Below are 56,588 nucleotides of genomic sequence, written 5' to 3'. Positions count from 1 at the left end.
GGTCAGGGATTCGAGCGCCGCCATTTGCGTGGCGTGATTGGCAAATCGCAGGCTCCAGCGTGAAACCGCGCCCGTGAGCTCGAACGGCAGGTAGCGAGCATCGTCGAAGTTGAGCCTGAACATACCGTCGTCGTCGATTCCGGAGGACACCGCTATCCGCTGGCTGGCCCGCAGGTTTTCCCTGGGCGGCACGCCGGGCATCAGCACCACGGCGTTGTAGGTCTGGGTGAGGATCGCCCGGACATCCTCGTAAGGCCCCACCACCATAGGCAGCGACAGGCCGATACGTTTGATCCGCCGGCGATAATGGCCGGGGTAATCGGCCTCGAACATCTTCTGTGTCAGTTCGAACTCGATACTGCCCTCCAGGCAGAGTTTTTCATGGAGGGTGTCCCAGTGCAGATTGATCGGCGACTCCGGGTCCAGGGCCTTCAGGTGGCGCAGTGAGACCGTCTTGGTGATTTCCAACCCGCGTTCGTTGCGATCCATATAGGCCACTTCCATTTTCTGCAGGTTCATCCGAAGCGAATCACCGGCGGTGAGACCACGACGAACGTCGCTCCAGGCATCGGGCTGGATGAAGTTGATGGCGTAGTCACCCTTTTCATAGCGCCAGCACTCTTGGGCGGCCAGGCACAGGGACAGGGTGCTGTCGTACAACTGATAATAAAAACGCGCGTATTGGCCATTGAGCCATTGATAGAGTTGCGCGTTGGTGAAGCGTTTCGACAGGAAGTCTTGGGTCACGATGGCCTGGTCCAGCGTGAGCTGAGCCTGATTCAGTTGAATGGTGGTCAATGCCTCCTGCTCGCTCAGGCCCATGAACTGGACATCGATCTGGGCGATTTCCAGTTCGGCTTGCTCGCGCGCCTGCATCCATTCCTGGTGGCGGCGACGCAAGGACGCAGTACGGTCTATCCCATCCGCCACCGACTTGGCGAGCAACGAGGCGCCCTGGGAAATTTTTGCCATGGCCCCAGCAACACCTTCGGCTTCGATGCCCGTGACTCCCGCCCCCGCGCTGGCGCCGGCACCATTGGCCACGCCACCCACCGCCCCGCCACCGCCCTCCGCCTCGAAGCCTGACGGAACGGGCTTCAAGGCATTTGCCGTGACCTCCGCGATGAACTGGGCAACCGTGAAGGCACGCGCAGTGTTGTTGAGGGAACTGACGCCCTCCTCCTCGGCGCTGACATATTCGTCACTGCGCCGACTGAAGAACTCCCGGCGTTGCTCGACACTGGCTTTGCCGGCCTCCAACGCATGCCGCCGCTCCAAATCGATTTTTTGCTGCTGTTCGACCATCTGTTTCGCAAACGGCGCCATGTCCCAGAGTTGCCGTTGCTGCAATTCAAAGCCTTCAGACTGCTCCTTACGCTCGATGATCGACAGTAGGGTGTTGCCGAACACTACCAGATTGGCCACCGCGTCCTTGGCCATGCCGACCATGGCGGTAAACCGGTAAGGCGGCACGTCCGGGGCCAGCAGGCGCGCCGCACCACCGCCCGTCGCACCTTGTCCGAAAGCGGCGAGCAGGTCGCTGGGGTTCAGCGGCGCGGCAAACAGCGGCAGGCTCAATACCTTGCCATCCAGGCTGAGATTGTTGCGCAGATTGTGCAATCGGGATTCACAGGTATTCCAATGCTCGATCAGGTGAGCGTTCATCGGTATGCGCAGATGGGGCGAGTCCAGGGTGAACAGCGTCGGGTCCGGAGCATGGCTGCGCAACAGCAATGGCGACTCGGCGAATTGCCAGGTAGCGACGCCGTGGGCGGCTCGCGCACTGTCCTCGCGCAGGCGCTCCTGCCGGGCCAACCGCCGCTCGTAGTCGCGCAGCGCCGCGCTGGTGTCGTTGGCCAATTGATGCAGGGTGATCGGTGTCCAGTGGTCGATCAGCCGGACATCCGGGCGTGGCCCCAACAGATCGAGCACCCGCACATACCAGAGCTTGGCTTCACCCAGGCTGTCAGGTGTGAGCTGACGGTAGGCACGATCCCCCCGGTCGATCAGGTTTTTCAGGTAGAAGTCATAGACCGCCTTGCGGTAATGCACCGGTTTACTGCTGGCGATCGCGTCGGGATCCACCGGTGCGCGCGCCGCGAAACCGGGGTCGCCGGGGTCGAGCAACGCACGCACGTTCCAGTAAAGCGGGCGTCCGCTGCTGTCGGGTTTATGGCTGGGATCGAAAATGAAACTCAACCAGAACTCTGCCTCGTTGAAATTCATTTCCAGGTTCAGTCGATGGGCCACGGCAAAGGGCAAGTGCAGAAATAGCTCCCAGAAATACAGGCCGTTGGCGCCGTTGAAATCCATGAAGTCGTTGGCGGCGGGCGGCTGTAGCGGCGGCTCCAATTGATGCTGGGTTTCCCAAGACAGAAGACTCTCCAGCGCGACATTGGCTTTTTCCACCAGGGTGCGGGCGAACAGGGTGTTCATTCGGATCGGCTGCCGCGGCGCCGTGGCAGAACCGTCCGACAGGTAGATATCGGAATCGGCAAAGTCAATGAATTCAGCGATGCCCAGGGTCGGACTCCCCCGCTTGCCAATGCCGGGGGCTCTCAAGGGGCGGGTGACGGGCAGCGAGGGTTCCAATTGAAGCTCTATGCACGTGTACTTGAGAGCACTGCCCACGTAACGGGAAGCCGTCGGCGTCACTTGCTCAAAGATGTACATGCCATGAGCGATGGGAATAACTTTCGAGTCTTGTGGCCAGGCTGTGTTCCAGTCCGGAAGCAAGGTTTCCTGGTTGATCGCAATGGTGGCCGTCAGGGCATCCGGTGGCTGGACAATCGGGCGAAAACCCGGAGTAGTCGCCAAGTTTGTGTTCAAGCCGTACCAGCTTTCTGGAGGCGTAAGCGGGGTGTTTTTAAGCCATGCCATGAAGTGGTGAAATAGGTAGTTGCTCTTAAGCGCTACATTCAATATATTCGAAACATTGGTTTCACTCGCATTGTCTTTACCTACGTGAGACACGGGACTTCTCGCAAGGCGGTCAAAAACTTCAGTTTTTATATACTTTCCAGCAAGACTGACCTCTTCGCCCCATTGCAAACCCTTAAGTGAAAGCGTCTGTAAATCCTGGTTATCCCTCAAATAAAAATCACAATTAGGCTCCCCTTGATCCGACTGCCTAACATGAAATCTGTAGTTTGAACCCCTGAAATAGAACACATCATAGCAAATCATATAAGAACCTTCCAAAAGCCTGAAAAAACCTTCGGATGAGGTACTCAACGATATAACAAAACAAAAGCTTGCACTCAGTCCGCCTTGAGCGTGGGCAACATCAAAGTTCGCCATATTACGAGTGCTCGACGAGGGAAAGGCATTGCTCGTCTTAACCGTCACCTCCAGCGCTTTGCTAGTCTGATTATAGACAACATCACTTGCGCTACTCGGATCTGCAATGTTTTTTTGCCCACCGGAGAAATTCCATTCGCTGGATTGCCCATGAGGAGAACTCGTCACTACCTCTTTCATTGCGATACGGAGACCAGGCATGGCAAATTGAAAGTTCTGCCTATTGGTCAAAGCAAATAACCGGCCGATTTTCAACACGAACGGCATTTTCACCTCAGGAAGATTACTGCGCGTGCCTTTCACATACCCCAGCTTCGGAAACAACGGGGTCACATTGAAACTCTTGTCGACCTGCGCGGTTTTCATAAAGGCGTATTTATCCAGCACGCCGTCCTCAGCCGGGCCGGGGACATAACCGGCATACAGAGCGATGAACAACGAGCCCGAGTCATCCACCGTCGCGATAGTCTGCAATACCCCCTCCAATGCCTCGGCATTGGGAAATACGTCAGCCTCGCTGATATGTTCGATATAAGTCAGCGGCACACTCCAGGTCTCATCGTACTTCTTGTAGGAAAGATTGCAGCGCATGGCCGTCTGCGGCGTTAGGGTGACCGTCGTATCGTTCGTGGTTCGACTGACTTGCGGGTCGCCGTTGAGTTCCACCACGTCGACCCAGATCACGAACAACCGATTGTTGAAAAACACCGGACGGATCGAGCCTTCCACCGTGGCCTCGGAAATACCCAGGTCCGCGTGTACCCAGTCCGACCAGGCACCTGGTGCCGGGTAGTCGACTTTCGGCCTGCCAGGTCCGGCGTCGCCCTTGAAGGGGCGCTCGGACATATCCACCGAGCGCCAGTAGTACTTGCGCTCGGCTCGCGACTTACCGATGAAGTAATAATGAGCGTTGGCAAAATCGGTGCTGGTGATATAGCCATTGACAATGGTCAGGTTGGCTACCTCTTCGAAACGGGCAAGATAGCTCTTGACCGCCTCCTGCGTGGTGTCCAAGTGGATCTTGTTCTGATTAATGTCGTCTTCCAGTTGCCGGAAATAACTGGATTTTTTCAGACGCAGGCTAGGGTCGATATAGATCGAGGGGTGATAGGCCAATTGTTGATTGGCAGCCCATAAAGGGTACTGGCATTGCCGGTCGCGCCACTCGACGATCTCGTGGGGCTCCAGGGTCTTGTCCTCATAACCCGGCTCCATGGCCATGAGCACGCCATTGACGTATTGCTGCAGGCTGGCGATGGCCGACGCCACCCAACTGCTGCGCACATCCTGGCTGACCTGGACATCGAGCAGCAGGAATTCATAGAGGTCGTTGAGGGTCTTGAGCTTGTCGGACACTCCCAACGCCTGCAACTGCGGGTCATTGGGCACTACTTCATCGAGGTAGTAGGCACAGAGTGCATCGCGCAGGGCCTCGTTGAGTTGACTGTCGATGGATGCAGACATGACTCGTCCTCCGTGGGATGGGCTCGATAGATGATCAGCGCCAGGCGGCCATGGCCGCTTGGCCGACGGCCTGCCAGTCGGCGGCGGGACTGGCGATATTCAAGGCCGTGGCCTGGAGCACGGTGTCGGCGGTCAGCCCGCTGTCCTTGCACGCCTGTTGACAACGCCGCAGCCAATCGACCTCGGCCAGGGAGGTGGCACGCTGTTCGGGCAAGGTCATGCTTAAGATGCGGATTTCGTGCTTGTTCCAGTCCAACAGTTGCGCCAGGGTGCCCGCCGCTTGATCGGCCCAATCGGCTTTACGGGCCTTACCGATCCGACCTTTGCTATCCGGATGGGTCAGCATGAAATAATCCAGCAGCTCGGCTTCCGGTTTGCCCAAGGTCTTGATCATCTGGCTGTAGCGCTCCAGCAAGTAGAAGCTGGCCAGAGACAGGTGGGAGCGACCGTCAGGGGCTCCGAGCCATTTGGGCTTGATCAGGAAAAGCCGCAACGCGCGGGCACTGACACCCAACTGGCGTAGCGCATCAGCGTGGCGCAACAGGTGCTGCAAGCGGCTGGCCAGCTCCACCGGAAGTTCGCTGAGCGGCCAGCGATACGCCGGGTCGCCGTGCATCAGGTTGAACAGCCCCTGGACCGAATCCCCGGCCCATCGGGTCACACCTTTGGCCTGGGCCATCGGCAGGTCGCTGCTCTCCTGCACAAACCCTTCGATTACCCGCGACTGCCGGTCATGGGCCACCAGCAGAAGCTCGCCCAGCCGCTGACGCGCCTGCGCCTTGTCCTCCGCCGAGAGCTTGATGACCTTGAAGATTTCGTCCAGGCGCCTGGCGATCAGCGCCGCCGTTTCGTCACCCAGAGATAACTCCGGCAGGTCGAATACCACCCCGTCCAGGTCGAGCAATTGGATTTGCAGATGCTCCCGCCAGAAAATCGGTTGCTGCGCCGTATCGATCGCGGGCAGGTTCAGGCGCTCCACTTCCTCCGGACTCACCAGCGCCGACTTCACCTCCTCGGCCAACCGATTCAAACGTTCCAGTAACGCTTGGGGCGAAAGGAACTCATGGGGATCGAGCGCCAGCAGGCGGCGCACTTCGCCGATGCTTCGCTGACTGTCCTTGAGCCAGTTCAATGCCCAATCCATCTGCATCAACACATCGAGGATATCCGGCGCCTCGCCCGAGGTGCGCAGCGCGCCGGTCGCCATGGCGCGGTGATAATCGTTGCCGCCGAGCAGGTCGGCCAGGGCCCAACTGTCTTCGACCGCCAAGCCCTGCATCCTAGCGATACGCGCCTGGCGGTACAGGGAGGACACGGTGTCCAGCGAGCGCCGCAAGGGGCCTACGCAATCCCGCGTGTTCTGCAACAAGCGCAGCAGGGAGGCTTCGGTCGCTTGCAGGCCGAGGCCGGCGCAGAGCTGGTAAAGCGTTTTCAAGTTATCGGGGGTCGCGCCGGTCGCAGAAAAGGCTTTCTGATCCAGGACGAAGGGTGTGTCGAACAAAGCGGGACTGTTGAAGACACGGTCGAACAACGGCAGCTCGTCCCCGCTGGTATAGGGGCAAATATGATGTAAAAACGCGGCGAACTCTTCGGCGCCGATCGCACTTTTTCGGTTGAAATAGCGAAACACGCCCAGGGTCCGTAGGGTGTTGGCATTGAGCTCCAGGGTCAGGTTGGCTTCGCCTTCGGCTCGCACGGCGGCAACGATCAGGGTATCGAGCTCGGCGAAGGGAATGTCCGTCCAGCGTTGCAGGCGGATCATGCGTTGCAAGCGGTCGAAGCGATTCAATGAGGTCTTGGTAAGCCACCAGGTGCTGACCGCCCCCTCCTTCACCTCCTCCAAGTCCATGGCGTTGTCGAAGATGTCCTGCTCGGTCGCGAAAGCACTGGAACTATCCAGTTGATCGCTACCCAATCCGTTGACGTAGCAGGCGCCATAGTGGGAGGGATGGGGAAAAGGCAGGCCATAGACGGAACCTGCGCTGGGCAGGTTGCTGTTGGGGCAATTAACCGACGCACGAGGCTGGCGGGTGCGCCGTGCGAGCAGCGCTTCAACCTGCCCGGCATCGAGTTCGGTCTGTTGCATGAACGTCTTCATGACAGCCAGCGAGCGGTCTCCGACGCTTAACACCTGAGCGCCATAACACCTGTGGAAAAATTCCCGCTCCTCCGTGGACAGCTGGTAGTCGTCAGCCATCACCACCGTCAGGCTCTGGCACGCCAGCTTTAGCGCAGTGGCGGCTGTTGCATCGACGGTGACGAAATCAAAGGTGGCGCTCAGACCGGAATTGAACGGCGGCGGGTCGATGACCGTTTGACCGTTGTACTGGAGGTAGGGAAAAACCGGTGCGGCTCCCGAGGGATGTTTTTGATTGATGGCGTATCTGCCCGAATGGCGCAGACGGCTGGAGATCATGTCCAGGCTGATGTAATAGCTCGAGGGACCGCTGATCAGCTTGAGGGTCGCGCGGGTCACTGGCCCCCCCAATCCCACAACGGCTGCCGATGGTACCGTTTCCACAACGTTCGCTTGCCCATCCGGCACCAGGAAGCTGGTATAGACCCCGGCAATGTAGGGTCTCAGGTAACAGATGCTCGGGCCTGTCCATCGGCTGTTCAGTTCTTCGTTACACGGGTAATAGAACGTCGTGAACAGACTGGGCTCCGTGAGTAGCCGCTGTTGCTCCGGCCCCAGACCGGACAATAGGCATTGCGCAACACAGGCATCGGTCTGCCGCTGGCCGAAGGCGTTATCCGCGTCTTGGCTGATCGGCAGGGCCGGACTGATCCGATAGTTCAGTTCCCCGAGCGTCGGCTTTTTCCCCGACAACCCCAACTGGCACTGGTGGTAGGCGAAGTTGTAGGGAAACAGAAAAGGGTGGCGTCGCTCGGCCAACAACTGGTGAATCGGCTTGTCTTTGTCGGCCTTGTCCGCCCGATATCGCTCGATGCCTTTGCTCACCACCTCATTGACGATCATCAGCATCGGGATGGGCGTAAACGTCGATTGGGCATCGATCAACAGGTCCTTCAGGTCCGGTCGCCGGATGTCGAGGCGGATCTTGCGTGTCGGATCCGGGCCAGTGACGTTGTCTTCCAACTGCGTCGTAACCAGATGATAAAGATCACGCAGGTAAGCCACCGGCGAATCGACGGCGGCCATGGCGCCGATCTTGCAGAATTCGTCCCAGTTTTCCTTGAACAGGTTGCTGTAGCTCGGTCCGATATCGACCAGCGAGCGTATGCCGGTACGTCGACTCAGGTGCTGCGCCCGCCCATCGCTAAGCTGCTGTTCGCGGTATTCACGACCGATCTGTACCGCGTAGGACAAGGCATTGTCATAGACCAATTCGCCATCGACATCGCTGAGACTGGCCAACTTCCGGCTGAACAGCGCCTTGGGTTGGCGGACGATATCGAATACCGACTGAATATCGAGTCGCTCCATGGCGGTTGCAAAGTCGACTCTGCCTTCACGCAGGCCCCGCGCAGGCATATCCTCGACGAGGTTGAGCAATAAGAGGTCGAGCTTATCCATCCGAGTTCTCCCTATCGCTTGTCTCGGGAGCCGCGCGGATGAGTTCCGCACGCCGGGAAAAACAATAAGGTCAGAGCCGATAGCGTGCCCACTGTCAGAAATGACAGTCTTCTAGACCCATTGGAAATAAAAAAAGGTCCATGGGCAGCGCATTATTGCCGGTAGCGGGGGGTGATTGGCCGGATTGGGACGGAGGCATTTGCAAAGGCGCATCGGCTATGCTCCCGAACACTGTCCCGTCGACCGACTGCTGCACTTTGTAACCGAAGATGAAAAACGACAACAACATACCCCTGACCGACCTGTCCAGATGCCTCACCGCCTACGCTTCGGCAGATATCGTCAACCCGGTCGAAAACAGCTATACCGCGCCACGCTACGCAGCCCTGGCGAACTGCATGCCGCGGGCGCTCTGGGAAGACTGTCTGCCGATACCACCGTTACGCCCCAGCTAGCGCCCGCACACCACGGAGTTTCGGGCCGAGCACCCGCACAGCAGTTTTTCGGGCCGATAGCGACAGCAGTATCAAATCGCCACCTGTCATTTCTGACAGGTTACAAGCTTTTGTATTTAACGTTGAATAGCCCCCTTGGAGGTGAAGCTACCGCACCGGGAGTTAGGATGAAGAGCAAGACCACCGTCACCGAGATCAAGACCCGGAGGGCATTCCGTGCCGCGCTGGGCAGCCTGGAGATTCCTCTGATTCGTCCGAAGCCATCGGTGGTGTTGGTCTACAGCCGTAGCTGTCCACCTTGCGATCGTCTCAAGCAGCTACTTGAAGCCTTGGCGTCAGGTCCTTATCGAGAGCACGTGGCATTTTTTCAGCTCAGCTTCCCGATCTTCAAATTGCTGCAGCCCGGTATCGAAATCCAGTACGTACCCACTTTGTTCTTTCTCGACGGCCATGGTGCCCAGACCCGTATGCATGGCACCGACCGGGTAAAGATCAAACAAGGACTCGATTCGCTCTTTTTTGTCACGGACAAGGTATTCTCGGCAGTCTTCGACTTTCAGGCCCAATAAGGATGTGCCATGCCCGTAGCCTTGATCACCGGATGTTCCAGCGGCATCGGTCGCGCCCTGGCGGACACTTTCAGACACGCGGGGTATGAGGTCTGGGCCACGGCACGCCGACCTGAAGACGTGGCGACCTTGGCCGCCACCGGATTCACCGCCATGCAACTGGATGTCAACGACGGTCAGGCACTGCAACAACTGGCACAACGTATCGAGCAGCAGCACGCCGGTCTCGATGTACTGATCAACAATGCCGGTTACGGCGCTATGGGACCGCTGCTCGACGGTGGCGTCGAAGCCATGCGGCGCCAGTTCGAAACCAACGTCTTCGCCATCGTCGGTGTCACCCGTGCGCTGCTACCGGGGTTGCGCCGAAACCGGGGCCTGGTGGTGAACATCGGCAGTGTCTCGGGTGTCTTGGTTACGCCTTTCGCCGGCGCCTATTGCGCTTCCAAGGCAGCGGTACATGCCTTGAGCGATGCCCTACGCATGGAATTGGCACCCTTGGGCATCCGCGTGATGGAGGTCCAGCCTGGCGCCATCGATACCCAGTTCGCCAGGAATGCCAGCCATGAAGCCGAGCAACTGATGGCCGAGACATCGCCTTGGTGGCCGTTGCGCGAGGGTATACGTGCCAGGGCCAATGCCTCACAGAACAATCCGACTTCGGCGACCCGCTTTGCCGCCGACCTGCTCAAGGCTGCCCGTAAAGCACGACCTCCACGCTTGCTGCGCCTGGGCAACGGTTGCCGAGCGTTGCCGTTGCTGGCGAACCTGCTGCCCAAAGGCCTGCTGGAAAAGGTGCTGATGAAGCGCTTTGGCTTGGCTACGCGCCTGTAGCTATTGACCTGCCTGGTGAGTTCGTTAGGGCTGCTTGAAAAACCACCGAGTGGACAGGCGTCGTGGCGGTATTTGGCAGGACCTTGGTTCAGGCCTGAAAAACCAACAGATGTTTTTTGGAGCCCTCGCACTGCCGCCGATAGCCCTGTTGGTCTATGAGGTATAAGATTTGAATCTACAGATTCATTTTATTTACTTTTGAATCTACAGATCAATCCTCAAGAAGGTGAACATGACCATCACTTCAGCAGCCCAACGGCTGACCAAAGCCCATGGCGTGACAGGCCTGAGAGCGGCCGTAGGGATACTCGAAAAGTGGCTGGCATCGAGTGATCAAGCCTGCCGTATCTTGCGTATTTCCCGCAGCACTTACACCCGTGCCAAACAGCATGACCCCGATTGGTCCGTTGCCCTGGATGCCGACCAGATGCAACGGATCAGCTTTGTCCTGAACATCCACGCAACCTTGCGGGTTATTTTCGATAATCCCGAGAACGTCTATGGTTTTGCGGCGATGGCGAACGATAACGCGTTTTTCAACGGGCGCACCCCGTTAGACATCATGGCGCAGGGCGACATGATCTCGCTGTACGAGACGTTCCGCCGGATTGACGCTCTGCGGGGCGCGCAGTGGTGATCACCGGCCATTTGCCCGTGTTGTGCGGTGATCGCTTGCACGCCTATCGTTTGGTCAACTCCAAGTTCCCGCCAATTGCCTTGTTCGATGACGTGGCGGACGCTGACGAGTTCGAAGTGCTTTACCAGATTCAGGCCCTCACCAATCCGCGGCTACAGAACGAACTGGGTCGACTGGAACTGATCCCGCGTGACGAGATCCCCTTCGGTATTCCTGGTTGCGCCTATGCGACCGCGCCCTTCACTCACGTCAATCCGGCAGGTTCACGGTTCAGTGCTGGCCGCTTTGGCGTGCTGTACCTGGCCCAGACCATGGAAACGGCGCTGGCCGAAGTGCGGTATCACCAGAACAACTACTGGTCGAACGTGCGCGGCCTCAACTACGAACGGTTTGTTTTTCGTGGTCTTTCCTGCCACTTCACGGAGGCGGCTATGAAGGATGCCGCATGCCTGCCACTGACAGATCCCATTTACGATCCCGATGATTACACCCACTCCCGCGTGTTGGGCAGCGCGATCAAAGCGGACAGGTGCCCTGGGCTACGTTACCGGTCCGTGCGCCACCCCGGTCACCACTGCTGGGCGCTGATGACCCCACGCCTGGTTTTATCGATCGTTCAAACCGCTCATTACGAAATGATCTGGCACGACAAAATCACCAGCGTCAACCAGATCACTGACGCCTGATAGCAATGCCGTGGGAGTCGGTTTTTGTGGGAGCGGTCTGGTTATCTGTGTGTTCATAGGCCATGGCCATTAGTCCCTGTTCCAACAGCCGTCACAGCCAGCGGCGGCTCGGCGGCGGCATGAGCGCAATGTGATATTGGTCGGCGACGCGGCCATGCGAGGCTTCGTCCTACACCGACCTGACACCAGCCTGACAACAAAAACATAAGGCAGAGGCACCCGATGAACCTGTCTCTAGAACTGCAGAAACGCCGCAATCGCTTCAACAATCCCCTCGTACACGTCCCCCTGCCGCCCCTGAACGCCCTGCGGGAATGTCTGGTGAAAAGCCTCGGGATCGCCGTCGAGCAACGGGACGACCGCTTGCACTTTCGAACCCTCGATGGCGACCCCTGCACGCTTGAGTATGTCGGCGCCTATCTGGTGCGTCGGACCCTGCACGGCGTCGAGGACGTCAGCGTGCAACAGTGGTTGAGCTTGAACCTGAGCCTGTGTCGGCACTACATGAGTATCGAGTGCCAGGGCCAGACCCCGGTTATCAACGGCCTGATCGTCGAGGAAGCGTCCCAGGAGCTGACCCTGAAAAGCCTGGCCGCCTTTTTCAACCTCTCCAACGCCGCCAAACACACCGCCCACTGAACAGGACCTGCAATCATGTCCGAAGCCAGCCGCAACGACCTGATTCGCCAGTTACACACCCTGATGCCCGACAGCCAGGCCGATTACTTCCAGATAGCGCTTGATCACGATAATCGCAGGCTATGGCTGGAGTACGGCCAGCAAGGGCTGCTGATCATGCTTACGCCGCCGATGGACGGCTCCCCAACCGCTGATTTTGTTATCCAGGGTCCCGGTGGCTCTCTGGCCCTGCTGTTCGACACCTGGTTTCAGGACCAGGCCGCCCAGGCCCTTTTTCTCAAGCTGGCGTTTCCCGACAGGAAGGTCATCCTCGATACCTGTGATTTATTCCTGCAACGCTGCCATGCACCGCTGATGCAGGAGTGATCGCCCATGAGCACCCTTCATGCCGTCCATGCCCGCCCCACCTCATTGTTTCATCAGCCGGCCTCAGAACCGTGCTTGATCAGCTACAGGGAAAAAAACTCGATCTTCCATCAAGCGCCCGACTTGAGACCGGACGACACCTGCCTCGGCGATAACTTGCAAGGTCTCGACGCAGCGATCGCGCAGCGACCGGAAGATAGCGCTCAGCCCTTTGGGGCCGCGGTCGAGCGCATCATGCAGCATCTGCAGGACAGCCTCCCGCCCGAGCAACAACGGGCGCTCGAACCGTTGCACACGCTTCGCTCAGAGGCATTGCCCGCCCTGGGCGCCAAAGACCTCGGCAGCTTGGGCAAACAAGAATTGCAGGCACTTTATCGCTACTTCAAAGCGGCCGAGCGGACCTTTGCCAAGCTGCCGCCCTCAGCCAACCACCAGCAACAGCAACGTTTGTGCCGAGTGATCAAGTGGCAATTTCGCGCGAGCCTGAGCGTGCATTTGAAGAGGTCGCTGGACCAAGCCTTGGCCAAAAGCCGGTCAACGGTCGGCGAAGGCGGATCGCAAGGCTGGGATGCGCGGGTCGGAGTGCAAATCGGTACAGGGACACTGGGCGGCGCCAGTATCGGGCCAAATGTCGGGCTGTCGTCAAAACTGGAGACCACACAGACCCGTATTATCAAGGACACCACTAGCGTCGACGCACGGTTGAAGGGTCAACTGTCGTTGGTCAATGCCGTCTCGCTGGAACTGGGTCTGGGCTACGAAACGATCCGCACCGAAAAATACAGCAACCTGGACACCTACACCCAGGCCAAAGGCCTGTCGAAGTGGGCCTGGTGGAACGGCTCCAAGCGTGATCTGTTGAAACAAGGAAAATCCTTGTTTTCCACCTGCAACAACTTTCAGAGGAACATCCGTCTCGCCTCCTTCAGCCAGGCGTGGCTTGGGAATGAACTGAGAAAAACCGGCAACCCCTGTCCGTTATTCGAAACCCACCAACCCCTGCCCCAACCCTTTCAGATCGAATCTGGCCGGCGGATCGCCGCTACGGCGGCGGCAACCTTCGATGGACTGGGCCTCCTCAGGGTCCAGGCAGAGGCGAAGGCCGATGAGCTGAAAACCGAGAAAAGCCAGGCCCTGGATATCATCGGACTCTATGAGCTGAACCCGGCCACCGCCGAGCAGCGATTGGGTGGCGTAGCCGAGTACCGACCGGATGCACAGCAACTGATCCGCGCGATGCAGGCCCATGTCATCGCCAGCAGCCATCAATTGACCACCGCCGTGCTGGACGGCAAGAACTCCCTACAGATCCGCCAGATCAATGAAGACCTCGACCAGAGATCGCGACAACTGACCGAGCAATACGTCCATCACAAGATTGCCCAGACAATCGGCACCGACGCGGACACCACCATCGGTCAACTGTTGGAGCAGCATCCGGCATTGTTCCGTCCGGACACCTTGAAGCTCTATACGGCCAAGACCGACACCCTGACTCGAACCGTTTCGGTCGAACCGAAGGCGAAGCTGACATGGGGCGTGAGCCTCGAGGCCGGAATGAAAATCAGCCTATCATCCGTTCAGGAAGATGACCCTCACCTGTGCGGTACATACCTGGACATCGTCGTGTCCGGCCAGTTCAATACCCTGGAAAGCGTGCAGAAACTGCTCGCCGGCGGACTCTCCAGCGCCGGTGTCAACCACTTCGATACCGCCCCCCTTGTCGCGCTGATCGGTGGGACGGTGCTCTATCAATCCCATGGAGCCTCGGTAAAGTTCTCGCTGAAGCTCAAGGACGGTGAACTGGCACTGCTGATGACCCAGCACTTCTTCACGCAAAAGGATGCCTTCAACCAAGCCTTGTCAACGCCCACGCCGATCACCATGGAGGTGGCTTCCGGCAGCCATGTAGATACCCTGCTCGAAGAGCACCTGGGTAGCCAGTCTCTGGACCTGATCTTGCCGATAGCCCTGAGCAAACTGGCCCCGGATCAGGATACTGCCTGGTGGGACAGCTACGTCGACAAGCATGTAAAGGCCTTCGACGCCCTGCTGAACAACATGGCCGATGCGGGCAAAGGCACGCTGATCCAGCGCGAACTGGCGGCGATCCAAGAAAGAATCACGCCCTCAGACGCAGTGGACAAATTGCTCCTCGCAGCACAAGCCGCCCGTGAACGGCCGGATGCAACGACCCTGCAGGCGGCTCGGGATGCCTTGAAAAACATGTTGGTTGCCTACATCAAGGGCGACTATGAGGCCAAAGTAAAGCAAGCCTGGCGCGTCATCTGAGCCCTCTGCCGTAACAGCGCCGCTCGCGGCCCACGACAAACTGACATCACCCACTTACTTCATGTCACAATTTGCCATCGCCCCAGAGAACACCCCATGGACACTCTGCAAAATATGCGCGCCTTCAGTTGCGTGGCCGAGGCCGGGAGTTTCACCGCCGCCGCCGTTCAACTGGATACCACAACTGCCAATGTCTCGCGCGCGGTCTCCAGCCTGGAAGCTCACCTGCAAACCCGTCTACTCAACCGCACCACCCGCCGTATCGCCCTGACCGAGGCCGGCAAACGTTATCTGCTGCGCTGCGAGCAAATCCTCGCCTATGTCGAGGAAGCGGAAGCCGAAGCCAGTGATGCCCACGCACGGCCCGCCGGCTTGTTGAAAGTACACACCATGACCGGGCTCGGTCAGCATTTCGTGATCGACGCCATCGCCCGTTATCGCAAGACCCACCCCGACGTAACCTTTGACCTGACCCTGGCCAACCGTGTGCCGGACCTGCTGGACGAAGGCTACGATGTGTCCATCGTGCTCGCCAAGGACTTGCCGAATTCGGGCTTTGTCTCCCAGCGGTTGGGCATCACCTACAGCATCGTCTGTGCTTCGCCCGACTATGTGAAGGCCAATGGCTGCGCGCGCAAGCCCAGCGAGCTGCTCAACCACGCCTGCCTGCGCCTGGTCAGTCCGGTGACTGCCCTGGACAACTGGATCTTCAACGGCCCCGATGGTCAGGAAGCGGTGACTCTGTCCAGTTCGCCGTTCCTGGTCAACTCGGCCGACGCAATGAAAACCGCGATCACCAGCGGCATGGGGGTAGGTGTGCTGCCGGTGTACGCCGCCATCGAGGGCCTGCGCAACGGCAGCCTGGTGCGCATGATGCCCAGCTACCGCTCCCAGGAACTGAACCTGTACGCGATCTACCCGTCGCGCCAGTATCTGGATGCCAAGATCAAGACCTGGGTCGAACACTTACATAGCTCTCTGCCGGAGATCCTCGCAGCCCACCAGGCCGAGTTGACGGCCTATGAAATGGGACAAGTCCCCCTCGCGACCTGACTGTGGCGAGCGAGCTTGAGATCGCTCTCGACGCAGAGTCCACCGCACAAATTCGGCAAAAAATGATAGCGTGCTAGCTATTCCCGTCGTTCGATGAGCTTTACGATGAAAAAAACCGTACTCGCCTTCAGCCGCGTCACCCCAGCCATGGTTGAGCAACTGCGCCAGGACTTCGAGGTGATCGTTCCCAATCCCAAGCTCGGTGATCTCAATGCCCAGTTCGCCGAAGCCCTGCCTCACAGCCACGGGCTGATCGGTGTGGGCCGTAAACTGGGGCGGGCCCAGTTGGAAAACGCCGGCAAGCTGGAAGTGGTCTCCAGTGTGTCGGTCGGCTACGACAACTATGATGTGGCCTACCTCAGCGAGCGCCGGATCATGCTCACCAATACCCCTGACGTGCTGACCGAAAGTACCGCCGACCTGGCCTTCACCCTGATCATGAGCTGCGCTCGTCGGGCTGCCGAACTGGATGCCTGGACCAAGGCCGGCCAATGGAAAGCCACGGTCGGCCCGGAGCTGTTTGGCACCGATGTGCATGGCAAGATCCTGGGCATCGTCGGCCTGGGCAATATCGGCGCCGCCATCGCCCGCCGCGGTCGCCTCGGCTTCGACATGCCGGTTCTCTACAGCGGCAACAGCCGCAAGCCGCAGCTCGAACAGCAGTTGGGCGCGCAGTTTCGCAGCCTTGAGGCCCTGCTGGCCGAAGCCGACTTCGTGGTGCTGGTGGTGCCCTTGAGCGATAAGACCCACCACCTGATCGGCCAGCGCGAACTGGGCCTGATGAAGCCCGGCGCAATTCTAGTGAACATTTCCCGTGGCCCGGTGGTGGACGAGCCGGCGCTGACTCAGGCACTGCAAGCGGGCACCCTTCGCGGTGCCGGGCTCGACGTCTACGAGAAGGAACCACTGGCTGAATCGCCGTTGTTCCATCTGAAGAACGTCGTGACCCTGCCGCATATCGGTTCGGCCACCCATGAGACCCGTGAGGCCATGGCCAATCGGGCCTTGTCCAATTTGCGCAGTGCCCTGCTCGGCGAGCGGCCACGCGATCTGGTCAATCCACAGGTGTGGCAGGATCGGCTATCCGAAGGTCGGTCCTGATCCGCCGCCAGCCGTAGCTGGGTGCTTCGGTCCGCTCCGGACCTCGATGTCCGTCCGACTCAGGTCTCGGGGCGCTGCTTGGCGTCCTTCGACTCAGTTGAAGAAGCGTCGACCTTTTGCGCCTGCGCCGTCAGGGTCTTCTGCTGAGCCTCTTCCCGAGCGGCCTGCTGGCTCAATTGGAAGTTTTGCCAACGCTCGATGACGCGGTCGGAACCGCCTTCGGCCAGTGCGGCGAATGAACTAACGGATAATAAACCGGCAATAATCAATGTAGACAGTTTCATGGACTTGTTCTCCAAGTATGCAAAAAAGAGAGCCGTCTCAGCGGGCTGATAATTTAGAAGTACTATCGAACACTTGTATTAAGTCGCGATTAACAACATGCAGTGCTGATGAGGTGTTTTCAGAGCGGCAGGCTGGAGCCCGCTCCTGGCGCCATTAGTGGCTGAAAGCAGGCGACAGGCGGTGTGATTTTCTTGGAGGGAGGAAGAAATGATGCAACGAAAACAATCAGAAGATTTAAATTAAACTATTTTCCTTCAACACATAATGCTGCGTTAATAATAACGACAATTTTAATGTCAGGATTGCTTTCCATACAGTTCTCGCGGGCCGGCTCTCATGGTGGACATGAGAACCGGCCCAGGGATTACTTCTTGGCGATCTCGGCAGGTGCCGAGGCGGTCTTGGGCTTGATCAGGCTGAAATCGATCAGGGCCTTCTGTGGGCGGGCATAGGGATCACCGATCAGCAATGGGCGGACCTTGAACTGATCGCTGACCACGCTCCTGCTCAGATCCTGCTCATCGAAACTCAGTCCGGCCAGGTCGGTCCAGGTGTGAATCAGGTTGGAACTGCTGTAGGGCCGATTCACGTCCGAAGCGAAGTTCCAGTCATGGGTTTCGCGCCATTTCGGCGATGCCCAGGCGATAAACGGAATAGTGTACATCGGCGCGGTCGGCTTGCCCTCGTTACGCCCGAGGGTGGCATGGCCGGCGGAGTCAAACACGTCTTCGCCGTGATCCGACAGGTACAGCAAAAAGCCGTTGGGGTCGGTCTTAGCGTAATCCTTGATCAGGCTGGACACCACGAAGTCGTTGTACAGCACGGCGTTATCGTAACTGTTGTAGGTGGGTACCTGATCATCGCTCAGGCCCGCGGGAACACCGGTGCGGTCGGTGAACTTGTCGAAGCTCGATGGATAACGGTACTGGTAGCTCATGTGCGTGCCCAACAGGTGAATCACAATCAGCTTACGTGGCGCGCTGTCCGCCAGGGCCTGGTTGAACGGCTCCAGCACATCGCCGTCGTATTGCCGGGCATTCTGATTGCGATTGTTGTTGAGGTACACCCGTTCGTCGGCCTGCTCGGAGAAGGTCGTGAGCATGGTGTTGCGTTTGGTCAAGGTCTGTTGGTTGGTAATCCACCAGGTCTTGTAGCCCGCCTGCTTCATCACGCTGACCAGCGATGGCGTCTTGAGGTACAGATCGGGATTTTCTTCGTCGGCGAACGTCAAGACCTGTTGCAAGGCTTCGATGGTGTAGGGTCGGGGCGTGACGACATTGTCGAAGATCGCCAGTTGCTCCTTGAGCTTGTCCAAGTTCGGCGTGGTTTCCCGAGGATAGCCATAGAGACTCATGCGCTGGCGATTGGTCGACTCGCCGATGACCAGCACCAGGGTGGCTGGCAGCCCGGCCTGGCTGTCCTTGAGATTATGCAGCGGCGGGATCTTGCTGACGTCGTCGAGCATGCCCTGCATATTGTCCAGTTGTTCGCGATAGCGGCGGTAGGCCACTAGCATTTGCCAGGGCACCGCCGGCTCGACGCGAGCTTCGAAACGCTCCAGGCCATCGGCCAGGGTCGCACTGCGGTTGATCTGGGTGAACAGCGGATAACCGAGCACTGCGACCAGAATCGCCGTCGCCGCGACCATGGCCTGCCGGCGTGGCAGATGGACCGGGCGCAAACGGGTCCACAGGAAGATCGCCACGGCGGTATGAGCGATAAACGCCAGCACGATCCACCACCGGAAATACTGGGTCATGTACTCGCCGGCTTCAGAGATGTTCGACTCGAACATGATGAAGATGACGCTTTGCGAAAACTCCTGCTGGTAGATGAAGAAGTAGCCCAGGCTCGCCATGGAACAGGCCCATAGCACCAGGCCGATCACGGCACTGAGCAGACGGGTCTTTTTTGGAAACAGCAGCATCGGCGCCAACCAGATGGCGCTCATGAAGAACGCTTGGCGAAACCCTGCAAAACCGGAAGTGCCGGTCAACTGGATGAGCAGTTGGGTGATACCCGAGAAGTACCAGAAGAACAGGAACAGCCAGCCGAATCCAGCCCAATCAAAACCTTGCGCAGACTTTGGGCTGCGTTTGAACATCACCATAGAACACCCCAACCACTCGCTATCTGAATCGTGACGCCGATAAAAAAGCGCTCGCGAAAACCGGTCGTGCGACTGACGCACGACTAAACGGGTTGAAGTATCGATAGATGCATGTGAAAAGTTCGTGAGTCGGAAGCATTCACCCCCGACCCCGATACAGAATACGCAGCGCCAGACACGCTGCCGACGGGCGTCAGTCGATCACTGGCTCAGCTGTGGCACCGGGACTTGAGCCGCCAGCGATTGCGTGCGAAGCGCTTCACGCAACTGAGCCACCTGTTGTTGCAGGGCTTCGCGTTCGTCTTTCAATTGCCGCAGCTCATCACGACGGATCGTGACATACAGGGTTTGGGGAGGACGTACTGCCGATACCATACCCATTGCTCACCTCGCGAAGGGTCTGTTGCGCGGGAGTCCGCGTCGCTGGAGCGCAGCGCACGGCTCATTCAGAGTAATTTTGGGTTCTTTTTCCGTGCTTGGGAACTTTTTTATTTTTTGTTGTCGATGTGTCCCCCACGCTCCGCCGAGCGTAAGGCTCCTCGATGACCGGACTCAATCGCCCTTGTTGGCCAGGGACTCGACGATTGAGTTCTCCAGCGCCTTGATCTGCCGCCCCGCCACCTCATAGTTGTTCGTCAGCAGGGCGAACACCAGTAACCGCCCGTCGCGGTCGGTAACGTAGCCAGCCAGCGACGACACGCCACGCAGGCTGCCGGTCTTGGCGTGCACGTTGTTGGCCGCCGCCGTCCCGCGCAGACGCTTGCGCAGGGTGCCACCGATCATCCGCTCCGGATTGCCAGCCACCGGCAACGCGGCGTACCAGGCCTGGAACCAGGGTTGGGTTCGCACCGCTAGTAGCAGATCGCCGAGAGTCTGTGCGGAAATCTGGTTACTGCGCGACAAACCGGAGCCGTCGACCTGTTGCAAACCCGTTGGCGATATACCGTGGCGTCGTAGGAAGCCGTTCACCGCCGCCGCACCTGCCGTCGCGGTGCCGGCATTGGCGGTCTTGCGTCCCATCGACTTGAGCAAGATTTCCGCCATATTATTGTTCGACAACTTCAGCAACGGCGCCATCAAGTCCGCCAACACTGGCGACTGATGTTCGATCAGCGACCGAGCCATGGCCGGCGTGGCCACCCCCAGCACGCTGGCGCCTTCGACCACAATACCTTCGCGAACGAGAGCGCTACGGAACAGATCGGCGACCAGTCCGGTCGGTTCCCAGACACTGACCTGGGCGACGCGCCGGGCGCCCTTGGGCAGCGCCCCATCAATGCGCAATAGGTTGCCACCATAACCGCGGCTGACCAGCAGTGGACCGGCACGCCCGGTGGTAGCGCGGTTGATCAGCGTCATGTAGCGATTATCGGGCGTGAAGCTGACACGCGGCGGTTGGCGCACACCAGCGGAGCTCACGTTGACCAGGATCGAACCGGCATCGAAGTCGTCATTAGGCGATACGCTCAGCGCGGAAATCTGCGCGGAAAAATACTGCTGCTCATCGGCACGCTCCCAATCGAGCCCGAGCCGTTCACGGTCGAAAGCCGTGTCATCGAGGATCAGCCGACCACGAACCCGCGTAATGCCCTGGCGTGCCAACTCGGCTGCGAGGGCCTGGTAGTCTTCCTGACGCATCGTCGGATCGCCCGTACCGCGCAGATACAGATCACCGACCAACAGACCACCCTGGCGCGTTCCGGTGGTCAGCACGCTGGTGGCGAAGCGGTAGTTGGCGCCGAGCACCTCCATTGCCGCCGCAGTAGTCACCAGCTTCAGGCTGGAGGCCGGAACCAACCGGGTTTGCGCGTTGTATTCACAGACCAGTTTGCCGCCGTCCGCCTCGCGTACTACCAGCGAGGTCAGCGCTCCCTGCATGACCGGGCTACGCAACCTGCTGTCGAGACTGGCGCAAAAGTTCGAGCGGGGCAGCGGCAAAGGCAACTGCGCCGCTTGCAGGATCACCGTGCGTTTCGGCTCCGGCGCTTTCGGGGGGTGACTGGAGCAGGCACTCAGCAGCACCAGCACAGCCGTCGCTCCCCTCTTGCCGATGCAGCCTTGGAGCCACTTCATCGTCTGCCTCAACTTCAATCGACACACAGAAGAGCCGCACCGAAAGCGCGGCCCACCACTCAGGAGGCACGTAAGGACAAGGCACTTATCGAGTCAACGTGCTGAATTATGCGGTAACACTATCCAGGGAATCCACGGGGGATTGACCCGCTTTTCTGAGACGGGACCGTGGGTGTTCAGGTTGTTCGTGGATGGGCGCAAAAGAAACGGGCCTGCAATGCAGACCCGTGGTTCCTTCAGCGTCGACGATCAGCCATTGGCGGCCAGGCGCACGCGCTCCTTTTCTTCAAATTCCTCTTCCAGCAGAGCGTCTTCCAGATCGCGACGCTCGCCGTTGACTAGCGTCGCGCGTTTAGCTTGCAGCTTGCCAAACAGATGTTCCAGCGCACGTTCCAGCTTGATGGCCGCCCCATCGATCGCTTGCTCCAGCGTATCGGCTTTATGGGTGACCGAAATCGGTTGATGGTTTTTTGGCCGCGCCTCTATCTGGCAGCGCATATCATGCGGACCCGGCTTGTCGCCGTTCTCGTCCTTCAGGTGAATTTCGACCCGTGTCAGATCTTGCTCATAACGTTCGAGTGCGCTCTCAATCGTTGTGCGGACCCACTCCTTCAGTCGAAGGCTGCCTTGAATATGGTTATCACTATTGACTTGGATTTGCATAGTTATTCCCTTATTTCAGCTAGCTCGCAAGAGGCTCACTACACCGCTGGAAAGCGGTGCAAAAACGTAACCTCTCACTGACAGAGTTGGGCAGCTGAAAAAACAATTCAAGCCTTTTTGAAAGATAATTTTTTCCGACGAAAAAAGCCGGACAAGCCGCAAAAGCACTGGTAAGGTCGGGAGTTGGGTCGGGGTGCTTTGTTGTCATTTTTTGATACAAGCTCACTGAAAAAGCGAGTGGAAGGACTCTTTCCGAGCAGAATCGATCGACGCCAACCTCGACATTGTCGAGGTCCTGTCCTGCATGCGGACAGGGCAGTCAACCTGCCGGTGGTCCGCAATGACGAACTAATCCGGGTGCCGAGCAGTCAATGACTGCGTGTTTCGATCAGAGCGGTGAAGACCATGGACAATCCCTTTCAGTTGATCAACGACGCCTTCCAGCCCGAATACCGGGTCAATCTGAGCCTGCAACGCCTGGATGGCAGCATCATGCTCACCCTGTCAAACGCAGACGGGGTCGTTGCCAAACGGATGATCAGCGCCGAGCAACGCAACGACCGGCGGCGCCTGCAGCGTCTGATCCAGAGCGTGCAGTTCGGCATCGCCATCGAGCAGGGTCACAGCGCACGGGATATCCTCACCGCGATGACCGACAGCAACAACCTCAAGGTGCTGGCCCGGCCAACCAACGTCGCTGGACCGCGCAGCGGCTACCTGAGCAATGGTCTCTAAGGCAGCAACCCTCTATTGTCGGGCGCCGGGACAGCCTAGAGCATGTTCTTCTCCACGGTATTTGCCGGGCAATATAAACACGGTGGCTGGTTGCGGGAGCGTTCTGCTCTTACTCTGTTTTTTCTTTGACAGAAGGATATTTTGAGGAAGAGTACCTTACGACGAGAATCGAGAATGCCAACAACAGTACTCCGCCACACACATAGACGATCCCCATATCAGGCGCCTTATGATGTGACACATCACTAATCAACAAACGAATCAATGCCGTAACGCCGATGTACAGCAAAAAACGCAGAGGCATATGATTAGTTTTAAAATAGATCCCGACCATCGCGCCTAATTCAAGGTAAATGAACAACAGCAAAATATCGTCCACGGCAATGTATTCTTGCCCGAGCATTGCGATGAATGCTCTTATAGCTGCAAAGGCGGTGATAGCCCCAATGCCAAACAAAGCCAGGTAGTGAAACCCTTCTACGGCAAGGTTGCCCAAGCTGTTAGCTTCGCCGTGAAGCCTTACTCGCATACGATCTACCCATTTCATAGCATTCTCCCCTACTCCGTCGAATCGACTGAAAATTGTTCATAACCGGCTACGACACCCACACACCGCCCCCATGATGACGCGACAACAGGTCGCCCTGGGATTCGACCAACGGCTGCACGTTTTGCCGCAGACTCTCGGTCCGCTTGGTTTTCACGGTACAGGTCCTCAGCTCGATCGGATGATGCGGGTAGAAGGTGACTGTTTCAATGTCTATGGCCGCATCCAAATATGAGCAAAAAAGAGACCAGGAACCAGGATGAGAGGGGCAGCCTGTGTTTCAAGGCACGTCGATGTGCCACGGGAGCGGAGCTCGCCCACGAAGCAGCCAATCCAGCGCTGCCCCTGACAAACCCTGAAACCCTGCTACGTTAAAAAGCCACTACCCAAACCCTGGGGATTCGCTTATCCTTTATGCTGTATATAAATACAGTAATCGCAAAGACAATTTATCGTGAAGGCATATGAGGTGGTAAATGGCCGTCGAAGTGGTATACCGCAGCAGCCGAGATCTGGAGCGCTTGTTCATGGATAAAGCCGAAGCTGATCGTCATGACAAGATGCTCGAACTGGCCGAGTTGCTGGCTGAAGTCCTGCAAAAAGCCGTGCCCTCGCTGAGCGAGCAACAGGTGGAAGAAGTCGGTATCTACATGGCGAAGAACCGCGATGTGTTTGCCAAGGCCTTCAAGAGCCAGCCAGATGCCCTCGCCGAGCTGCTTTCGGCTCCGGTCGAAAGCCAAGCGTGAAGCCTTGTGCAAGAAGGCCCCCGGCTTCAAATCCAGGGCCTTTGCCATGAATACCTCAGCGGTACAGCAGTCGCTCCGCGAGCGCGTCCGCTACCCGCGCCGGCGAGCGCTTTTCCGCCTGTGCATGGGCAAAGACTTCGGTCAGGCGCATGCCGATCCGCGATAGGTGCGCCGTGATATTCGCCAGCTCCTCGCCCCGATGCTTGAGCGCCACGTAGATCAGGCCGCCGGAGTTGATCACATAGTCCGGCGCATAGAGGATCCCACGCTTTTCCAGTTGATCGGCGACGCTCAAGCTGGTCAGCTGGGTGTTGGCGGAACCCGCGACCGCCGCGCAACGCAGTTGCATCACGCTCTGGCTAGTCAGGACATTGCCCAGGCCGCAAGGGGCAAAGATGTCGCAAGGCGTACTGATCAACGCCTCGCTGATCACCGGGTGTGCGCCGAACTGCGCCATCGCCAGTTGCACTTTGCCCTGGTCATTGTCACTGACCAGCAGTTCCGCCCCCGCCGCGTGCAACTGCTCGGCCAGGGCATAACCTACATTGCCCAGTCCCTGGACCGCCACCCGCAGACCTTCGAGATTGTCGCTGCCCAGACGCGCCATGGCAGTGGCGCGAATGCCGGCGAACACGCCCATGGCCGCATGGGGTGACGGATCGCCGGCGCTGGTGGTGCTGGTGACATGCTGGGTGCACTGGGCGATGCAATCCATGTCCGCCGTCGAGGTGCCGCTATCGACCGCTGTGATATAGCGACCGTCGAGCTGTTCGATACAGCGCCCGAACGCCTCGAACAAGGCCGCCCGGCTTTCGACATGGGGTGGCCGGATGATCACCGCCTTGCCGCCGCCCACCGGCAGCCCGGCGAGAGCGGCCTTGTAGCTCATGCCCTGAGCCAGACGAATGGCATCGATCATGGCCGTTTCATCATCAGGATAGGCAAGGTAACGACAACCGCCCAGGGCAGGTCCCAGGCGACGGTTATGGATGGCAATCACCGCCTTCAACCCAGTCACCGGGTCGACGCTGAGGTGCAGCGATTCAAGGCGAGTGCTTTGCATAAGAGCAAACATCGAATAGCCCCCTGATCACTTCTTGTACAGCAAGTCTCGTACAGCGATTATAGGCTTCATCGCAGAGAATGCCCAAGTACTGAGGAATAAGCCGATGCCCGCTGCAAGCTTTATGACATAACTCATCCGGGCTCCGAAGGCACTGGACGAAACCTCGCCACAGGACTAAAACAGAGCATCTGCCGGAGATTTCGATGACCCCCCGTCAAGCCTTCTTTGCCTGCCTGGACCGCACTCCGCCCGCCATGTTCGAAGCCGCGCTGTGGCTGGCCGCCGAGCATGATCCGGATGCACGACCCGACAGCCTGTTGCGAGACTTCAAGGACTTGCAGCAGCGGGTCAGCGCAGGCTTACCGATGCTGCCGGTCAGCGAACTGGCGCAGCCGCTGCTGTGCCACCTCAACGACCTGGGTTTCCAGCAGGATGAGTTCACCCCGTTGCGCCCTCATGCGGCGCTGCTCGATAAGGTCTTGCAACGCAAGCGTGGGCAGCCGCTGGTACTGGCGCTGATTGCCCTGGAGTTGGCCCGTGGCCTGGAAATCCCGCTGGAAGGGGTGAACTTCCCCGGACACTTCCTGCTGCGAGTGCCGGGAGCCGACCACTTGCTCGACCCGTGTGGCGGTCGCCGCCTCTACCCCAACGATTGCCGCGAACTGCTTAGCCGCCAATACGGCCCAGGCATGCTTTTGCACGCCGAGCATATGCAAACCGCCACGCCGATACAGATGCTCCAGCGCCTGTCGCGTAACCTGCGGCAATTGCATCTGGCCAACGATGATTTCCTCGCCGGGCTGAGGGATGCCGAACGGGTCCTGGAACTGGGCCAGGGCAACGCCGGCGACTACTTGGCTCGCGCCAGCCTGTACCAGAAGCTGGAATGCCCGAGGGCCGAACGTTACGACCTGGAGCGGGCCCTGCTACTTAGCGACGACCCCCTCCAGCAGCTACGCCTGACGGAGCGGCTGGGGCAGTTGCCACCCAATACGGTGGTGCATTAGCTCAGATGAAACCTTACGCCAGCCCCTTCTGCTTGAAGCAACCATGATCTCAGTAGCACCTGGACGTTCATTTTTCTCGTAGGTCCTTTATCGCTCATCGACTCGTCAGTTTCCCGCGACACCCGGCGATAATGTTCTCTGATGACTCCCCCGTCACATTCGTGCCCGCCGTTGGCATAGTCATGCACTATTTGAGTCTTTATTTCCGGGGGCAAATCCTTATAACTTTTTTCCAAAAATCAATCCAGAAAAAACTGGCACAACAACACTCGCTTCGGTCTTTATAAAAAAGCAAACAGCAGGCTTGCGGCGCTATTGATACGAACTACAAAAATTCATTCGCTGGCTGGCCGCCAAGACTCGCCTATAAACCTCTCCTGATTCACCATGCAATCAGCCGCCCAGGTCCAGGTAATGAGAACAATTGTGCCTCGCCGTCAGGCAGTTGATTTTCGCAACTGTTGGTACCGCGCTCTAATCAGATGTTGCTGCAAATGCCGTAGAAAGCCGATTTCGAAGGCATCGCGTTGATCACCTTCCGGGTAGTCGTCGAGCCTGGGCCAACTGCCACCATAAAGGATGGGTGGTTCGCCGATCCAGCCAGAGGTTGGCGCAGCGTGCGCCACTGGCAATTTCCTGAGCAAATTGTTCGTCCCTGAGGGGAAGCGGTGAATCATTGATACTCCCGTTAGCACTGGTGGAGGGCGCACAGGCACACGACAAGATATGCTGTTGTCGCAGGATCGCCATGTCGTATAGAGCGATGGCATCCTTGATCAGCTTATTGGCCAGCGCCTGTTGTTGATCGCCCTGAAAAGTGAGCGTGTGGACACCGTCGAGAAAGAGACAGGCGATATTGCGCAAATGATCGACCGCTTCGCTGGAGTTCAGGAGGTGCGCGGGCAGGCAGCAGAGCAATGAGCGCTCAATCATGAAAAGGGTGTCCATCATTGATGTGCGCTAAATGGGTTTGAAACAGATCGTGATGTGCCTTTGGACTACCGGCCTCGAATATGAGCAGCAGGTGATCGGTAAAATTTCTGTCATTTGGATTAACGTTGTTGCTCACTCCATTAGCTCCTATGCAAAAGCATATCAGCAAGCTCCTTGAGCCGCTCCGCCGCAGATGTTCCTTCCGAAAGACTCCTTCGGTTCTCAGTCGAAACGACATGGTGATTAGTGCCTAAAAATTGCCCCTCAAAAAAATGTGACACTCACTCATAGATAGCTCGCATGTAATACAATCGCCCGTTCGACAGTAGGGAATGCGGTGTGCGAGGCGGCCCTCAAATAGACCATAGAATTTTCGGGGACAGTATCCATAAAACCAATCAAAAAATTAAGCACTTTTGTAATTAAATGCTTATTTTTTAAAGTATCGGAATTTAACACACTGTGCATGCAGTGCGTGCACACGAATTTCTGTAGGAAATTTACATGACAAAAAAAAGAAATCATCGACAACAATTTATGATTGTGCTGGGAATAGTAAAAAGTACTAATTTGATATACTCAAAGAGACTCAGAACAAAGACGAGCCATTCCAAACGCATACAAAAATCTTGACGGCCAGCAGAGTAAGGCGCGTTACAAAATAAATTAAAAACTCTCACTTCGATGAAGCCATCAGCATGGACAACAAAGTACATTTTATATTATTTTTATATAAATTTTTATGCTGGACTGCTAGCTATTTCCATCCGGCACTTCGACAAGCGCACATGATTGACTGCAGATGCGTAGCTAAAATATTGAACATACACGCTCTCCTGAATAGTTAACCAGCCTGATTATTTTCGTCGTATTGCTGAAGCTTATTCATGGAGCACATAGAAATATAGTCTCTGTTATAGGCAGGTGGTAAGTATTGTATGCACAAGAAGGAAAAAACCGAACATTTGAGAAGCAACATCAAGTATTTGATAAAAAGCCGTGGGGAAACGCAGCTATCTCTATGCAATGCCAGCGGCTTGACCAGGACTACCATATATAACATCCTGGAAGGCAGAGTGATCAATGTACAGCATTCAACAATTCGCAAAATCTCCGATTTTTTTGGTGTTTTTTATCAGGAAATAGAGACTATTGACTTCGAAGTGAAAGAAACCATAGAAAACAGCGTTTCCCTGGACGGAAACATGAATCCAGCAGCTGTCCCTATCATTCGGGAAGCCTTTATTTTGCAGAGCCTGAATAAAAGAGTTGGAGAGTTGGTAACGAATCATCCCTTGACTTATTATTTTGGCGTGTCATGCAACTTGATCGGTGTATTGCTGGAAAATGAAATCACGGGATTTAATGAGCCGGGAGATTTGTTGATTGTAAAAAGGGGGATTTCCAATGTCCATACTGAAAAATTGGTGTACGACAAAATAATTAAAAAATTATTTGTGACAAACAAGAAAAATATTGATCTGGAGCGGTTCTGTGTTATAGGCGATCTAATAGACGAGAGACTCAATGGTCACTGATGTGGAAAGTATCAAAAGCGTCAAATACAAACTATTAGGATTTGAGAGTGGTAGGCGCTTTGCAGTCATCATGATTATTTCCACGGGAAAGGTCATTAAAATAAAACTGAGCGAGTTACTTAAAAGTGAAATAATAGACAACCTAAGTAAATCGGAGATAAAAAACATATATAGGAGATTTTATTCCAGCGAAAAAATATCGACAGTATATGAGGTGAATGACCGCCATGAAACCTCATGGATGATCTATACCGCGCTGAATCTACTGCTATTCACGCTTTATATTTTTACCAATCTTGCCGCGACCAAGCCCATTTATGTGGAGCGGCTCGACATCATTGTCACTCCGGGTATTTTTCTCTATCCCCTGACTTTTTTAATTGTTGATTTATTGAATGAGTCATACGGGCTTAAGCTCGCAAGAAGAGCTATATTACTTGCTTTTGCAGGTAATGCCCTTATCATACTTTTGCTGAGTGCCTCTACCTATCTTCCGGGATTACCCGGCTGGAAACTTGACTCTCCATATAACGAAATCATTACTCATGTGTCCTCTGTGCTTTTGGCATCTTCTGTCTCGTTTCTATTTTCTGAATATGTCAATTCGTATCTGCTATGTAAAATTAAGGAGCTGACAAATTCAAGATTCTTGTTTTTGCGAGTATTTTTAAGCACTTTGTTTGCCGTGATAATAGATAGCATTCTTTTTTCCTATATCGCTTTTTACGGCAGTATGCAAAACAGCGACATAGTCAGCATGATTTACGTACAGGTAATCATAAAAATATTTTTCGCTTTTTTTAATATATTACCTGCCTATGGCGCAAGGTCACTATTTAAAAAATACGCACCCAAAAATCAAGTGTGACGATTAAAAATTTATTGCTGAAAAAAATGCTCTTCCAACAATGCGGTCAGAGACTGGGGGCGCCGCAATTGACTAGGTTCTGTACGAAATGTTTTCGAGCGAAGGGGCCAGGCAAGGCGAAAGCAAACGAACAAGCGCAGTTGACGGGTGGTCAATGAGCATTGCGAATCGGCTTTCAACGCCATATGGGCGAGCACAGATACATTTCCTACAGAGCCTAACAGAACTACCTAGAGCAAGCCTGCTCCAGCAAAGGCCCAGAGTGTCGCTTATCAGGCCGGAGTATCCGGCTGGTTGGCCGGGTGGGCTTGGATAAATGCAGCGTGCTGGTGCGCCAACGCGGCAACCCGACAAATGCGCGGATACACCTCCAGGGAAATCTTGAAGCGTTCGGCGGCATATAATTGAGGAAGCAGATAGACGTCGGCCAAGCCCGGCTCGTCGCCAAAACAATAACCGACGTCGCCGATCAGTTGCTCGACGACGGCCAACCCCTGACTGATCCAATGCCCGATCCACGCCTGCACCCGCTCCTCATCGTGCCCCCATTGGCGTAGCAGGTTGAGGACACTGACATTGTGCAACGGATGGATATCGCAGCCGATCAAGGCCGCCACGGCCCGTTCACGGGCTCGGGTCGACAGGTCGCGGGACAGCAGCGGCACCTGGGGATAACACTCCTCCAGGAATTCGATGATCGCCGAGGATTGAGTCAACACGTGACCGTCATCGATGCGTAGCGCCGGCACCCGTCCTTGCGGGTTGATCGTCAGGTACGCCGCCTGCCGGTGCTCGCCGCCGCCGGCGGCAATCAAGTTGACTGCCAGCGCCTGGTAATCCAGCCCCTTGAGGGCCAGCGCGATCCGCACGCGATAGGAGGAGGTCGAACGGTAATAGGTGTAAAGCTCCATGGTTCGCTCCTCTCAACGTGCCGGCAGAATCTTCCCGCGACATTCGCCAAAGCCAATGGAGGCGAAGCCTTCACGGTGGCAACGGGCCCGCAGGATGATTTCGTCACCCTCTTCGAGGAATCTGCGCATTTCGCCCGACGCCAGTTCCAGCGGTTTCTTACCGCCCTCGGTGATCTCCAGCAAGCTGCCGAACTGCCCGGCCTCGGGCCCCGACAAGGTACCCGAGCCGAACAGATCGCCAGCCTGCAACTGGCAACCGTTGACGCTGTGGTGCGCGATCATCTGGGCCACGGTCCAGTACATATGGCGAGTGTTGCTCAGGGTCAGGCGCTGGGGCGGCAGCTGCTGCTCGCGCATCGATTCGGTCAGTAGCAGCGCTTCCAGTTCGATATCGAAGGCGCCGGTTGCCTGGTCAAGTGGATCGGACAGGTACGACAGCAACGGTGGATCGCCCACCGGGCGTGGTGGTTGGGCCTGGCGAAAAGGTGCCAGGGCCTCGGCGGTGACCACCCAGGGCGAAATACTGGTGATAAAGCTCTTCGACAGGAATGGCCCCAGCGGCTGATATTCCCAAGCTTGCACGTCTCGCGCCGACCAGTCGTTGAGCAAGCAGAAACCGGCGACGTGATCCGCCGCGTCAGCAATGGCGATCGAGTCGCCCATGGCATTGCCCTGGCCGATCCAGATCCCCAGTTCCAATTCATAATCCAGGCGCGCACAGGGACCGAATACCGGCTCACTCTGTCCGGCCGGCAAAGTTTGACCCCATGGCCGCCGCACGTCGGTGCCGGATGGGCGAATGGTCGAGGCCCGGCCGTGATAACCGATCGGCAGGTACTTGTAGTTAGGCAATAGTGGGTTGTCGGGGCGAAACAGCTTGCCGACGTTCCGCGCGTGTTCAATGCCCACGTAGAAGTCGGTGTAGTCGTTGATCTTTGCCGGCAGGTGCATCACGCAGTCCGCTGCCAGCGCCAGCACATTCTTGCCCAGGGTTTCGACCTGGCCGCGCAGGCTGCTGCCTTCGCCCAGCAGGTCCATCAGACGCTCACGCAGGGCCACACGGGCAGCGCGACCGAGTGCAAAGAAGGCGTTCAACTGGCCACCCTGGCAGGCCTCGACCGCTGCCTTGGCGGCCCCGTCGAACAGGCCGGCTTCCAGGGCGGCCTGCAAGTCGAAGATATGCTCGCCGATCGCCACGCCGCTGCGCGGTGCCGATCCTGGGCGGCTGAAAACGCCCAGCGGCAGGTTCTGCAATGGGAAGTCGGTGTGCCCGTTGGCGGACGCAACCCAACTGCGTGTGAAGGTCGGTTGAGTCATGGGTTATCTCCGATCCGGATTGAAGGTGACGGGCAAGGTTGCCCAGCAAGCGTCGTAATGGTCCTGCAACTGCGGGCAGCCAAGGGCGAAGCGGCTTGGGCGCAACACTTGGCTGGTCTCGAACATGAAGGCCATGGTGTGGTCGATCTTGCTCGGCGCCAGGTAGGCGGCAATCGCCCGGGTGCAGGTTTCGCCATCCGGGCCATGAGCACTCATGCAGCTGTGCAGCGAGGCGCCACCTGGTAGAAAGCCTTCGGCCTTGGCGTCGTAGGTGCCCTGGATCAGGCCCATGAACTCGTTCATCAGGTTACGGTGGAACCAGGGCGGTCGGAAAGTGTTCTCCGCTACCATCCAGCGCGGCGGGAAGATCACGAAGTCGAGGTTGGCCTGGCCGTGGACACTGGAAGGTGAGGTCAGGACGGTGAAGATCGACGGATCCGGATGATCGAAGCTGACCGTACCCAGGGTATTGAAGCGCCTTAGATCGTATTTGTACGGCACGTTGTTGCCGTGCCAGGCGACTACGTTCAGCGGCGAATGATCGAGCTGGCAACCCCACAGCTCTCCAAGGAATTTCTGTACCAGGGTGGTCGCTTGCCTGAGGTCTTCGTAATGGGCCACCGGCGTGAGGAAGTCACGGGAATTGGCCAGGCCATTGCTGCCGATGGGCCCGAGCTCCGGCAGGCGCAGCGGCGCGCCGTGGTTTTCGGCGATATAGCCGCGGGCCTGCGGGTCGAGCAGTTCGACGCGAAATTTCAGCCCCCGTGGCAGCACGGCAATTTCCAGCGGTTCCAGTTCCAGAACGCCGAGCTCCGTGGTGATACGCAGGCGACCCAGTTCGGGCACCAGCAACAGTTCGCCGTCGGCATTGAAGAATACCCGCTGCATCGAACAGTTGACACGGTAGCTGTAGAGGCTGACCCCGGTGGGCCTGTCCGCGTCTGAGTTGGCCGCCATGCTCACCAGCCCATCGATGAAATCAGTCGGCTCGGCGGGGATCTCCAGCGGGCTCCAGCGCAGGCGGTTGGGCGTCACGGCGCCTAGCGGACCACCGGCCAGTTGCCGGTCGAGCCGGGCGAACGCCGGGTGCTTGGCCGACGGCTGGATACGATACATCCAGGTCCGTCGAGTTTCGCCGCGGGCCATCGTGAAGGCCGTGCCGGAAAACAGTTCGGTGTAGAGCCCGTAGGGCGCTTTTTGCGGCGAGTTTTGGCCGACCGGCAAAGCACCGGACAACGTCTCGCTGCTAAATTCGTTGCCGAAGCCGGACTGATAGGCCAGCGTCGTGGCGTCGAGATTCATGGAACCTCCTGATGGAGTAAAGCGTTGCCTGCCTCGGTCATCGACAGACAGCAAGCTCGGCTTGTTTTTATTAGATCGAAATTATGTATTACGTAATTTGATTATGAAAAACGTAATTTGATTGACGATGCTCGTCAAGCTATAAAGACGCCCATTCGTCTTGAGATCACATTGCCTCCATGGAAAAGCCGCGCAGTACCCGCGACAGCAACGCTAAACAGAAAGTCCGCTCGGCCGAGGTCGGTACCGACATCCTCAAGGCCCTGGCCGAGCTGTCGCCCAGCACCTCGCTGTCGCGCCTGGCCGAGCGTGTGCAGATGCCGGCGAGCAAGGTCCATCGTTACCTGCAGGCGCTGATTGCCAGCGGCTTTGCCGAACAGAACGGGGCCACCAACCACTACGGTCTCGGCCGCGAGGCACTGCGGGTCGGCTTGGCGGCGCTGAATGGCATGGATGTGCTGCAGGTGGCCGCGCTCCCCCTGGCGGAGTTGCGCGACGACCTCAATGAAAGCTGTTTCCTCGCGGTCTGGGGCAACCACGGCGCGACCGTGGTGCATATCGAACCGGCCGTGCGTGCGGTGACAGTAGTGACGCAGTTAGGCTCGGTACTACCGTTGCTCAGCTCATCCACCGGACTGGTGTTCAACGCCTTTCTCCCGGATCGGGAGACCAGCGATTTGCGCGAGGCCGAGCTCAAGGCCGGCCACCCTCACCCCTTGGCCGATGCGCCGACCTACGCCATGACCTGCGAACAGATCCGCCGGCGCGGCCTGCATTTTGTCCACGGATTGTTGATGCCGGGGGTCGACGCATTGTCAGCACCGATATTCGATGCCGTGGGCAAGGTGGCGGCAGTATTGACTGTGGTCGGCCCGACCTCACTGTTCCAAGCCGATGAAGATGGCCCGGCGGCCAAGCGCCTGCTGGCGGCGAGCGAAGCCATCAGTTGGCGGATGGGGTATCAGAAGACCTGAATCGCCGGTCGCGTTCGGCCGGGCGATCAATCCGAGAGGGTCATCCGGCTTTCCCGATGGTTCTCGTCCAGGGCGGTGACGGCATAGACGCACGCAGGCTCGCTTTGCGGCGGACTGTTCCAGATATGCAGGCAACCGGCGCGACGCAGGGTTGCCACCAGGCAATCGGCCCGGGCGATGTCCACAGCCACTCCTGAGGGGAAGCGGTAAATCGCGTAGTACCGGGTCTTGTCCACGGCATTGGCGCTGCTCTCATGCCATTTGACCTGTGTTCCCCAGTTATGCTGCTGTTGCTGCACACAAGACGGCGCCGCTGGCGGCTGCCCGGCTTTCCAGAGCATGGAGGGGATCAGCGCCGGATAACGCCAGATATCCGCGCGTATGGCCGCGATGGCGGCCTGAGTCTGGGGCGCTCGTAGGAAGCGCTGGCGAAACAGGATGCTGCCGCGAATCTCGGGAATATCGAGATTCCATCGCAATTGCCGATCGAGTTCGGCTCCCCCTTCGCCTTCGCTCCATTCCGGCTCCCGCTGGCTGGGCACCCCCACTTTGTAGAGTGCCTGACCGATATAGAGGTGAACATTTTTTCCGCGCACGGTATCCGCCCACCAGCGCGTCACGATATCGAACTGCGCCGCCTTCAGACCGAAAGTCCAATACACTTGCGGCGCAATGTAATCGATCAGTTCCTCCGTGACCCAAAGTCGGGTATCGGCATAACCGGCGTCATAATTCGGGATACCCGCCGAAGTATCGGACCCTCGGGGGTCGTCCTTGCGGTTACGCCAGACACCCGCGGGGCTGACACCGAACTTCAAGGCAGGCTTGAGTTCACGCAACTTGCGAGACAGCTGTGAAATCAACCGGTAGGTATTATCACGACGCCAATCGCCTTTATTATCAAACGCCTGCCCATAGCGGGAAAATGTCGCCGCGTCGTCAAGTCTTGAGCTGGCGGATTCGTAATAGAAGTAGTCGTCGAAATGAATACCGTCGACATCATAGTTGAGCGCCACTTCCAAGACGCCTTGAATGACCCAGTCAACGGCCTCGGGGATGCCCGGATCCAGCACGAAGCGATCATAGGCCACTGCGACCCATTCCGGGTGCGCGACATACACGCTGGAGGGGGCCCCCGGTAACGTGTTGCGCAATGAGTCGACGGTGCTTTGCCGGGTATCCATCGATACACGGTAGGGGTTGAACCAGGCATGCAACTCCAGGTTTCTCGCATGGGCCTGTTCGATGACGAATGCCAGCGGATCGAAGCCGGGGTCCTGGCCCAGCGTACCGGTGAGCCAGGCCGACCAGGGCAGGATGGCCGACCGGAAAAATGCATCCGAACAGGGCTTTACCTGAAAGAACACGGCATTCATGTTCAGCTTGACCAGTTCGTCCAACTGCTCGATCAGCTCGCTTTTCTGTACTCTGACCCGTTCGGCCTCATCGCCGATCGTTGATGACGCCCGTGACGGCCAATCCAGGTTGGCTACCGTCGCCATCCAACTGGCGCGCAAATGATGTTTATCCGCATGAATAATATCGGTGTTCATTTGAATGTTCCTGTTTTATCGATAGACAGGCCCAAACCGCCATTTCATGCCTCGAAACAAGCGATGTATCATTGAGCACTCAGGCTTTAAAAAAACAAAATAGACAAACACCGTCAAGCCGTGGATCTGAGTCAATATATTTCCTGAAAATTCAGAAAACAAACTTCAAAACCTCCTACTGCTTTTTAAGAAAACTCTTAAAAAAATATTTCCCCGCAGCAACTATTGTATGCATTCACACCTAAAAGAGTTCACCTCATGAACATAATAAAATACAACGCTTACCGTGCTGATAAAAGTTTTGACAGCCGAGTCCGTTTTCTGGTGATGCATTATACGGCGACCAACTTCCAGTCTTCGATCAACAGCTTGACCGGCCCCCATGTCAGTGCCCACTATTTGGTGCCGGATCCAGACGATGCGTCCTACATTGCTGCCGGCTACAGTGCACAGAATATCTTCAACCTGGTCAACGAGAACGACCGCGCCTGGCACGCGGGAGCCAGCGCCTGGGGTAACCGGATCAATCTCAACGACAGTTCCATCGGCATCGAAATCGTCAACCTGGCGACCGACGACAATGGGCAGTTCACTTTCCCCCCCTATCCCCCCACCCAGATCGAGGCGATCAAGGAGCTGGCGCTGAATATCCTGGCGCGTTACCCCACCATCAGCCCGGTCAACGTGGTCGGCCACAGTGATATTTCAATAGGACGAAAAAGTGATCCGGGCGCGGCCTTCCCATGGCAGCAGTTGCATCAAGCCGGCATCGGCGCCTGGTACGACGAGACGACAAAAGATCATTACGTCAATCGTTTCACTGAGCGGGGCCTGCCCCAGCAAGCCAGCTTGCTGACGCTGTTCAAGACCTACGGCTACGAGACGTCGAAAGCGACCTCGGAGCAGGGTTTGTGGCAATTGATCCGCGCCTTTCAATTGCATTTCAGGGCCAGCAACTATGACGGTCGCCTGGATATCGAGACGGCCGCTCGCCTCGCGGCGCTGGTGAAAAAATACTTCCCTGCCTCCGCGATCTGAGAAAAGGCTGGAGCACAGACAGATCCGAGGCCAACGCAGTTGGCGATGTCGACCAGACGCCTAAGGGCATCTCGACCCGCGGCATTACACTCTGAACCCAGGGTCTTGCTGGTCGAGCTTGCGCAACAAGGCCGGCCAGGCCAGTGCCCCACCCATGCCCTGGGCACTGCGGGTCACTCCGGCAATCATCGCCTTGGCGCCGGCGAGAACCTGCGGTTCGATGGCAATCAGCTGTGCACCGCCATTTTGCGCAAGGACCTGGATATCGCAGGCGCGCTGGAAGACGAACATCATCAGGAAGGTATCGGCGATACTGGCACCACAGGTCAACAGACCATGGTTATGCAGCATCAAGAAATTGTTCGACCCCAGATCGGCCTGCAGGCGGGCCTTTTCCTCATGGTTGAGGGCTACACCTTCATAAGCGTGATAGGCCAGGCTCGACAGGACGAACAGCGACTGCTGGCTGATGGGCAATACCCCTTGGCGCTGCGCCGAAACCGCCACGCCTGCGGCGGTGTGAGTATGCAACACGCAGCTCACATCATGGCGGACTTCGTGGACGGCGCTGTGGATGGTGTAGCCGGCGGGGTTGATCTCATAGGGGCTGTCCATCAGCTTGTGCCCGGCCAGGTCGACTTTCACCAAGCTCGAGGCGCTGATTTCATGGAACATCAACCCATAAGGGTTGATCAGAAAATCTTCGGTACCCGGCACCTTGGCCGAGATATGCGTGAAGATCAGGTCATCCCAGCCATGCATCGCCACCAGACGGTAACAGGCTGCCAGATCGACGCGAGTCTGCCATTCGGCGGCGCTGACTTGATCCTTTATGCTCGCTGGGGTTGCAACAGGGGCTACGCTCACAGTACTGACCTCGGCATTGTTCTGTTTTGATCTTACTCGATTGTCCAACAGTCTAGTCAGCCCGTCGCCACCATGGGGTTGCATTGCCAGCCAGCTTGATGACTCAGCGGGTCAGCTTCGATGACGTAAGAAATAGTCCACTGCGCATCAGATCAGCGCCCGCAACAACGGCGCAGCAAACAACTTCAGCAGGCTCATCAACGCCGCAATAGAACAGCGGCATCTGCGCCATCAGCCAGCCGCTGCCCGGTTGCAACGCGGTCGGCTTGATCTTGTTCGAGGTGAACGCCCAATCAGCCCCGCAATACACTGATAAACGAAGCCAGCCAAGGCTCGGCATCGGTTTCGGGGGTGACACTTTCGCTGGCATCCAAGCGCAGCATCTCCTGCACTTCAGCCACACCGAGTTCGGCAAACAGCTCGCGAAACTGCTCACCAGCGCCACAGAAGGTATCGCCGTAACACGCATCGCCCAAGGCGATCACCGCACCGGGCAGGCCACGCCAGGCTGCCGGTAACTGGTCACGAATGGCCGAATAGAGCGGCTGTACATTATCCGGCAATTCACCCAGGCCGGTGGTGGCGGTCACCACCAGAAAGGCCTGTGGGGCGAAGGCCAGAATATCGGCCAGGCTGGCGCGAGGGTTGTGCCAGGCTTCGAATCCGGCGTTATCGAGAATCCGCTGGGCGTGACGGGCGACTTCTTCGGCTGTGCCGTAGACCGAGCCGGAAAGGATGGCGACCTTCATCAATCTGATCCTGGAGCAGAGTAAAAAGCGTAGGATATTAACAGGTGAGAAACATTCCCACTGAAAATTCATTTGTATCTACTGACTTGGCATTGACCATCCAGGACATTCTTTTACACTCCTGAGATTGCCAATGGACTGCGGATTATTTCAACGATGATCAACCCAAAACTGCTGCAACTGGTAATCGATGCCTCCAACGACGGTATCGTCGTCGCCGAACAGGAAGGCGAAGACAACATCCTGATCTACGCCAATCCGGCGTTCGAACGCCTGACCGGCTACAGCAACGAAGAAATTCTCTACCAGGATTGTCGCTTCCTGCAGTCCGGCGACCGCGACCAGCCGAACCTGGAGCTGATCCGCGAAGCGTTACGCAGCCGCAAGCCCTGTCGCCAGATCCTGCGCAACTATCGCAAGGACGGCACGCACTTCTGGAACGAGCTGTCGATTTCTCCAGTATTCAACGAGAGCGACCAACTGACCTATTTTGTCGGAGTCCAAAAAGATGTGACGGTCCAGGTCAAGGCTCAGCAGCGGGTGGCCCAATTGGAAGAGCAACTGGCCAAGGTCAAGGCAGAACTCGAAGCGCTCAAGGCGACCGGCGGTGCCAACCAATAGTGGAATCCGTTGTCTGAAGGTACATTCAGCGCTTTTTGCAGGCGCGTTTCCCACTTTTTGAGCTTGATCATGCACCGCGACGCCCTTCTGACTCCGGACGAGCTGGATTTCATACGGACCCTGCAACACAACCCGCAGCTCAACAAGCGCGATACTTCTTCAAGCTTGCTGGTCAATGGGGTGTCGCAAATCCGCGATCTGCTGACGCGCCTGGCGGCCCATGAGCAAGTGACGATCCAGGCGCGCTTCGAAAACCAGAAAATGACCTTCCCCCTGCACCTGGTGGAAGACGAATTCCACGCCCAACATTTGCACGTGGGAGTGCCGAGTATCTACGAGGACGGGCCGATAGCCCGTCCCTGGCGGCTGACTCTGGACGAGCCAGTGGCCTTGGAAAACTCCCGAGGCCAATCCAGCGCCCTGGCGGTACGTGCGGTATCGTTCCAGGGTGTGCTGGTGGAAAGTCGCAACGGCATCAAGCCCCCCAGGCAGTTCGCCCAGTGGTTCAGCCCTCCGGGGTATGAGCGCATTGCCTTGCGTGGGCGGTTCGAGCGGGAAGCCGAGCAAGGCCTATATGCCTATCGGCTCAGCCAGAGCGATGAGAGCGAAACCGAACGGCTGCGCCAGTACATTCTGCAACAGCATCGCCTGGCCCATCCGCAATTTCACAGCGAGCCCCATTAGGTATCCAGCTTGCCCGCCAGCAGTTGCTGCAGGCGTTGGCGCATCTGCTGCCCGTCATGCCCCAGGCAACCAATACTGGTGCCTTCAAGGGAGTCTTGCAGCAGATCCGCCACATCGCCGGCAAGCATCACCGGGCACTCCACCGCCAGCGCCAGCCGATTCAGCCGGCGCGACAAATCCGAGGCCGGCGAACGGTTGGAGTACAGCACCAACACCCGCGGCCGGACCTTTTCACAAATCAGCGGCAACTCATCGAAAGGTTGCCCGATGGCCAGCACACTGACCGGGCGCTCGCCGTTGCCGAGCAACAAGCCGGCCACCAATAATTCCAGCTCGCGACAGTCCCCTGGCAATGCAGCGAGGACAATCCGCTCCAGGGGGGGCCCTCTGGCCGATTGCAGTCGCTGCAACACCCGACCACGCAGGAAACTGTCGAGGAACAGCCATTCGCTGGCCTGCCCGAATGCACCGCGCTGGGCGCGCAGATCCTGCCAGAGCGGCATCAGGATATTTTGGAAGACCACCGTCAGCGGGTAGCTGGAAAAAATCTGCCCGTACACACGTTCCAGCGCCAGCTCATCAAAGGCACTGATCGCGCCGCCCAACTGAATCTGGCATTGGCGCCAATCATCCACAGGCAGCGGCACCAGGGGGTCAGTCGACGGCGCACGGGCCGCCGCCGTCTTTGCCAGGATCTTGCCCACTTTGCTGACCGCCACCCCACGCTCGATCCAACCGAGAATGCTGCGTACAGTCTCGATATCGCTCATGGCGTAGAGCCGATGACCGCTTTCGGTACGTGTCGGCTGAATCAGGCCGTAGCGGCGCTCCCAGGCGCGCAGGGTGACCGGATTCACACCCGTCAGGCGCGAAACCTCCCGAATGGGAAACAACTCGTCCTGCTTCAACGCCGGCAAAGACAGCGATAATGGTGCAAGTTCGGTAATGACGGCCATATTTTCCACATCAATGTGTAAAATTTTGTAGATATTCTAGCTTACATCGACTGACTTTCTTCAAACATGGAACAATGTATTCGATATCTCGGACAGTTTTTCCAAAAAACAGGGAATAACTCTTGCCTGTTTTTCGGACACAGCCCACTACTGAGCGTAGCGTTTTAAGTGAGCCCTACTCGGTTTTGCGCCAAGACCTAACGTCCTCACTCATCACCACGATGATCGGACATCGCGTCGCCACCGACCGTCATCAGGATATGTTGGCCCTGTTTCAGGAAGGTGAAACAACCGGCTACCGACTGCAGGGCTACTTGGCTTTCGGTGTGCTGGCCTCGCCTCTCGCCGACAGCCACTTCCAGAGGCTCGTGAGTTTCAGCGACGCCACCTTGCATGCCCCGGAGCGCTCGACCTTGTACCTGAACGTGGCAGCGAGCTGTTCGCAGGCCTTGCGCGGACTCGCCACAGGGTTGTAGAAGGCGTGTCGCTGGTATAGTTTGACTTCAACGTCAATCCACACCTCCTCACTGCTTGTCGCGAGCCCTCGATGCCATCGTTCCCCGCCCCGATCCTGATCACCGGCGCCAGCCAGCGCGTCGGCCTGTACTGTGCAGAGCGGCTGCTGGCGGACGGTTGTCCAGTGATTGTCAGTTACCGCAGTGAGCGGCCTGGCCTGCAGGCCTTGCGCAAACGGGGGGCGATCACGCTATTCGCCGACTTTGCCAGCGAAGTCGGCATCCTAACCTTTATCGACAGCCTTAAGCAGCACACCGACAGCCTGCGGGCGATCGTTCACAACGCCTCGGCCTGGCTCGCCGAAACACCGGGAGACGAAACCGAAGCGTTTACCCGGATGTTCAGCATCCATATGTTGGCGCCGTACCTGATCAACCTGCATTGCGCCGACCTGCTGCGGCAATCGCCACTCGCCGATATCGTGCATATCGGCGACGACGTGACGCGCAAGGGCAGCAGCAAGCACGTCGCTTATTGCGCCAGCAAGGCTGGACTGGACAACCTGACATTGTCCTTCGCTGCTAAATACGCGCCAAAAATCAAGGTCAACGGCATCGCCCCAGCGCTGCTAATGTTCAACCCTGACGACGAGGCAGCGTACCGCGCCAAGGCTCTGGCCAAATCGGCCTTGGGTATCGAGCCTGGCGCCGAGGTGCTATACCAGAGCCTGCGCTACCTGCTGGACAACCCCTACGTCACTGGCACAACCTTGACCGTCAATGGCGGTCGGCACCTTAAATAAGCCGCACCGCGAGGAAACATTGCAATGAGCGCTACGTTGCCTGAGCATTATCGCGAGATTCTCCTGGGTCTGGGCGAAGACCCCGACCGCGAGGGGCTTCTGGACACCCCGAAACGGGCAGCCAAAGCCATGCAGTACCTGTGTCACGGCTATTCCGTGAACCTCGATGAAGTGGTCAACGGCGCGCTGTTCGCTTCCGACAACGACGAAATGGTGATCGTCAAGGACATCGAGTTGTACTCGCTGTGCGAACACCATCTGTTGCCCTTCATCGGTAGGGCTCATGTGGCCTATATCCCGACCGGCAAGGTACTGGGGCTGTCGAAGATCGTGCGGATCGTCGACATGTTCGCCCGGCGCCTGCAGATCCAGGAGAACCTGACACGGGAAATCGCCGACGCCATCCAGCAAGTGACCAGCGCCCCCGGTGTCGCGGTGGTCATCGAAGCGCAGCACATGTGCATGATGATGCGCGGCGTGGAAAAACAGAATTCGACCATGAACACCTCGGTGATGCTCGGCGCCTTGCGCGACTCGAACACCACCCGCATGGAGTTCCTGCAACTGATCGGACGGAGCAAGTAACGATGCCACAACTTCAACCGGGAATGGCCCGGATCCGGGTCAAGGACCTGAACCTGCGCACGTTTATCGGCATCAACGAGGAGGAGATCCTCAACAAGCAAGATGTGCTGATCAACCTCACCATCCTGTATGCCGCCCAGGAAGCCGTGCGCGACAACGATATCGACCACGCGCTGAACTACCGCACCATCACCAAAGCGATCATCCAGCATGTGGAAGGCAACCGCTTTGCGCTGCTCGAACGCTTGACCCAGGAGTTGCTGGACTTGGTCATGAGCAACGAGCCGGTGCTCTACGCCGAAGTCGAAGTCGACAAGCCCCATGCCCTGCGATTCGCCGAGTCGGTGTCGATCACCCTGGCGGCAAGCCGCTGAGCCACTGCTCCCTTGAGTGACCTGGCATTCGACGCGCCAGGCTCTTATCATCGCGGCCTAGGTTTAACTCCCCCTTCAAGCACAGAGCCCACCATGACCGAGCAAGAACGCCTCGAAGTCGAAGCCGCCGCCTTTCGTCGGTTGGTCGCCCACTTGGACAGCCGCAAGGACGTCCAGAACATCGACCTGATGAACCTCGCCGGCTTCTGCCGTAACTGCCTGTCCAAGTGGTACAAGGCCGAAGCCGATGAACGCCAGATCGCGCTGAGCCTCAACGAGGCTCATGAAGTGGTCTACGGCATGCCTTATGCTGCGTGGAAAGCCCAATACCAGCGAGAAGCCAGTGCCGAACAACAGGCGACATTCGCCAAAAAGGAAAATTCATGACTGATATAAATACCCTGCGCGCAAGCCTCGACAGTGGCGAGCATCTCTTTGCCGACACCTTGGCGTTTATCGCCGCGGGCTACGACTACCAGCCACAGGCTTTCAACAATGGCGGCCTGGAAAATGCCGCCGGGCAGAACGAAGGTTCGTGCAAGACCCTGGGCCTCGCATTGCTCGAAGGCCTGAGCGATCAGCAAGCGCTGCTGGCATTCGGCGAGCACTACCGCTCGGTACTGGCCACTCCCGAGGGCAGTGACCACGGCAATATCCGCGCGCTGATCAAGCACGGCCTGGCGGGCGTGGAATTCACCGCGCAGCCGCTCAAGCGCCGCTGATTCTAGAACGCTGGTCGAGGTTCGACGACCAGCGCTAAGTTCTGCCAGCCTGAGTGCGATAGGCTGGCAGAACTTAGCGATCTACAGACCGTCCAGATAACGCTCGGTATCCAACGCGGCCATGCAACCGGCACCGGCCGAGGTAATTGCCTGACGATACACGTGGTCAGCCACGTCGCCCGCAGCGAACACCCCCTCAACGCTGGTCGCGGTCGCATTGCCATCACGACCGCTCTGCACCACCAGATAGCCGTCTTTGAGAGCCAGTTGGCCTTCGAACAACGAAGTGTTCGGCGTGTGGCCGATAGCGATGAACACACCATCGACTTTCAGCTCGTCGAAGCTGCCGTCATTGTTTTTCAGACGAGCACCGGTCACGCCCATATTGTCGCCCAGGACTTCATCCAGAGTCGCGTTGAGCTTGAGCACAATCTTGCCTTCGGCGACGCGGGCGTGCAGCTTGTCGATCAGGATTTTTTCGGCGCGGAAAGTCTCGCGGCGGTGAATCAGGGTCACAGTGCTGGCGATATTGGCCAGATACAGCGCCTCTTCCACCGCCGTGTTGCCGCCACCGACTACGGCGACCGGCTTGTTGCGATAGAAGAAACCGTCGCAGGTAGCACAGGCGGAAACGCCCTTGCCCATGAAGGCTTCTTCCGAAGGCAAGCCCAAATAACGGGCGCTGGCGCCGGTGGCGATGATCAGCGCATCGCAGGTGAAAGTGCCGCTGTCGCCCACCAGGGTATAGGGCTTCTTCGCCAGGTCCACGGCATTGATGTGGTCGAAGATGACTTCCGTTTCGAAGCGCTCGGCGTGTTCACGCATACGCTCCATCAACACCGGGCCGGTCAGGCCATGTACGTCACCGGGCCAGTTGTCGACTTCGGTGGTGGTGGTCAACTGACCGCCAGCCTGCATGCCAGTGATCAGTAGCGGCTTGAGGTTGGCGCGAGCCGCATAGACCGCAGCACTGTAACCGGCAGGGCCGGAACCGAGAATAATCACTCGCGAATGGCGTACTTCAGACATGACTCACTCCTATCGATCGCCCATAAGGCACCGGGTCGAAACCCCGGTAAACCGGCTGGAATAAAAAAGAACCGCGAAAGCGCTTGGGGAAGGCTTTGTAGCACACAGTCCCGAAAAATAATGATGCGTAGCGTATCGAGGGAGCGAAGATTAAGGAAGTACGCAATAACAATCCAGCTCATAGCAGGTCTCTATTCTGAACCAGGTCCTGCGCGACACCTTTATTAGTGAAAACGTTACCGCAAATATCAGCCCTTTCACCGCCCGTGCAAAGCCGGTAAGGTCTGCGCGTTTTCCCCTGCTTCGGAGCCCGCTATGCCCGCACCTGTCATGTCCGGCCCACAATACCTGCGCGAGGGCCTCAAGCTGGTCCTAAGCCCTGGGCTACGACTGTTTGTCCTGCTGCCGTTGCTGATCAACCTGGTGCTGTTCGTCGGACTGATCTATTTCGCCGGGCATCAGTTCAGCCTCTGGGTCGATCACCTGATGCCGACCCTGCCCCATTGGCTGAGCTTTCTCAACTACATTCTCTGGCCGCTATTCGTGGCGCTGGTGATACTGATGGTGTTCTTCAGCTTCACCCTGCTGGCAAACATCATTGCCTCCCCTTTCAATGGATTTCTCGCGGAAAAGGTCGAAGTGGTGGTACGCGGAACCGATGATTTCCCGGCCTTCAGTTGGACCGAACTGCTGGCGATGGTGCCACGGACGCTGGCGCGGGAAATGCGCAAGCTGGGCTACTTCCTGCCACGGGCCCTCGGTTTGTTCGTGCTGTCTTTCATCCCCGTGGTGAATATCATTGCCGCGCCGCTGTGGCTGCTGTTCGGGGTGTGGATGATGGCGATCCAGTACATCGACTATCCGGCGGATAACCACAAACTGGGCTGGAACGAAATGCTCGCCTGGCTGCGCCAGAAGCGCTGGCAGAGCATGAGCTTCGGCGGCATCGTTTACCTGGTGCTGCTGATTCCGGTGGTGAACATTTTGATGATGCCGGCGGCTGTGGCTGGCGCCACCCTGTTCTGGGTGCGTGAGCGCGGCAACGAGGCCTTGGCGCAACCTTAGCACCAGGCAGATGGCGCCGGAGCCGATCAAGCCTCCGGCGTTCAATTCGGCGCAAGAGAGCAAAAACAGCCCCGTCATAAATTCATCACCCAACTGCCACGGTGTCGCAACGGCATGGCACGATACTTCATGCATGATGACACCTCTGCATATCGCCCTGATCACCGAAACCTACCCGCCCGAGATCAACGGGGTGGCCAATACCCTTGGCCGCCTATGTGACGGTCTACGCGCTCGTGGTCACCGCATCGAGCTGGTGCGTCCGCGCCAAAGCGCCGACCAGACCCGCCCCAGCGACACCGAACTGCTGCTCTGCCGCGGCTGGCCACTGCCCGGTTATCCGGGCCTGCAATGGGGACAGTGGTCGATGCACAAGTTGTTGCGCCGCTGGAAGCACCAGCGTCCGAATGTGCTGTATATCGCTACGGAGGGGCCGCTGGGCCTTTCTGCGTTGTGTGCTGCCCGGCGCCTGGGGATTTCGGTGGTGAGCGGTTTCCATACTAATTTCCAGCAGTACTCCAACCAGTACGGACTGGGGATGCTCACGCGGCCCCTGACCCATTACCTGCGCTGGTTTCACAATCGTTCCAAGTTGACCCTGGTGCCCAGTGTCAGTCAACGTCTGGAGCTGGAGCGCAGACACTTCGAACGACTGGAGCTGCTATCCAGGGGTGTCGATAGCCAGTTGTTCCACCCGGCCAAACGGCTGAACGACTTGCGCGAAAGCTGGGGACTGACACAGGACGATATTGCAGTGATGTATGTCGGGCGCCTGGCGACCGAGAAAAACCTTGGCCTGCTAGTCCGCGCATTCCGGGCTTTGCAGACGACTTATCCGCAGCGAGTGATGAAGCTGATCGTAGTCGGTGACGGCCCGCAGCGGACCTCCCTGGCAGCAAACCTGCCTGAGACACTCTTCTGTGGGACCCAGCGCGGCGAAGCGCTGGCGGCCCACTACGCCTCAGGGGATCTGTTCCTGTTTCCGAGCCTCACCGAAACCTTTGGCAACGTGGTGCTTGAGGCATTGGCTTCGGGGTTAGCGGTGGTCGCCTACGACGAGGCTGCCGCCGCCCAGCATATTCGGCATGGCTACAACGGCGTGCTGGCAATGCCTGGGGACGAAGAAGCTTTTTGTGAGGCAGCTTGCTGGTTGCTCGAGGGCCGGGAAACCTTACGCAATGTGCGCCTGAATGCCCGCCAGCATGCCAGCCGGCAGGGCTGGCGGGCGATCGTCGAACAGTTCGAGAAGCAACTTCGGGGAGCCTGTGAAGCGGAGCATGGGCAACCCCATGCAACACCCGCCGCCAGGTAAATCAGTGGTGAGCAAGCCTGCTCCGACGGGAAGCGGGTATCAGGCCAGGGCCTTCTCGATAGCCTGGACCACCGATGGATCGTCCGGCGCGGTACGCGGCGAGAAACGCGCAAGCACACGCCCATCCTTGCCCAACAGGAATTTTTCAAAATTCCAAGTGATGTCTCCGGGAAACTCGGCGCCTTCACCCGCCAGCAACTGATACAGATGGTGGCGGGCGGGACCGTTGACCTCCAGCTTGCTGCTCAACGGAAAGCTCACGCCATAGTTGAGGCTGCAGAACTCGCGAATTTCCTCTTTGGTCCCAGGCTCCTGCCCGGCAAACTGATTGCACGGCAGGCCCAGCACCATCAAGCCTTGATCCTTGTATTGCTGGTAGAGGTTTTCCAGCGCGGCGTACTGCGGCGTCAAACCACACTTGGAGGCAACATTGACCACCAGCACGACATTCCCCTTGAAGGGTGCCAGAGGTAGGTCCTGGCCATCCAGCGCTTCTAGCGTAAGGTCGTGAAAAACACTCATGACGAACTCCCGATATTCCCGTGTGACGTCGCGACATTGTGGCCTGACACCCCGAGCGGTTTCCAGATAAAAACCGCGTCGGACTAAAAAAAGCGCCCGTGGGCGCCTTCAGCTAGCAGAGCCTGGCAACACCAATCAGTGGTGATGACCACCTTCGCCATGGACATGGCCATGAGCAATTTCTTCCTGGCTGGCGTCACGGATATCGACGATCTTGACCTGGAAATTCAAACGCTGGCCAGCCAGCGGGTGGTTGCCGTCAACGGTAACGTCGTCGCCGTCCAGATCACGAATGGTCACGATCTGCATCTGGCCGTCCGGCGCGGACGCGTGGAACTGCATGCCCACCTCCAGTTCGTCGACGCCTTCGAACATGCTGCGGCTGAGGGTGCTGACCAGCTCGGCGGCGTATTCGCCGTAGGCATCTTCAGGCTCAACGGCTACGCTCAGCTCGTCGCCGACCGCCTTGCCTTCCAGGGCCTTTTCCAGGCCCGGAATGATGTTTCCCGCACCTTGCAGGTAGACCAGCGGCGCGCCGCCGGCAGAGCTGTCGATGACCTCACCAGCGTCGTTGGTCAGGGTATAGTCAATGGAGACAGCCTTATTGGCGGCGATCAGCATGGGGCGAGACCTTTTGCATAAGAATGAAGAGTGTACAAGTTTAAACAAGGATTCATCCGAAAGCGAACGGAACCCGGATGGGCGGGTCATGACGAACCAGTCGATCATCAGCGGCTTCCATCAGGATGAGGACGGACACTGGGTGGTCGAGCTGTCCTGCGGTCATACTCAGCATCTGCGCCATCAGCCGCCGTGGCAGTCCCGTGACTGGGTGCTGGATCCCGCCCGGCGTGCGGCAAAAATCGGCCAGCCCTTTGCATGTGGTTGGTGCGCACAAGGCAAGGTTAGCGCTAACCTTGCCGTCTGAATCCTGCGATGGGCCAGTGATAGATCCTCGCACTCGCTCCTTTAGAGACTAGGCATGCAAACTTTTTTTATCGCGCCCACCGATTTTGGCGTGGGTCTGACCTCGATCAGCCTCGGGCTGGTACGGACACTGGAACGCGCCGGCCTGAAAGTCGGCTTTTTCAAACCCATTGCCCAGCCGCATCCGGGTGATACCGGACCTGAGCGCTCGACCGAACTGGTGGCCCGCACCCATGGCCTCAAGCCCCCACAGCCACTGGGTCTGGCTCATGTCGAACGGATGCTTGGCGACGGCCAGCTCGACGAACTGCTGGAAGAAATCATTACGCTCTACCAGAGGGCCGCCGTCGACAAGGATGTGCTGGTGGTCGAAGGCATGGTCCCGACCCGCAGCGCCAGCTATGCCGCGCGGGTCAACCTGCATCTGGCCAAAAGCCTGGATGCCGAGGTGATCCTGGTCTCGACGCCGGAAAACGAAGTGCTGACCGAACTGTCCGGCCGAGTGGAGTTACAAGCGCAGTTGTTTGGCGGTCCCAAGGACCCGAAGGTCCTCGGCGTGATCCTCAACAAGGTGCGTACCGAGGAAAGCATGCAAGACTTTGCCGCTCGCCTCAAGGAGCACTCGCCGTTGCTGCGCAGCGGGGACTTCCGCCTACTGGGCTGCATTCCGTACCAGCCGGAGCTCAACGCCCCGCGTACCCGCGATGTCGCCGACCTGCTGGGAGCCCAGGTGCTCAACGCCGGCGACTATGAAACCCGACGCATGTCGAACATCATCATCTGCGCCCGCACCGTGCTCAATACCCTGCAATTGCTCAAGCCGGGCGTGCTGGTAGTAACGCCAGGCGACCGCGACGACATCATCCTCGCCGTCAGCCTGGCGGCGCTCAATGGCGTGCCCCTGGCCGGCCTGCTGCTGACCAGCGACACCAAGCCCGACCCGCGCCTCATGGAGCTGTGTCGCGGCGCCTTGCAGGCCGGCCTGCCGGTGTTGTCGGTCAGTACCGGCTCCTACGACACCGCCAATCGACTCAACAGCCTGAACAAGGAAATTCCCATCGATGACCGTGAGCGGGCGGAAATCATCACCGACTTCGTCGCCGGCCACCTCGATGCTCAATGGCTGCACCAACGCTGCGGCACTCCACGGGAAATGCGCCTGACACCGGCGGTATTCCGTTATCAGTTGATCCAGCGAGCCCAGCAAGCCAACAAGCGTATCGTCCTGCCCGAGGGCAGCGAACCGTTGACGGTCCAGGCTGCGGCGATCTGTCAGGCGCGGGGCATCGCCCGTTGCGTCCTGTTGGCCAAACCGGCGGATGTCGCGGCGGTTGCCCAGGCTCACGGTTTCGAACTACCACCGGGCCTGGAGATTCTCGACCCGGACGAGATTCGCGGACGTTATGCCGAGCCCATGGTCGCCCTACGCAAGAGCAAGAGCCTCAATACGCCCATGGCCGAGCAGCAGTTGGAGGACACCGTGGTGATCGGCACCATGATGCTCGCCCTGGACGAGGTCGATGGCCTGGTGTCCGGGGTGATCCACTCGACCGCGAACACCATCCGCCCGGCCCTGCAACTGATCAAGACCGCGCCGGGCCGCTCCCTGGTCTCGTCGGTGTTCTTCATGCTGTTCCCCGAGCAGGTGCTGGTCTACGGCGACTGCGTGATGAACCCGCACCCCTCCGCTGCCGAGCTGGCGGAAATCGCCCTGCAGAGTGCCGACTCGGCACAGGCGTTCGGCATCACCCCACGGGTGGCGATGATCAGTTATTCAAGTGGTGAATCGGCCAGCGGCGAGGAAGTCGAGAAGGTTCGCGAAGCCACCTTGTTGGCGCACGAATCTCAGCGCGACTTGTTGATCGACGGCCCGTTGCAGTACGACGCCGCCGCCAACGAAAATGTCGCCCGGCAACTGGCTCCCAACAGTCAGGTCGCCGGTCGCGCCACGGTGTTCGTGTTCCCCGATCTGAACACCGGCAACACCACCCACAAAGCCGTGCAACGTAGCGCCGACTGCGTCAGCCTGGGACCGATGCTGCAAGGCCTGCGCAAGCCGGTCAACGATCTGCCACGGGGCGCCCAGGTGGACGATATCGTCTACACCATCGCCCTGACCGCGATCCAAGCCGCCAACCGACCTGTGGATATCTAAATGATCAGCTTCCTCCCGGCCCCGTTGCGAGGCGTGATTGCCTCCCTACTGTTGGCGTTCAATACCCTCCTGCTGTGCTCGTTCTTGTTCTGCGTGGCGCTGTTCAAGGCCCTGCCTTTTGTCTTGACGCGGCGTTTCAGCGACTGGTTGATGAACCATATCCATGAGGTCTGGATCAGCCACAACAAGGTCTGGATGCGCTGGGTCCGGCACACTCGCTGGCATGTCAGCGGCCTGGAAGGCCTGGACTACCAGCACTCCTATCTGGTGACCAGTAACCACCAGAGCTGGGTCGATATCATGGTCCTGCAGTACGTTCTCAACCGGAAGATCCGTCCATTGAAGTTCTTTCTCAAGCAGGAACTGATCTGGGTACCGGTGATCGGCCTGGCCTGGTGGGCCCTCGGTTTTCCTTTCATGAAGCGCTACTCCAAAGCGTATCTGCACAAGCACCCGGAAAAAAAGGGTAAGGACCTGGAAACCACCCGCAAGACCTGCGCGAAGTTTCGCAACCACCCGGTGGCTATCTTCAACTTTGCCGAAGGCACACGCTTTACCCCAGGCAAACACGCGCAGCAGCAATCACCATTCCGTTACCTGCTCAAACCCAAGGCCGGTGGGATCGCCTTTGTGCTGGATGCCATGGGCGAGCAGTTGGAGTCCATCATCAATGTGACCCTACATTATCCAGGGGGAACACCTGGCTATTGGGACCTGTTATGCGGCAACGTGCGGGACGTGGTGGTGCATTTCGAAGAGCTGCAGATCCCGCCGCAGTTCATCGGAGGGAACTATGACCAGGACGGCGAGTACCGCCTGGCGTTCCAAGGCTGGATCAACCAACTATGGGAAAACAAAGATGCACTGCTGGCACAGATGCACCGTGAATATCCAGCCAGTTCTTGAGCCATAAAGGCGGTTATGGCGCCAGCAAAAAGCCCGCTGTCGATTACTCGACAGCGGGCTTTTTCAATGCCGGCAATGCTTAGATCGCGCCGTGCTGGCGCAGCAACTCCAGCACCTTCTTCACGCTGTCTTCCAGCGACAACGATTGCGTATCAATCACCAGCTCGGCATTGAGCGGCACGTCGTAGGGGAAAGATAGCCCCGGAATGTTGTCGCCACCCGCTGCGTACAGGCCCTGGGGGTCACGCTCCTGGCAGGCCTGCGGCGATGCCTGGACATAGACCGTGAGCAGGCGCCCACCGCCGATCAGCGCCTTGGCCTGTTCACGGCCTTCGGCATCCGGCGCAACAAACGCCGCCAGGGTCAGCAGACCCGCTTCGTTGAACTGGCGCGCCACGTGGGCGGCACGTCGCCAGTTCTCGGTGCGTCCGACACGATCTTGCGGTAGGCCCTTGTTCAGGTCGTGGCGCAGGTTCTGGCCGTCCAGGACGAACACCGCTCGACCCATATCGAACAGCTTGCGCTCCACGGCATAAGCCAGAGTGCTCTTGCCCGAGCCCGACAGCCCGGTGAACAGCACAGTTGCCGGCTGCTGGCCAAAGCGCTGGGCGCGCTCCTCGGTCGCCACATGGGCCAGCTTGCCATGGTGCGTGGCGCTGCCATGGGCCAGCGGCTGAGCGACGATCATACCGGCGCCCACGGTGCCATTGGTCAAGCGATCAATGACAATGAACGCGCCCGTGGTGCGGTTGCTGTCGTAACCGTCCAGGGCAATCGGGGCATCCAGGGCAACCCTGACCTTGCCGATCTCGTTCAGTTGCAAGGCACTGGCCGGGCCTTCTTCGAGGGTGTTCACATCGACCTTGTTGACGATGCTCGCAATCGAACCCGGCACGTAGCTGGTGGCGCGCTTGATGTCGTACTTCTTGCCCGGCAGCATCGGCTCCTCGGCCATCCAGACCAACATGGCCTCAAAGCTGTCGGTCACCGGTGGCACGTTGTCGGCATGCACCAACAAGTCGCCACGGGAGATATCGATCTCGTCTTCCATGGTCAGCGTCACGGCCTGGCCGGGACCGGCGTGTTCCAACTCTCCGTCGAAAGTGACGATCGACTTGACCCGGCTGGTCTTGCCCGACGGCAGCACAACCACCTCGTCGCCTTTCTTGACGATGCCGCTGGCCAGGGTGCCGGCAAAACCGCGGAAATTCAGGTTCGGTCGATTGACATACTGCACCGGGAAACGCAGGTCGGTGAAGTTGCGGTCGCCTGCCACTTCCACGGTTTCGAGGATTTCCATCAGCGACTGGCCGGTGTACCACGGCGAACGCTCGCTCTTGTTCACCACATTGTCGCCTTTCAAGGCCGACATCGGCACGAAGTGCATGCTCGACGGCTTCATCTTCAGGCCATCAGCGAATTTCAGGTAGTCGGCCTTGATCGACTCGAACACACCCTGATCGAAATCCTTGAGGTCCATCTTGTTGATGGCGACAACGATGTGCTTGATTCCCAGCAGGGAGGCGATAAAGCTATGGCGACGGGTCTGGGTCTGCACGCCGTAGCGGGCGTCCACCAGGATGATCGCCAGGTCGCAGGTGGAAGCACCGGTGGCCATGTTGCGCGTGTACTGCTCATGACCGGGAGTGTCGGCAATGATGAACTTGCGCTTGGCGGTGGAGAAGTAGCGGTAGGCAACGTCGATGGTGATGCCCTGCTCGCGCTCGGCCTGCAGGCCGTCGACCAGCAACGCCAGGTCGATATCGTCACCGGTGGTGCCGACCTTCTTCGAATCGCGGGTGACGGCCTCCAAATGATCTTCGTAGATCATCTTGGAGTCGTGCAACAGGCGCCCGATCAGGGTGCTCTTGCCGTCGTCGACGTTACCGCACGTCAGGAAACGCAGCAGTTCTTTACGCTCGTGCTGGCCCAGGTAGGCGAGGATGTCCTCGCTGATCAAATCAGATTGATGCGACATGCTTAAACCCTGTTTAGAAATAGCCCTGACGTTTCTTGTCTTCCATGGAACCGGCGCCATCGTGATCGATGACCCGGCCCTGGCGCTCGGAAGTTCGCGTCAGGAGCATTTCCTGAATGATGTCCGTGAGGGTTTCAGCCTCGGACTCCACCGCGCCCGTCAACGGGTAGCAGCCAAGGGTACGGAAACGCACCTTCTTCTTGACGATGCGGGCCTTGTCCTCATCGGAAAGATGCTCAAGGATCCGCTCATCGTCGATCATGATCAGGGTGCCGTTCTTCTCGATGACTTCACGCTCGGCGGCGAAATACAGCGGCACGATCGGGATACCTTCGAGATAGATGTACTGCCAGATGTCTAGCTCGGTCCAGTTCGACAGCGGGAAGACGCGGATCGACTCGCCCTTGTTGACCCTGCCGTTGTAGACGTTCCACAGCTCCGGGCGCTGGTTCTTCGGGTCCCAGCGGTGCTTGCCATCGCGAAAGGAGTACACGCGCTCCTTGGCACGGGATTTCTCCTCGTCACGCCGGGCGCCGCCGAAGGCCGCGTCGAAGCCGTACTTGTCCAGGGCCTGCTTGAGGCCCTCGGTCTTCATGATATCGGTGTGCTTGGCGCTGCCGTGAGTGAAGGGGTTGATGCCTTGCGCCACGCCGTCAGGATTTACATGGGTGATCAGGTCCAGGCCAAGCTCGGCGACCATCTTGTCGCGAAAGCTGTACATTTCCCGAAATTTCCAGCGGGTGTCCACATGCATCACCGAAAACGGCAGCTTGCCCGGAAAAAACGCCTTGCGCGCCAAGTGCAGCATCACGGCGGAGTCTTTACCGATGGAATACAGCATCACCGGGTTATCGAACTCGGCGGCCACCTCGCGGATGATATGGATGCTTTCCGCCTCCAGCTGTTTCAGATGCGTCAGTTTGTCGACCATGGCTACTCACGAAAAGCGTTCTTATGGACGGCCAGCGGGCCGTGTTCGAGCGAGGCATGCTAGCACAGCGACCTATTCTATTGAGGGGACCCACTAGATCGAAACGGTATAATAATATACCGCCGCGGTTGGGCGCATTGTCCTGGAAGAGGCAGGGCTTGTGGGGCGATGCCCACCAAAGCGCGTACTTGCACTACGCAAGCCATCCGGCCATGGCGCCCACTTCGTCGGATGCCACCCAGACCAAACCCGCTCTAGATTGGATTCGGACAATCGATAAACAGGTGTTCCAGGGCAAACCGCCGGGTCAGGTAGTCGCCCAGAGCCTGTACACCATAGCGCTCGGTGGCATGATGACCGGCGGCGATAAAGCTGATGTGGTTTTCCCGGGCGCTGTGGAACGTCTGCTCGGAGGCCTCGCCGCTCAGGTACAGATCGACCCCGGCCCGCACCGCCTGATCGATATAACCCTGGCCACCACCGGTACACCAGCCGACCCGTCGGATCATCTCGCTGCCTTCGATCAGCAGCGGTTCGCGCCCCAGGGCATCCTGGACCTTGCGGGCAAAGTCGCGCGGTGTCATCGGCTCGCTCAGAGAGCCCACCAGACCGACGACTTTCGGGTTGTCGGGATCCAACGGACCTTCAACGGTGATGTCCAGTTGGCGGGCCAGTTGCACGTTGTTGCCCACCTCTGGATGCAGGTCCAACGGCAGATGATAGGCCAGGAGACTGATATCGTGCTTGAGCAGGGTCTTGAGTCGACGCTGTTTCATGCCCACCACACAAGGGTCTTCGCCCTTCCAGAAATAACCGTGATGCACCAGTATCAGGTCAGCTCCGGTCTCGACCGCCGCATCGAGCAGCGCCTGGCTGGCGGTGACTCCGCTGACGATCCGCGTGACCTGTGGCCGGCCTTCGACCTGCAAACCATTGGGGCAATAATCACTGATTCGCGAACTGCCAAGGAAGCGGTCCGCCTCTTCCACCAGGGTACTGAGTGCAACAGCCATAAAAACTCCTGAATATCCCGTTCAGAGGCGCTCGCAGCCTCGTATAATGCGCGACATTATGGGCCGTCCGACATGGCCTGCAACCTCCCAGGACTTGCTCAATGCTCAAGGCTCTGCGTTTTTTTGGCTGGCCGCTGCTGGTCGGCGTGCTGATTGCTTTGTTGATTATTCAGCGTTACCCACAGTGGGTCGGGCTGCCGGATAAGGATGTGAACCTGCAACAAGCCCCGCAGACCGCGACGGTCCAGCAGGGCCCAGTGTCCTATGCCGATGCAGTGGACCTCGCGGCCCCGGCGGTCGCCAATCTGTACACCACGAAAATGGTCAACAAGAACAGCCATCCATTGTTCGATGACCCGCAGTTCCGGCGTTTTTTTGGCGATAACCTGCCCAAGCAGAAACGCATGGAGTCAAGCCTGGGCTCGGCGGTGATCATGAGTTCGACGGGCTATCTGTTGACCAACAACCACGTGACCGCCGGCGCCGATCAGATCGTTGTGGCGCTCAAGGACGGTCGCGAGACGCTGGCCCGGGTGATTGGTAGCGACCCGGAGACCGATCTGGCGGTACTCAAGATCGATCTGCCGAACCTGCCGTCGATCACCATCGGCCGCTCGGACAAGATCCGCATCGGCGATATCGCCCTGGCCATTGGCAACCCATTCGGGGTCGGCCAGACCACCACCATGGGCATCATCAGCGCTACCGGGCGCAACCAACTGGGCCTGAATAACTACGAAGACTTCATCCAGACCGACGCCGCCATCAACCCCGGTAACTCCGGCGGCGCGCTGGTGGACGCCAATGGCAACCTGACCGGGATCAACACTGCGATCTTCTCCAAGTCCGGCGGTTCCCAAGGTATCGGTTTTGCGATTCCGATCAATCTAGCCGTCGAGGTAATGAAGGCAATCATCGAACATGGCCAGGTGATTCGTGGCTGGCTGGGTATCGAAGTTCAGCCATTGACCCAGGAACTCGCCGAGTCGTTCGGCTTGAGCGGGCGTCCGGGAATCGTGGTGGCGGGGATTTTCCGTGACGGTCCGGCACAGAAGGCCGGCCTGCAACTGGGTGATGTGATCCTGAGCATCAACGGCGAGCCCGCCAATGACGGTCGTCGCTCGATGAACCAGATGGCGCGGATCAAACCGACCGACAAAGTGGCGATTAAGGTGCTGCGCAATGGCAAGGAACTGAAGCTGACCGCGGAAATCGGCTTGCGTCCGCCGCAGCAGATGCCCCCGCAGGAAGAGGAATAACACAGCATCGCAAGAACAGCGTTTGGCTCACTGAGTCAGTTCAGAGCCGATCTCAAGCCGGGTCGAGAGTTGTGG

General features: G+C 58.2%; 55 protein-coding genes (1 of these 55 only partly in view). 31 read left to right on the top strand and 24 right to left on the bottom strand.

Features of this window, described 5'->3' with window-relative positions; all coding sequences use genetic code 11:
• Positions 1-4,764: the 5' portion of a Tc toxin subunit A-related protein gene (locus AWM79_RS03530; RefSeq protein ID WP_060782166.1), read on the bottom strand. Its footprint begins 108 nt before the window's first position; the window shows 4,764 of its 4,872 coding nt (coding positions 1-4,764); it begins with the start codon at positions 4,762-4,764; its stop codon lies off the left edge, out of view.
• Positions 4,765-4,798: 34 nt separating this feature from the next.
• Complete coding sequence (locus AWM79_RS03525; RefSeq protein ID WP_060782165.1) at positions 4,799-8,302, bottom strand: Tc toxin subunit A; 3,504 nt, start codon at positions 8,300-8,302, stop codon at positions 4,799-4,801.
• A 269-nt stretch (positions 8,303-8,571) separates the two neighbouring features.
• On the opposite strand from AWM79_RS03525, the gene AWM79_RS03520 reads away from it, so the two are divergent.
• From AWM79_RS03520 to AWM79_RS03475, 10 genes are all read left to right on the top strand, one after another.
• Positions 8,572-8,757: a hypothetical protein gene (locus AWM79_RS03520; protein WP_017130734.1), complete on the top strand. Its 186-nt coding sequence runs from the start codon at positions 8,572-8,574 to the stop codon at positions 8,755-8,757.
• 167 nt (positions 8,758-8,924) lie between these two features.
• Positions 8,925-9,326 carry a thioredoxin family protein gene (locus AWM79_RS03515; protein WP_017130733.1) on the top strand — a complete coding sequence of 134 codons (402 nt, stop codon included), beginning with the start codon at positions 8,925-8,927 and terminating at the stop codon, positions 9,324-9,326.
• Between the two features lie 9 nt (positions 9,327-9,335).
• On the top strand, positions 9,336-10,160 hold the full coding sequence (locus AWM79_RS03510) for an SDR family oxidoreductase (protein WP_017130732.1): 825 nt from the start codon (positions 9,336-9,338) through the stop codon (positions 10,158-10,160).
• A gap of 232 nt (positions 10,161-10,392) precedes the next feature.
• Positions 10,393-10,797: a hypothetical protein gene (locus tag AWM79_RS03505; RefSeq protein ID WP_017130731.1), complete on the top strand. Its 405-nt coding sequence runs from the start codon at positions 10,393-10,395 to the stop codon at positions 10,795-10,797.
• Positions 10,797-11,483: an RES family NAD+ phosphorylase gene (locus tag AWM79_RS03500; protein WP_086009293.1), complete on the top strand. Its 687-nt coding sequence runs from the start codon at positions 10,797-10,799 to the stop codon at positions 11,481-11,483. The genes AWM79_RS03505 and AWM79_RS03500 overlap by 1 nt, the downstream gene beginning before the upstream one ends.
• 222 nt (positions 11,484-11,705) lie before the next feature.
• Entirely contained in the window at positions 11,706-12,122 is a 417-nt protein-coding gene (locus AWM79_RS03495; protein ID WP_017130729.1) for a hypothetical protein, read from the top strand.
• A 15-nt stretch (positions 12,123-12,137) separates the two neighbouring features.
• Positions 12,138-12,488 (top strand): hypothetical protein, encoded by a 351-nt coding sequence (locus tag AWM79_RS03490; RefSeq protein WP_017130728.1) that lies wholly within the window; start codon positions 12,138-12,140, stop codon positions 12,486-12,488.
• 6 nt (positions 12,489-12,494) lie between these two features.
• The gene (locus tag AWM79_RS03485; protein WP_060782164.1) at positions 12,495-14,780 is read left to right on the top strand and encodes a hypothetical protein; all 2,286 of its coding nucleotides are present in this window, start codon (positions 12,495-12,497) and stop codon (positions 14,778-14,780) included.
• A 96-nt stretch (positions 14,781-14,876) separates the two neighbouring features.
• Positions 14,877-15,833 (top strand): LysR family transcriptional regulator, encoded by a 957-nt coding sequence (locus AWM79_RS03480; RefSeq protein WP_017130726.1) that lies wholly within the window; start codon positions 14,877-14,879, stop codon positions 15,831-15,833.
• Between the two features lie 105 nt (positions 15,834-15,938).
• Positions 15,939-16,934: a 2-hydroxyacid dehydrogenase gene (locus AWM79_RS03475; RefSeq protein WP_060782163.1), complete on the top strand. Its 996-nt coding sequence runs from the start codon at positions 15,939-15,941 to the stop codon at positions 16,932-16,934.
• A 59-nt stretch (positions 16,935-16,993) separates the two neighbouring features.
• Here AWM79_RS03475 and AWM79_RS03470 read toward each other — a convergent pair whose 3' ends face one another.
• The 5 genes from AWM79_RS03470 to AWM79_RS03450 form a co-directional block, all read right to left on the bottom strand.
• Positions 16,994-17,218, bottom strand: a complete 225-nt coding sequence (locus tag AWM79_RS03470) for a co-regulatory protein PtrA N-terminal domain-containing protein (protein WP_060782162.1) — start codon at positions 17,216-17,218, stop codon at positions 16,994-16,996.
• A gap of 365 nt (positions 17,219-17,583) precedes the next feature.
• Entirely contained in the window at positions 17,584-19,329 is a 1,746-nt protein-coding gene (locus AWM79_RS03465) for a phosphoethanolamine transferase CptA (protein WP_060782161.1), read from the bottom strand.
• Between the two features lie 201 nt (positions 19,330-19,530).
• Entirely contained in the window at positions 19,531-19,710 is a 180-nt protein-coding gene (locus tag AWM79_RS03460) for a DUF6026 family protein (RefSeq protein WP_017130722.1), read from the bottom strand.
• Positions 19,711-19,881: 171 nt separating this feature from the next.
• A complete protein-coding gene (gene dacB / locus AWM79_RS03455) occupies positions 19,882-21,402 on the bottom strand; it encodes a D-alanyl-D-alanine carboxypeptidase/D-alanyl-D-alanine endopeptidase (protein ID WP_017130721.1) in 1,521 nt (506 codons plus the stop codon).
• A 249-nt stretch (positions 21,403-21,651) separates the two neighbouring features.
• Positions 21,652-22,065 carry an HPF/RaiA family ribosome-associated protein gene (locus AWM79_RS03450; RefSeq protein WP_017130720.1) on the bottom strand — a complete coding sequence of 138 codons (414 nt, stop codon included), beginning with the start codon at positions 22,063-22,065 and terminating at the stop codon, positions 21,652-21,654.
• 405 nt (positions 22,066-22,470) lie between these two features.
• On the opposite strand from AWM79_RS03450, the gene AWM79_RS03445 reads away from it, so the two are divergent.
• On the top strand, positions 22,471-22,800 hold the full coding sequence (locus tag AWM79_RS03445) for a DUF3509 domain-containing protein (RefSeq protein ID WP_017130719.1): 330 nt from the start codon (positions 22,471-22,473) through the stop codon (positions 22,798-22,800).
• A 109-nt stretch (positions 22,801-22,909) separates the two neighbouring features.
• On the opposite strand, the gene AWM79_RS03440 is transcribed toward AWM79_RS03445, so the two are convergent.
• Complete coding sequence (locus AWM79_RS03440) at positions 22,910-23,347, bottom strand: phosphate-starvation-inducible protein PsiE (RefSeq protein ID WP_060782160.1); 438 nt, start codon at positions 23,345-23,347, stop codon at positions 22,910-22,912.
• A gap of 476 nt (positions 23,348-23,823) precedes the next feature.
• Here AWM79_RS03440 and AWM79_RS03435 point away from each other — a divergent pair, with 476 nt between their 5' ends.
• On the top strand, positions 23,824-24,093 hold the full coding sequence (locus AWM79_RS03435; RefSeq protein WP_017130716.1) for a YebG family protein: 270 nt from the start codon (positions 23,824-23,826) through the stop codon (positions 24,091-24,093).
• Positions 24,094-24,148: 55 nt separating this feature from the next.
• Here the strand turns inward: AWM79_RS03435 and AWM79_RS03430 are convergent, their stop codons facing one another.
• Entirely contained in the window at positions 24,149-25,168 is a 1,020-nt protein-coding gene (locus AWM79_RS03430; protein ID WP_026013042.1) for a Leu/Phe/Val dehydrogenase, read from the bottom strand.
• Positions 25,169-25,362: 194 nt separating this feature from the next.
• Between AWM79_RS03430 and AWM79_RS03425 the strand changes: the two genes are divergently transcribed.
• Entirely contained in the window at positions 25,363-26,166 is an 804-nt protein-coding gene (locus AWM79_RS03425; RefSeq protein WP_060782159.1) for a SirB1 family protein, read from the top strand.
• Between the two features lie 531 nt (positions 26,167-26,697).
• On the opposite strand, the gene AWM79_RS03420 is transcribed toward AWM79_RS03425, so the two are convergent.
• Together AWM79_RS03420 and AWM79_RS24825 are read right to left on the bottom strand one after the other, a co-directional pair.
• Positions 26,698-27,099, bottom strand: a complete 402-nt coding sequence (locus AWM79_RS03420) for a hypothetical protein (protein WP_244159615.1) — start codon at positions 27,097-27,099, stop codon at positions 26,698-26,700.
• Positions 27,092-27,235 carry a hypothetical protein gene (locus tag AWM79_RS24825; RefSeq protein WP_156430072.1) on the bottom strand — a complete coding sequence of 48 codons (144 nt, stop codon included), beginning with the start codon at positions 27,233-27,235 and terminating at the stop codon, positions 27,092-27,094. The genes AWM79_RS03420 and AWM79_RS24825 overlap by 8 nt, the downstream gene beginning before the upstream one ends.
• Positions 27,236-28,037: 802 nt before the next feature.
• Here AWM79_RS24825 and AWM79_RS03415 point away from each other — a divergent pair.
• Both AWM79_RS03415 and AWM79_RS03410 read left to right on the top strand, forming a co-directional pair.
• On the top strand, positions 28,038-28,637 hold the full coding sequence (locus AWM79_RS03415; RefSeq protein ID WP_060782157.1) for a helix-turn-helix transcriptional regulator: 600 nt from the start codon (positions 28,038-28,040) through the stop codon (positions 28,635-28,637).
• The gene (locus AWM79_RS03410) at positions 28,627-29,505 is read left to right on the top strand and encodes a queuosine precursor transporter (RefSeq protein WP_060782156.1); all 879 of its coding nucleotides are present in this window, start codon (positions 28,627-28,629) and stop codon (positions 29,503-29,505) included. The genes AWM79_RS03415 and AWM79_RS03410 overlap by 11 nt, the downstream gene beginning before the upstream one ends.
• Positions 29,506-29,777: 272 nt before the next feature.
• Here AWM79_RS03410 and maiA read toward each other — a convergent pair whose 3' ends face one another.
• Genes maiA through hmgA form a run of 3 tightly spaced genes read right to left on the bottom strand, consistent with a single transcriptional unit; the run spans position 29,778 to position 33,035 of the window.
• On the bottom strand, positions 29,778-30,416 hold the full coding sequence (gene maiA / locus AWM79_RS03405) for a maleylacetoacetate isomerase (protein ID WP_017130710.1): 639 nt from the start codon (positions 30,414-30,416) through the stop codon (positions 29,778-29,780).
• Between the two features lie 12 nt (positions 30,417-30,428).
• Positions 30,429-31,733: a fumarylacetoacetase gene (gene fahA, locus AWM79_RS03400; protein WP_017130709.1), complete on the bottom strand. Its 1,305-nt coding sequence runs from the start codon at positions 31,731-31,733 to the stop codon at positions 30,429-30,431.
• Between the two features lie 3 nt (positions 31,734-31,736).
• Complete coding sequence (gene hmgA / locus AWM79_RS03395) at positions 31,737-33,035, bottom strand: homogentisate 1,2-dioxygenase (protein WP_060782155.1); 1,299 nt, start codon at positions 33,033-33,035, stop codon at positions 31,737-31,739.
• Between the two features lie 179 nt (positions 33,036-33,214).
• On the opposite strand from hmgA, the gene AWM79_RS03390 reads away from it, so the two are divergent.
• Positions 33,215-34,009, top strand: coding sequence for an IclR family transcriptional regulator (locus AWM79_RS03390; RefSeq protein WP_017130707.1), 795 nt, complete (start codon positions 33,215-33,217; stop codon positions 34,007-34,009).
• Between the two features lie 26 nt (positions 34,010-34,035).
• On the opposite strand, the gene AWM79_RS03385 is transcribed toward AWM79_RS03390, so the two are convergent.
• The gene (locus AWM79_RS03385) at positions 34,036-35,562 is read right to left on the bottom strand and encodes a glycoside hydrolase family 10-like protein (RefSeq protein WP_060782154.1); all 1,527 of its coding nucleotides are present in this window, start codon (positions 35,560-35,562) and stop codon (positions 34,036-34,038) included.
• Positions 35,563-35,820: 258 nt separating this feature from the next.
• Between AWM79_RS03385 and AWM79_RS03380 the strand changes: the two genes are divergently transcribed.
• Positions 35,821-36,600 (top strand): N-acetylmuramoyl-L-alanine amidase, encoded by a 780-nt coding sequence (locus AWM79_RS03380; protein ID WP_017130705.1) that lies wholly within the window; start codon positions 35,821-35,823, stop codon positions 36,598-36,600.
• 84 nt (positions 36,601-36,684) lie between these two features.
• Here AWM79_RS03380 and AWM79_RS03375 read toward each other — a convergent pair whose 3' ends face one another.
• Both AWM79_RS03375 and AWM79_RS03370 read right to left on the bottom strand, forming a co-directional pair.
• Positions 36,685-37,467, bottom strand: coding sequence for a class II aldolase/adducin family protein (locus AWM79_RS03375; RefSeq protein WP_060782153.1), 783 nt, complete (start codon positions 37,465-37,467; stop codon positions 36,685-36,687).
• A 293-nt stretch (positions 37,468-37,760) separates the two neighbouring features.
• Positions 37,761-38,216 carry a flavodoxin gene (locus tag AWM79_RS03370; protein WP_060782152.1) on the bottom strand — a complete coding sequence of 152 codons (456 nt, stop codon included), beginning with the start codon at positions 38,214-38,216 and terminating at the stop codon, positions 37,761-37,763.
• A gap of 156 nt (positions 38,217-38,372) precedes the next feature.
• Between AWM79_RS03370 and AWM79_RS03365 the strand changes: the two genes are divergently transcribed.
• The gene (locus tag AWM79_RS03365) at positions 38,373-38,837 is read left to right on the top strand and encodes a PAS domain-containing protein (protein WP_017130703.1); all 465 of its coding nucleotides are present in this window, start codon (positions 38,373-38,375) and stop codon (positions 38,835-38,837) included.
• A 69-nt stretch (positions 38,838-38,906) separates the two neighbouring features.
• Complete coding sequence (locus AWM79_RS03360) at positions 38,907-39,521, top strand: hypothetical protein (protein ID WP_060782151.1); 615 nt, start codon at positions 38,907-38,909, stop codon at positions 39,519-39,521.
• Here AWM79_RS03360 and AWM79_RS03355 read toward each other — a convergent pair.
• Positions 39,518-40,477 (bottom strand): MerR family transcriptional regulator, encoded by a 960-nt coding sequence (locus tag AWM79_RS03355; RefSeq protein ID WP_060782150.1) that lies wholly within the window; start codon positions 40,475-40,477, stop codon positions 39,518-39,520. The genes AWM79_RS03360 and AWM79_RS03355 overlap by 4 nt on opposite strands.
• Positions 40,478-40,698: 221 nt before the next feature.
• On the opposite strand from AWM79_RS03355, the gene AWM79_RS03350 reads away from it, so the two are divergent.
• The 6 genes from AWM79_RS03350 to AWM79_RS03325 all read left to right on the top strand — a co-directional run bounded on the left by AWM79_RS03350 (position 40,699) and on the right by AWM79_RS03325 (position 43,416).
• Entirely contained in the window at positions 40,699-40,953 is a 255-nt protein-coding gene (locus AWM79_RS03350; RefSeq protein ID WP_060782149.1) for a hypothetical protein, read from the top strand.
• A 71-nt stretch (positions 40,954-41,024) separates the two neighbouring features.
• Entirely contained in the window at positions 41,025-41,735 is a 711-nt protein-coding gene (gene folM, locus AWM79_RS03345) for a dihydromonapterin reductase (RefSeq protein ID WP_060782148.1), read from the top strand.
• A 24-nt stretch (positions 41,736-41,759) separates the two neighbouring features.
• A complete protein-coding gene (gene folE / locus AWM79_RS03340) occupies positions 41,760-42,320 on the top strand; it encodes a GTP cyclohydrolase I FolE (RefSeq protein ID WP_060782147.1) in 561 nt (186 codons plus the stop codon).
• Positions 42,321-42,322: 2 nt separating this feature from the next.
• Complete coding sequence (gene folX, locus AWM79_RS03335; RefSeq protein ID WP_026013040.1) at positions 42,323-42,694, top strand: dihydroneopterin triphosphate 2'-epimerase; 372 nt, start codon at positions 42,323-42,325, stop codon at positions 42,692-42,694.
• Positions 42,695-42,787: 93 nt separating this feature from the next.
• Positions 42,788-43,081: a DUF1244 domain-containing protein gene (locus tag AWM79_RS03330; RefSeq protein WP_017130697.1), complete on the top strand. Its 294-nt coding sequence runs from the start codon at positions 42,788-42,790 to the stop codon at positions 43,079-43,081.
• The gene (locus AWM79_RS03325; RefSeq protein ID WP_017130696.1) at positions 43,078-43,416 is read left to right on the top strand and encodes a HopJ type III effector protein; all 339 of its coding nucleotides are present in this window, start codon (positions 43,078-43,080) and stop codon (positions 43,414-43,416) included. Before AWM79_RS03330 ends, AWM79_RS03325 begins: the two co-directional genes overlap by 4 nt.
• A gap of 81 nt (positions 43,417-43,497) precedes the next feature.
• Here AWM79_RS03325 and trxB read toward each other — a convergent pair whose 3' ends face one another.
• Positions 43,498-44,445 carry a thioredoxin-disulfide reductase gene (trxB, locus tag AWM79_RS03320; RefSeq protein WP_017130695.1) on the bottom strand — a complete coding sequence of 316 codons (948 nt, stop codon included), beginning with the start codon at positions 44,443-44,445 and terminating at the stop codon, positions 43,498-43,500.
• Between the two features lie 315 nt (positions 44,446-44,760).
• Here trxB and cysZ point away from each other — a divergent pair, with 315 nt between their 5' ends.
• Both cysZ and AWM79_RS03310 read left to right on the top strand, forming a co-directional pair.
• Positions 44,761-45,510, top strand: a complete 750-nt coding sequence (gene cysZ, locus AWM79_RS03315) for a sulfate transporter CysZ (RefSeq protein ID WP_017130694.1) — start codon at positions 44,761-44,763, stop codon at positions 45,508-45,510.
• Between the two features lie 133 nt (positions 45,511-45,643).
• Complete coding sequence (locus AWM79_RS03310) at positions 45,644-46,822, top strand: glycosyltransferase family 4 protein (protein ID WP_017130693.1); 1,179 nt, start codon at positions 45,644-45,646, stop codon at positions 46,820-46,822.
• A 39-nt stretch (positions 46,823-46,861) separates the two neighbouring features.
• Here the strand turns inward: AWM79_RS03310 and AWM79_RS03305 are convergent, their stop codons facing one another.
• Positions 46,862-47,344: a glutathione peroxidase gene (locus AWM79_RS03305; RefSeq protein ID WP_017130692.1), complete on the bottom strand. Its 483-nt coding sequence runs from the start codon at positions 47,342-47,344 to the stop codon at positions 46,862-46,864.
• 135 nt (positions 47,345-47,479) lie between these two features.
• Positions 47,480-47,965 (bottom strand): FKBP-type peptidyl-prolyl cis-trans isomerase, encoded by a 486-nt coding sequence (locus AWM79_RS03300; protein ID WP_017130691.1) that lies wholly within the window; start codon positions 47,963-47,965, stop codon positions 47,480-47,482.
• On the opposite strand from AWM79_RS03300, the gene AWM79_RS03295 reads away from it, so the two are divergent.
• From AWM79_RS03295 to AWM79_RS03285, 3 genes are read left to right on the top strand one after another with little or no spacing between them, the layout of a single operon-like run.
• Positions 47,934-48,272 carry a DUF3565 domain-containing protein gene (locus tag AWM79_RS03295; protein WP_074861796.1) on the top strand — a complete coding sequence of 113 codons (339 nt, stop codon included), beginning with the start codon at positions 47,934-47,936 and terminating at the stop codon, positions 48,270-48,272. The genes AWM79_RS03300 and AWM79_RS03295 overlap by 32 nt on opposite strands.
• Before the next feature lie 54 nt (positions 48,273-48,326).
• Entirely contained in the window at positions 48,327-50,426 is a 2,100-nt protein-coding gene (gene pta, locus AWM79_RS03290; protein WP_017130689.1) for a phosphate acetyltransferase, read from the top strand.
• Complete coding sequence (locus AWM79_RS03285; RefSeq protein WP_017130688.1) at positions 50,427-51,332, top strand: acyltransferase; 906 nt, start codon at positions 50,427-50,429, stop codon at positions 51,330-51,332.
• A 79-nt stretch (positions 51,333-51,411) separates the two neighbouring features.
• Here AWM79_RS03285 and cysN read toward each other — a convergent pair whose 3' ends face one another.
• The 3 genes from cysN to AWM79_RS03270 all read right to left on the bottom strand — a co-directional run bounded on the left by cysN (position 51,412) and on the right by AWM79_RS03270 (position 55,254).
• Positions 51,412-53,310 carry a sulfate adenylyltransferase subunit CysN gene (cysN, locus tag AWM79_RS03280; RefSeq protein WP_060782146.1) on the bottom strand — a complete coding sequence of 633 codons (1,899 nt, stop codon included), beginning with the start codon at positions 53,308-53,310 and terminating at the stop codon, positions 51,412-51,414.
• A 13-nt stretch (positions 53,311-53,323) separates the two neighbouring features.
• Positions 53,324-54,241: a sulfate adenylyltransferase subunit CysD gene (gene cysD, locus AWM79_RS03275; protein ID WP_017130687.1), complete on the bottom strand. Its 918-nt coding sequence runs from the start codon at positions 54,239-54,241 to the stop codon at positions 53,324-53,326.
• Between the two features lie 254 nt (positions 54,242-54,495).
• Complete coding sequence (locus AWM79_RS03270; protein WP_060782145.1) at positions 54,496-55,254, bottom strand: Nif3-like dinuclear metal center hexameric protein; 759 nt, start codon at positions 55,252-55,254, stop codon at positions 54,496-54,498.
• Between the two features lie 101 nt (positions 55,255-55,355).
• On the opposite strand from AWM79_RS03270, the gene algW reads away from it, so the two are divergent.
• Positions 55,356-56,513 (top strand): Do family serine endopeptidase AlgW, encoded by a 1,158-nt coding sequence (gene algW, locus AWM79_RS03265; RefSeq protein ID WP_017130685.1) that lies wholly within the window; start codon positions 55,356-55,358, stop codon positions 56,511-56,513.
• Positions 56,514-56,588: the final 75 nt, after the last annotated feature.

Origin of the sequence: Pseudomonas agarici (assembly GCF_001543125.1) — a bacterium.
Taxonomy (GTDB): Bacteria; Pseudomonadota; Gammaproteobacteria; order Pseudomonadales; family Pseudomonadaceae; genus Aquipseudomonas; species Aquipseudomonas agarici.
The sequence above is the reverse complement of the archived record's forward strand: the minus strand, read 5'-3'. Positions and strand labels throughout refer to the sequence as shown.

Bases quoted from the DNA above. Each gene is read 5' to 3' on its own strand.
- AWM79_RS03525 (WP_060782165.1), bottom strand. From the start codon at position 8,302: ATGGATAAGCTCGACCTCTTATTGCTCAACCTCGTCGAGGATATGCCT.
- AWM79_RS03520 (WP_017130734.1), top strand. From the start codon at position 8,572: ATGAAAAACGACAACAACATACCCCTGACCGACCTGTCCAGATGCCTC.
- AWM79_RS03515 (WP_017130733.1), top strand. From the start codon at position 8,925: ATGAAGAGCAAGACCACCGTCACCGAGATCAAGACCCGGAGGGCATTC.
- AWM79_RS03510 (WP_017130732.1), top strand. From the start codon at position 9,336: ATGCCCGTAGCCTTGATCACCGGATGTTCCAGCGGCATCGGTCGCGCC.
- AWM79_RS03505 (WP_017130731.1), top strand. From the start codon at position 10,393: ATGACCATCACTTCAGCAGCCCAACGGCTGACCAAAGCCCATGGCGTG.
- AWM79_RS03495 (WP_017130729.1), top strand. From the start codon at position 11,706: ATGAACCTGTCTCTAGAACTGCAGAAACGCCGCAATCGCTTCAACAAT.
- AWM79_RS03490 (WP_017130728.1), top strand. From the start codon at position 12,138: ATGTCCGAAGCCAGCCGCAACGACCTGATTCGCCAGTTACACACCCTG.
- AWM79_RS03485 (WP_060782164.1), top strand. From the start codon at position 12,495: ATGAGCACCCTTCATGCCGTCCATGCCCGCCCCACCTCATTGTTTCAT.
- AWM79_RS03480 (WP_017130726.1), top strand. From the start codon at position 14,877: ATGGACACTCTGCAAAATATGCGCGCCTTCAGTTGCGTGGCCGAGGCC.
- AWM79_RS03475 (WP_060782163.1), top strand. From the start codon at position 15,939: ATGAAAAAAACCGTACTCGCCTTCAGCCGCGTCACCCCAGCCATGGTT.
- AWM79_RS03470 (WP_060782162.1), bottom strand. From the start codon at position 17,218: ATGAAACTGTCTACATTGATTATTGCCGGTTTATTATCCGTTAGTTCA.
- AWM79_RS03465 (WP_060782161.1), bottom strand. From the start codon at position 19,329: ATGGTGATGTTCAAACGCAGCCCAAAGTCTGCGCAAGGTTTTGATTGG.
- AWM79_RS03460 (WP_017130722.1), bottom strand. From the start codon at position 19,710: ATGGGTATGGTATCGGCAGTACGTCCTCCCCAAACCCTGTATGTCACG.
- dacB (WP_017130721.1), bottom strand. From the start codon at position 21,402: ATGAAGTGGCTCCAAGGCTGCATCGGCAAGAGGGGAGCGACGGCTGTG.
- AWM79_RS03450 (WP_017130720.1), bottom strand. From the start codon at position 22,065: ATGCAAATCCAAGTCAATAGTGATAACCATATTCAAGGCAGCCTTCGA.
- AWM79_RS03445 (WP_017130719.1), top strand. From the start codon at position 22,471: ATGGACAATCCCTTTCAGTTGATCAACGACGCCTTCCAGCCCGAATAC.
- AWM79_RS03440 (WP_060782160.1), bottom strand. From the start codon at position 23,347: ATGAAATGGGTAGATCGTATGCGAGTAAGGCTTCACGGCGAAGCTAAC.
- AWM79_RS03435 (WP_017130716.1), top strand. From the start codon at position 23,824: ATGGCCGTCGAAGTGGTATACCGCAGCAGCCGAGATCTGGAGCGCTTG.
- AWM79_RS03430 (WP_026013042.1), bottom strand. From the start codon at position 25,168: ATGTTTGCTCTTATGCAAAGCACTCGCCTTGAATCGCTGCACCTCAGC.
- AWM79_RS03425 (WP_060782159.1), top strand. From the start codon at position 25,363: ATGACCCCCCGTCAAGCCTTCTTTGCCTGCCTGGACCGCACTCCGCCC.
- AWM79_RS03420 (WP_244159615.1), bottom strand. From the start codon at position 27,099: ATGATTGAGCGCTCATTGCTCTGCTGCCTGCCCGCGCACCTCCTGAAC.
- AWM79_RS03415 (WP_060782157.1), top strand. From the start codon at position 28,038: ATGCACAAGAAGGAAAAAACCGAACATTTGAGAAGCAACATCAAGTAT.
- AWM79_RS03410 (WP_060782156.1), top strand. From the start codon at position 28,627: ATGGTCACTGATGTGGAAAGTATCAAAAGCGTCAAATACAAACTATTA.
- maiA (WP_017130710.1), bottom strand. From the start codon at position 30,416: ATGGAGCTTTACACCTATTACCGTTCGACCTCCTCCTATCGCGTGCGG.
- fahA (WP_017130709.1), bottom strand. From the start codon at position 31,733: ATGACTCAACCGACCTTCACACGCAGTTGGGTTGCGTCCGCCAACGGG.
- hmgA (WP_060782155.1), bottom strand. From the start codon at position 33,035: ATGAATCTCGACGCCACGACGCTGGCCTATCAGTCCGGCTTCGGCAAC.
- AWM79_RS03390 (WP_017130707.1), top strand. From the start codon at position 33,215: ATGGAAAAGCCGCGCAGTACCCGCGACAGCAACGCTAAACAGAAAGTC.
- AWM79_RS03385 (WP_060782154.1), bottom strand. From the start codon at position 35,562: ATGAACACCGATATTATTCATGCGGATAAACATCATTTGCGCGCCAGT.
- AWM79_RS03380 (WP_017130705.1), top strand. From the start codon at position 35,821: ATGAACATAATAAAATACAACGCTTACCGTGCTGATAAAAGTTTTGAC.
- AWM79_RS03370 (WP_060782152.1), bottom strand. From the start codon at position 38,216: ATGAAGGTCGCCATCCTTTCCGGCTCGGTCTACGGCACAGCCGAAGAA.
- AWM79_RS03365 (WP_017130703.1), top strand. From the start codon at position 38,373: ATGATCAACCCAAAACTGCTGCAACTGGTAATCGATGCCTCCAACGAC.
- AWM79_RS03360 (WP_060782151.1), top strand. From the start codon at position 38,907: ATGCACCGCGACGCCCTTCTGACTCCGGACGAGCTGGATTTCATACGG.
- AWM79_RS03355 (WP_060782150.1), bottom strand. From the start codon at position 40,477: ATGGCCGTCATTACCGAACTTGCACCATTATCGCTGTCTTTGCCGGCG.
- AWM79_RS03350 (WP_060782149.1), top strand. From the start codon at position 40,699: ATGATCGGACATCGCGTCGCCACCGACCGTCATCAGGATATGTTGGCC.
- folM (WP_060782148.1), top strand. From the start codon at position 41,025: ATGCCATCGTTCCCCGCCCCGATCCTGATCACCGGCGCCAGCCAGCGC.
- folE (WP_060782147.1), top strand. From the start codon at position 41,760: ATGAGCGCTACGTTGCCTGAGCATTATCGCGAGATTCTCCTGGGTCTG.
- folX (WP_026013040.1), top strand. From the start codon at position 42,323: ATGCCACAACTTCAACCGGGAATGGCCCGGATCCGGGTCAAGGACCTG.
- AWM79_RS03330 (WP_017130697.1), top strand. From the start codon at position 42,788: ATGACCGAGCAAGAACGCCTCGAAGTCGAAGCCGCCGCCTTTCGTCGG.
- AWM79_RS03325 (WP_017130696.1), top strand. From the start codon at position 43,078: ATGACTGATATAAATACCCTGCGCGCAAGCCTCGACAGTGGCGAGCAT.
- trxB (WP_017130695.1), bottom strand. From the start codon at position 44,445: ATGTCTGAAGTACGCCATTCGCGAGTGATTATTCTCGGTTCCGGCCCT.
- cysZ (WP_017130694.1), top strand. From the start codon at position 44,761: ATGCCCGCACCTGTCATGTCCGGCCCACAATACCTGCGCGAGGGCCTC.
- AWM79_RS03310 (WP_017130693.1), top strand. From the start codon at position 45,644: ATGATGACACCTCTGCATATCGCCCTGATCACCGAAACCTACCCGCCC.
- AWM79_RS03305 (WP_017130692.1), bottom strand. From the start codon at position 47,344: ATGAGTGTTTTTCACGACCTTACGCTAGAAGCGCTGGATGGCCAGGAC.
- AWM79_RS03295 (WP_074861796.1), top strand. From the start codon at position 47,934: ATGGAGACAGCCTTATTGGCGGCGATCAGCATGGGGCGAGACCTTTTG.
- AWM79_RS03300 (WP_017130691.1), bottom strand. From the start codon at position 47,965: ATGCTGATCGCCGCCAATAAGGCTGTCTCCATTGACTATACCCTGACC.
- pta (WP_017130689.1), top strand. From the start codon at position 48,327: ATGCAAACTTTTTTTATCGCGCCCACCGATTTTGGCGTGGGTCTGACC.
- AWM79_RS03285 (WP_017130688.1), top strand. From the start codon at position 50,427: ATGATCAGCTTCCTCCCGGCCCCGTTGCGAGGCGTGATTGCCTCCCTA.
- cysN (WP_060782146.1), bottom strand. From the start codon at position 53,310: ATGTCGCATCAATCTGATTTGATCAGCGAGGACATCCTCGCCTACCTG.
- cysD (WP_017130687.1), bottom strand. From the start codon at position 54,241: ATGGTCGACAAACTGACGCATCTGAAACAGCTGGAGGCGGAAAGCATC.
- AWM79_RS03270 (WP_060782145.1), bottom strand. From the start codon at position 55,254: ATGGCTGTTGCACTCAGTACCCTGGTGGAAGAGGCGGACCGCTTCCTT.
- algW (WP_017130685.1), top strand. From the start codon at position 55,356: ATGCTCAAGGCTCTGCGTTTTTTTGGCTGGCCGCTGCTGGTCGGCGTG.